The organism is Streptomyces shaanxiensis (assembly GCF_039537145.1).
Classification (GTDB): Bacteria; Actinomycetota; Actinomycetes; order Streptomycetales; family Streptomycetaceae; genus Streptomyces; species Streptomyces shaanxiensis.
Map to the genome: position 1 here is coordinate 474,242 of NZ_BAAAZY010000003.1, position 57,671 is coordinate 531,912.

At 72.2% G+C, this 57,671-nt stretch carries 46 protein-coding genes (2 of these 46 running past the window's edge); 23 read left to right on the forward strand and 23 right to left on the reverse strand.

Translation table 11 applies throughout. The features are described from left to right. On the reverse strand, positions 1-487 hold the 5' portion of the coding sequence (locus ABD932_RS04185) for a glycoside hydrolase 5 family protein (protein ID WP_345008757.1). Its footprint begins 734 nt before the window's first position; only the first 487 of its 1,221 coding nucleotides appear in the window; the start codon lies at positions 485-487; the stop codon falls past the left edge of the window. A 115-nt stretch (positions 488-602) separates the two neighbouring features. Between ABD932_RS04185 and ABD932_RS04190 the strand changes: the two genes are divergently transcribed. Together ABD932_RS04190 and ABD932_RS04195 are read left to right on the forward strand one after the other, a co-directional pair. Beyond that, the gene (locus tag ABD932_RS04190; RefSeq protein WP_345008697.1) at positions 603-1,625 is read left to right on the forward strand and encodes an N-acetylglucosamine kinase; all 1,023 of its coding nucleotides are present in this window, start codon (positions 603-605) and stop codon (positions 1,623-1,625) included. 100 nt (positions 1,626-1,725) lie between these two features. After that, positions 1,726-4,014, forward strand: a complete 2,289-nt coding sequence (locus ABD932_RS04195; RefSeq protein WP_345008698.1) for a glycoside hydrolase family 3 N-terminal domain-containing protein — start codon at positions 1,726-1,728, stop codon at positions 4,012-4,014. Here the strand turns inward: ABD932_RS04195 and ABD932_RS04200 are convergent. The 6 genes from ABD932_RS04200 to ABD932_RS04225 all read right to left on the reverse strand — a co-directional run bounded on the left by ABD932_RS04200 (position 3,978) and on the right by ABD932_RS04225 (position 13,361). After that, positions 3,978-4,856 carry a carbohydrate ABC transporter permease gene (locus tag ABD932_RS04200; RefSeq protein ID WP_345008699.1) on the reverse strand — a complete coding sequence of 293 codons (879 nt, stop codon included), beginning with the start codon at positions 4,854-4,856 and terminating at the stop codon, positions 3,978-3,980. The genes ABD932_RS04195 and ABD932_RS04200 overlap by 37 nt on opposite strands. After that, positions 4,853-5,884: a carbohydrate ABC transporter permease gene (locus ABD932_RS04205; RefSeq protein ID WP_345008700.1), complete on the reverse strand. Its 1,032-nt coding sequence runs from the start codon at positions 5,882-5,884 to the stop codon at positions 4,853-4,855. The genes ABD932_RS04200 and ABD932_RS04205 overlap by 4 nt, the downstream gene beginning before the upstream one ends. Before the next feature lie 2 nt (positions 5,885-5,886). Beyond that, a complete protein-coding gene (locus ABD932_RS04210; RefSeq protein ID WP_345008701.1) occupies positions 5,887-7,257 on the reverse strand; it encodes an extracellular solute-binding protein in 1,371 nt (456 codons plus the stop codon). Positions 7,258-7,416: 159 nt separating this feature from the next. Next, positions 7,417-8,112: a peptidyl-prolyl cis-trans isomerase gene (locus ABD932_RS04215; protein ID WP_345008702.1), complete on the reverse strand. Its 696-nt coding sequence runs from the start codon at positions 8,110-8,112 to the stop codon at positions 7,417-7,419. Beyond that, positions 8,109-12,356, reverse strand: coding sequence for a glycoside hydrolase family 38 N-terminal domain-containing protein (locus tag ABD932_RS04220; protein WP_345008703.1), 4,248 nt, complete (start codon positions 12,354-12,356; stop codon positions 8,109-8,111). Before ABD932_RS04220 ends, ABD932_RS04215 begins: the two co-directional genes overlap by 4 nt. Positions 12,357-12,476: 120 nt before the next feature. Continuing rightward, a complete protein-coding gene (locus tag ABD932_RS04225; RefSeq protein ID WP_345008704.1) occupies positions 12,477-13,361 on the reverse strand; it encodes a MurR/RpiR family transcriptional regulator in 885 nt (294 codons plus the stop codon). Between the two features lie 171 nt (positions 13,362-13,532). On the opposite strand from ABD932_RS04225, the gene ABD932_RS04230 reads away from it, so the two are divergent. Then, positions 13,533-14,297, forward strand: a complete 765-nt coding sequence (locus ABD932_RS04230) for a sugar isomerase domain-containing protein (protein WP_345008705.1) — start codon at positions 13,533-13,535, stop codon at positions 14,295-14,297. 17 nt (positions 14,298-14,314) lie between these two features. Here ABD932_RS04230 and ABD932_RS04235 read toward each other — a convergent pair whose 3' ends face one another. Beyond that, positions 14,315-17,431 (reverse strand): beta-N-acetylglucosaminidase domain-containing protein, encoded by a 3,117-nt coding sequence (locus tag ABD932_RS04235; RefSeq protein WP_486389363.1) that lies wholly within the window; start codon positions 17,429-17,431, stop codon positions 14,315-14,317. 219 nt (positions 17,432-17,650) lie between these two features. Here ABD932_RS04235 and ABD932_RS04240 point away from each other — a divergent pair, with 219 nt between their 5' ends. Further along, a complete protein-coding gene (locus tag ABD932_RS04240) occupies positions 17,651-18,232 on the forward strand; it encodes an Rv1733c family protein (protein ID WP_345008706.1) in 582 nt (193 codons plus the stop codon). 94 nt (positions 18,233-18,326) lie between these two features. On the opposite strand, the gene ABD932_RS04245 is transcribed toward ABD932_RS04240, so the two are convergent. From ABD932_RS04245 to ABD932_RS04255, 3 genes are all read right to left on the reverse strand, one after another. Then, on the reverse strand, positions 18,327-19,070 hold the full coding sequence (locus tag ABD932_RS04245) for a DUF4142 domain-containing protein (RefSeq protein WP_345008707.1): 744 nt from the start codon (positions 19,068-19,070) through the stop codon (positions 18,327-18,329). Between the two features lie 104 nt (positions 19,071-19,174). Continuing rightward, the gene (locus ABD932_RS04250; RefSeq protein ID WP_345008708.1) at positions 19,175-20,068 is read right to left on the reverse strand and encodes an alpha/beta fold hydrolase; all 894 of its coding nucleotides are present in this window, start codon (positions 20,066-20,068) and stop codon (positions 19,175-19,177) included. Between the two features lie 21 nt (positions 20,069-20,089). Further along, positions 20,090-21,130, reverse strand: coding sequence for an alpha/beta hydrolase family protein (locus tag ABD932_RS04255; protein ID WP_345008709.1), 1,041 nt, complete (start codon positions 21,128-21,130; stop codon positions 20,090-20,092). Between the two features lie 169 nt (positions 21,131-21,299). Between ABD932_RS04255 and ABD932_RS04260 the strand changes: the two genes are divergently transcribed. Continuing rightward, on the forward strand, positions 21,300-24,473 hold the full coding sequence (locus tag ABD932_RS04260; protein ID WP_345008710.1) for a SpoIIE family protein phosphatase: 3,174 nt from the start codon (positions 21,300-21,302) through the stop codon (positions 24,471-24,473). 92 nt (positions 24,474-24,565) lie between these two features. On the opposite strand, the gene ABD932_RS04265 is transcribed toward ABD932_RS04260, so the two are convergent. Beyond that, positions 24,566-26,059 carry an alpha/beta fold hydrolase gene (locus ABD932_RS04265; RefSeq protein ID WP_345008711.1) on the reverse strand — a complete coding sequence of 498 codons (1,494 nt, stop codon included), beginning with the start codon at positions 26,057-26,059 and terminating at the stop codon, positions 24,566-24,568. Between the two features lie 158 nt (positions 26,060-26,217). Between ABD932_RS04265 and ABD932_RS04270 the strand changes: the two genes are divergently transcribed. From ABD932_RS04270 to ABD932_RS04315, 10 genes are all read left to right on the forward strand, one after another. After that, entirely contained in the window at positions 26,218-27,474 is a 1,257-nt protein-coding gene (locus tag ABD932_RS04270) for an ATP-grasp domain-containing protein (RefSeq protein WP_345008712.1), read from the forward strand. Continuing rightward, positions 27,471-28,316 carry a Rossmann-like domain-containing protein gene (locus ABD932_RS04275; RefSeq protein WP_345008713.1) on the forward strand — a complete coding sequence of 282 codons (846 nt, stop codon included), beginning with the start codon at positions 27,471-27,473 and terminating at the stop codon, positions 28,314-28,316. The genes ABD932_RS04270 and ABD932_RS04275 overlap by 4 nt, the downstream gene beginning before the upstream one ends. Further along, positions 28,313-29,404 carry a PLP-dependent cysteine synthase family protein gene (locus ABD932_RS04280; protein WP_345008714.1) on the forward strand — a complete coding sequence of 364 codons (1,092 nt, stop codon included), beginning with the start codon at positions 28,313-28,315 and terminating at the stop codon, positions 29,402-29,404. The genes ABD932_RS04275 and ABD932_RS04280 overlap by 4 nt, the downstream gene beginning before the upstream one ends. After that, positions 29,401-30,459, forward strand: a complete 1,059-nt coding sequence (locus ABD932_RS04285; protein ID WP_345008715.1) for a dipeptide epimerase — start codon at positions 29,401-29,403, stop codon at positions 30,457-30,459. The genes ABD932_RS04280 and ABD932_RS04285 overlap by 4 nt, the downstream gene beginning before the upstream one ends. Next, positions 30,443-31,705 carry an MFS transporter gene (locus ABD932_RS04290; protein WP_345008716.1) on the forward strand — a complete coding sequence of 421 codons (1,263 nt, stop codon included), beginning with the start codon at positions 30,443-30,445 and terminating at the stop codon, positions 31,703-31,705. Before ABD932_RS04285 ends, ABD932_RS04290 begins: the two co-directional genes overlap by 17 nt. A gap of 335 nt (positions 31,706-32,040) precedes the next feature. Then, positions 32,041-32,805: a class I SAM-dependent DNA methyltransferase gene (locus ABD932_RS04295; RefSeq protein WP_345008759.1), complete on the forward strand. Its 765-nt coding sequence runs from the start codon at positions 32,041-32,043 to the stop codon at positions 32,803-32,805. Positions 32,806-32,824: 19 nt separating this feature from the next. Next, positions 32,825-34,390, forward strand: coding sequence for an ABC transporter substrate-binding protein (locus tag ABD932_RS04300; RefSeq protein WP_345008717.1), 1,566 nt, complete (start codon positions 32,825-32,827; stop codon positions 34,388-34,390). After that, positions 34,387-35,340, forward strand: a complete 954-nt coding sequence (locus ABD932_RS04305) for an ABC transporter permease (protein ID WP_345008718.1) — start codon at positions 34,387-34,389, stop codon at positions 35,338-35,340. Before ABD932_RS04300 ends, ABD932_RS04305 begins: the two co-directional genes overlap by 4 nt. Next, on the forward strand, positions 35,337-36,146 hold the full coding sequence (locus ABD932_RS04310) for an ABC transporter permease (protein ID WP_345008719.1): 810 nt from the start codon (positions 35,337-35,339) through the stop codon (positions 36,144-36,146). Before ABD932_RS04305 ends, ABD932_RS04310 begins: the two co-directional genes overlap by 4 nt. Before the next feature lie 47 nt (positions 36,147-36,193). Then, positions 36,194-37,708: an ABC transporter ATP-binding protein gene (locus ABD932_RS04315; RefSeq protein ID WP_345008760.1), complete on the forward strand. Its 1,515-nt coding sequence runs from the start codon at positions 36,194-36,196 to the stop codon at positions 37,706-37,708. A 98-nt stretch (positions 37,709-37,806) separates the two neighbouring features. Here the strand turns inward: ABD932_RS04315 and ABD932_RS04320 are convergent, their stop codons facing one another. From ABD932_RS04320 to ABD932_RS04330, 3 genes are all read right to left on the reverse strand, one after another. Continuing rightward, positions 37,807-38,514: a DUF2470 domain-containing protein gene (locus ABD932_RS04320; protein WP_345008720.1), complete on the reverse strand. Its 708-nt coding sequence runs from the start codon at positions 38,512-38,514 to the stop codon at positions 37,807-37,809. A 96-nt stretch (positions 38,515-38,610) separates the two neighbouring features. Continuing rightward, entirely contained in the window at positions 38,611-40,074 is a 1,464-nt protein-coding gene (locus ABD932_RS04325; protein ID WP_345008721.1) for a sensor histidine kinase, read from the reverse strand. Beyond that, on the reverse strand, positions 40,071-40,760 hold the full coding sequence (locus tag ABD932_RS04330; protein WP_345008722.1) for a response regulator transcription factor: 690 nt from the start codon (positions 40,758-40,760) through the stop codon (positions 40,071-40,073). The genes ABD932_RS04325 and ABD932_RS04330 overlap by 4 nt, the downstream gene beginning before the upstream one ends. 151 nt (positions 40,761-40,911) lie before the next feature. Between ABD932_RS04330 and ABD932_RS04335 the strand changes: the two genes are divergently transcribed. From ABD932_RS04335 to ABD932_RS04350, 4 genes are all read left to right on the forward strand, one after another. Then, a complete protein-coding gene (locus tag ABD932_RS04335; protein ID WP_345008723.1) occupies positions 40,912-42,249 on the forward strand; it encodes a ferredoxin reductase family protein in 1,338 nt (445 codons plus the stop codon). 19 nt (positions 42,250-42,268) lie between these two features. After that, entirely contained in the window at positions 42,269-42,985 is a 717-nt protein-coding gene (locus ABD932_RS04340) for an FMN-binding protein (RefSeq protein ID WP_345008724.1), read from the forward strand. Positions 42,986-42,987: 2 nt separating this feature from the next. Continuing rightward, positions 42,988-43,728 carry an FAD:protein FMN transferase gene (locus ABD932_RS04345; RefSeq protein WP_345008725.1) on the forward strand — a complete coding sequence of 247 codons (741 nt, stop codon included), beginning with the start codon at positions 42,988-42,990 and terminating at the stop codon, positions 43,726-43,728. Positions 43,729-43,838: 110 nt separating this feature from the next. After that, a complete protein-coding gene (locus ABD932_RS04350; protein WP_345008726.1) occupies positions 43,839-44,747 on the forward strand; it encodes a hypothetical protein in 909 nt (302 codons plus the stop codon). A 7-nt stretch (positions 44,748-44,754) separates the two neighbouring features. On the opposite strand, the gene ABD932_RS04355 is transcribed toward ABD932_RS04350, so the two are convergent. Further along, positions 44,755-46,788: an ArnT family glycosyltransferase gene (locus tag ABD932_RS04355; protein WP_345008727.1), complete on the reverse strand. Its 2,034-nt coding sequence runs from the start codon at positions 46,786-46,788 to the stop codon at positions 44,755-44,757. Between the two features lie 212 nt (positions 46,789-47,000). Here ABD932_RS04355 and ABD932_RS04360 point away from each other — a divergent pair, with 212 nt between their 5' ends. The 3 genes from ABD932_RS04360 to ABD932_RS04370 are packed head-to-tail and all read left to right on the forward strand — an operon-like array spanning position 47,001 to position 49,485. Further along, the gene (locus tag ABD932_RS04360) at positions 47,001-48,140 is read left to right on the forward strand and encodes an ABC transporter ATP-binding protein (RefSeq protein WP_345008728.1); all 1,140 of its coding nucleotides are present in this window, start codon (positions 47,001-47,003) and stop codon (positions 48,138-48,140) included. Continuing rightward, entirely contained in the window at positions 48,137-48,823 is a 687-nt protein-coding gene (locus ABD932_RS04365) for an ABC transporter permease (protein WP_345008729.1), read from the forward strand. Before ABD932_RS04360 ends, ABD932_RS04365 begins: the two co-directional genes overlap by 4 nt. Then, positions 48,820-49,485, forward strand: a complete 666-nt coding sequence (locus ABD932_RS04370) for an ABC transporter permease (protein WP_345008730.1) — start codon at positions 48,820-48,822, stop codon at positions 49,483-49,485. The genes ABD932_RS04365 and ABD932_RS04370 overlap by 4 nt, the downstream gene beginning before the upstream one ends. Before the next feature lie 69 nt (positions 49,486-49,554). On the opposite strand, the gene ABD932_RS04375 is transcribed toward ABD932_RS04370, so the two are convergent. The 4 genes from ABD932_RS04375 to ABD932_RS04390 are packed head-to-tail and all read right to left on the reverse strand — an operon-like array spanning position 49,555 to position 53,944. Next, positions 49,555-50,154: a GTP-binding protein gene (locus tag ABD932_RS04375; protein WP_345008731.1), complete on the reverse strand. Its 600-nt coding sequence runs from the start codon at positions 50,152-50,154 to the stop codon at positions 49,555-49,557. After that, on the reverse strand, positions 50,141-50,566 hold the full coding sequence (locus ABD932_RS04380; protein ID WP_345008732.1) for a DUF742 domain-containing protein: 426 nt from the start codon (positions 50,564-50,566) through the stop codon (positions 50,141-50,143). The genes ABD932_RS04375 and ABD932_RS04380 overlap by 14 nt, the downstream gene beginning before the upstream one ends. A 22-nt stretch (positions 50,567-50,588) precedes the next feature. Further along, a complete protein-coding gene (locus tag ABD932_RS04385) occupies positions 50,589-51,065 on the reverse strand; it encodes a roadblock/LC7 domain-containing protein (protein WP_126395864.1) in 477 nt (158 codons plus the stop codon). Beyond that, positions 51,062-53,944, reverse strand: a complete 2,883-nt coding sequence (locus ABD932_RS04390; RefSeq protein WP_345008733.1) for an ATP-binding protein — start codon at positions 53,942-53,944, stop codon at positions 51,062-51,064. Before ABD932_RS04390 ends, ABD932_RS04385 begins: the two co-directional genes overlap by 4 nt. Positions 53,945-54,285: 341 nt before the next feature. Between ABD932_RS04390 and ABD932_RS04395 the strand changes: the two genes are divergently transcribed. Next, entirely contained in the window at positions 54,286-55,239 is a 954-nt protein-coding gene (locus ABD932_RS04395) for an ABC transporter substrate-binding protein (protein WP_345008734.1), read from the forward strand. A 71-nt stretch (positions 55,240-55,310) separates the two neighbouring features. Here the strand turns inward: ABD932_RS04395 and ABD932_RS04400 are convergent, their stop codons facing one another. From ABD932_RS04400 to ABD932_RS04410, 3 genes are all read right to left on the reverse strand, one after another. Continuing rightward, on the reverse strand, positions 55,311-56,690 hold the full coding sequence (locus ABD932_RS04400) for a glycoside hydrolase family 43 protein (protein WP_345008735.1): 1,380 nt from the start codon (positions 56,688-56,690) through the stop codon (positions 55,311-55,313). Positions 56,691-56,840: 150 nt separating this feature from the next. Further along, a complete protein-coding gene (locus ABD932_RS04405; protein ID WP_345008736.1) occupies positions 56,841-57,428 on the reverse strand; it encodes a GTP-binding protein in 588 nt (195 codons plus the stop codon). Then, positions 57,415-57,671: the 3' portion of a DUF742 domain-containing protein gene (locus tag ABD932_RS04410; protein ID WP_345008737.1), read on the reverse strand. It continues 124 nt past the right edge of the window; 257 of the gene's 381 nt are visible here — the last part of the coding sequence; its start codon lies off the right edge, out of view — the gene reads right to left on this strand; the stop codon is at positions 57,415-57,417. The genes ABD932_RS04405 and ABD932_RS04410 overlap by 14 nt, the downstream gene beginning before the upstream one ends.

Here is a 57,671-nt window from a genome sequence, read left to right on the forward strand (position 1 = left end):
CGAGGTAGTGGTCGACCTCGTCCGGCGTCACCGGATTGTGCTCGACCAGGTTGTTGAGCTCGTTGCCGAGCTGGAGGCCGAGGAGGTGGGGGCGGCCGGTGAGGGCGCTGCCGAGCGTGCGCAGGAGGGTGGCCTGGGCGTCGATGGCCTCGGGGTCCGTGAACACGTTGCGGTGGTGCCAGCTGCGGGTCCACTCCGGATAGAAGTCGAAGCTCGACAGATGCCCCTGCACGCCGTCCACGAGGACGTCGAGACCGGCCTCGCCGGCCAGGTCGACGAGGTGCGCCAGCTGGTCGACGGCGGCGGTGCGGACGAGGGTGCGGTTCGGTTGGAGCAGCGGCCAGAGGTGGAAGACACGGACGTGGTCGAGGCCGAGCCCGGCTATCGCGTCCAGGTCGGCACGCGCGCGTGCCGGGTCGAAGTCGTGCCAGGAGTGGAACCAGCCGTGGCGGGGCGTGTAGTTGACGCCGAAGCGGAGCGGGTGGATGGGATCCTCCTCGGGCCGGGCCGGGCCGGGCCTGCGCTGGGCTTGGCCGCCGTCTGTCTCTTGGCCGCCGTCTGTCTCTTGTCTGCCGCGAATGTATCAACCACCATGGGCAACGATGAATAGTGATTTGAACCAAACCTCGGCGTACGTCGTCGGACTGGACGCCGGAGGCACCCGTACCCGCGCCGTCCTGGCGCCCGTGCGCGACGGCGGCCCCGAGGACGAGGGCGTCGGCGGTCCGGGCAACGCCCTGACCGTGCCGGGTTCGCAGCTCACCGAGCATCTCGTCGAGGCGCTCGCGGGCGCCGTGCCGGAAGGGCTGCGCGGCCGGGTCGTGGCGGTGGCGGGCGGGTTCGCCGGAGCCTCCCGGACCGCTCCGGACGAGCCAGGCCGGGTCAGGGCGCACGCCGCGCTCACCGTCGCGCTGCGGCGGCTGGGCATCGACACCGACTCGATCGAGATCCACAGCGACATCGAGGCCGCGTTCGCCTCCGCGCCCGGCCACCCCGCCGACGGCCTCGCCCTGGTGGCCGGCACCGGCGCGGTCGCGGCGCGCGTCACCGCGCGCGCGTGCACCACGACCGCCGGCGGCGACGGCTGGCTGCTCGGCGACGACGGCGGCGGCTTCTGGATCGGGCGCGAGGCGGTGCGGCTGGCGCTGCGCATGGCCGACGGGCGGGGCGGGCCGACGGCCCTGGCCGCGTCGGTCGGCAGGGCGCTGGACGTGCCGGAGGACGTCCTGCCCGGCGACGCTCCGGGGCCGTACGACGCGCCGTACGACGCGGGATCCTGGACGCGGGCCCGGCGCGAGGCCTACCGCATGCACCTGCTCCCCGCCGTCATGGAGCGACCGCCGGTCGCGCTCGCCGAGTTCGCGCCGCTGGTCGCCGAGGCCGCCCGGCACGAGGACGCCGTCGCCGCGGGGATCCTCGACACGGCCGCCGACCACCTCACCGGCTATGTCCGCGCCCTCGAGCCCCGGCCCGGCGAGCGAGTCGTCGCCACGGGGGGCCTGCTCGGCCCCGACGGCCCGCTCACGGAGCCGCTCACCGTCCGGCTGCAGCCGCTCGGAGTCACTCTCGACTGGGTGGCGGACGGCTCCTGGGGAGCGGTGGCCCTCGCGCGGCTCGCCGTCTGAACGCACGAACTGGCCGCACGAAGCACACGCACGAGGCACTCGCACGAAGCACTCACACGCACCGCCCGCACGAACCGAACGCACGAAAGGGACCGGCCGCATGCCGACTCCGGACCACGCGGCCACGCCCCTCGCGGCCGACCGCCCCCGCTACCTCGACCCCGCCGCGCCCGTCGACGCCCGCGTCCGCGACCTGCTCTCCCGTATGACCCTGCGGGAGAGGGTCGGCCAGCTCAACCAGCGCATGTACGGCTGGAACGCCTACCGCCGCACCCCCGACGGCGGCTTCGAACTCACCGACGCCCTGTACGCCGAGACCGAGCGCTTCGAAGGACTCGGCGCCCTGTACGGCCTCCAGCGCGCCGACGCCTGGTCCGGCGTCGACCACGGCAACGGGCCCGGAGCCGAGGACGCCGCGGCCCTCGCCGACCTGGTGCAGCGGCATGTCGTCGGGCGCAGCCGGCTGGGCATCCCGGCGCTGTTCGTCGAGGAGGTGCCGCACGGGCTCATGGCCCTCGACGGCGCGGTGCTCCCGGTCAACCTGGCCGTCGGCGCCACCTGGAACCCCGAACTGTACGAGCGTGCCGCCGCGCACGCCGCCGCCGAACTGCGCGCCCGGGGCGGGCATGTCGCCCTGGTCTCGGCGCTCGACATCGCCCGCGACCCGCGCTGGGGACGTACGGAGGAGTGCTTCGGCGAGGACCCGTACCTGGCGGCCCGGCTGACGGAGGCCGTGGTCCGCGGCATGCAGGGCGAGCCCGGCGGCGCCCCCGCCGGCCTCTTCGCCGCCGACAAGGCCCCCGTCGTCCTCAAGCACTTCGCCGGACAGGGCGCCACGGTCGGCGGCCGCAACTCCGCCGAGTCCGAGCTGGGCCTGAGGGAACTGCACGAGATCCACCTTCCCGCCGCCCGCGCAGGAATCCGCGCCGGGGCCGCCGCCGTCATGGCCGCGTACAACGAGGCCGACGGGATGCCCTGCTCCGGCAACCGCGCGCTGCTCACCGAACTCCTCAGGGAAAGCTGGGGGTTCGAGGGGCTGGTCATGGCGGACGGCTTGGCCGTGGATCGGCTGGCGCGCATCACGGGCGACAAGGTCTCCGCAGGGGCGCTCGCGCTCAACTCCGGTGTGGATCTGAGTCTTTGGGACGAGGGCTTCACGCATCTGGAGGAGGCGGTCGAGAGAGGGCTGGTGGCGGAGGAGGTCCTCGACGCGGCCGTCGCCCGCGTCCTGCGGCTGAAGTTCCGGCTGGGACTGTTCGATCGGCGGGGCACACAGGCGCCGCCCCTCCCGCCCCTCCCGGCCCGGGGCAGGGAGCTCAGCACCGCTGTCGCCCGGGCCGCGGTCACCCTCCTGCGCAACGACGGCACCCTGCCCATACCGGCGACCGTCTCCCGGATCGCCGTCCTCGGACCCCAGTCCGCCACCGTCGCCCACCAGTCGGGCGACTACACCGCGCCGCAACACCCCGGCACGGGCACCAGCGTCCTCGACGCCCTGCGCACGCTCGCCCCACCCGGCGTCGACCTCCGCCACGCCCCCGGCTGCGCCCTCACCGGCGGCGACCTCTCCGGCATCCCCGAGGCCGTCGCCGCGGCCGCCGCCTCCGATCTGGCCGTGCTCGTGCTGGGCGGCAGCAGCGCCCGTACGCCCGACACGGAGTTCGACGCCAACGGGGCCGCGCGGACCGCCGTCTCGCACATGACCTGCGGTGAGGGCGCCGACCTGGCCGGGCTGGAGCTGGGCCGCGCCCAGTACGCGCTCCTGGACGCCGTGGCCGCCACGGGTACGCCGACGGCCGTCGTACTGATCCAGGGCCGCCCGCACGTCGTGCCCGACACGGCGGGCGCACTGCTCACCGCCTGGTACCCCGGCCCGTGGGGCGGCGAGGCCATCGCCGAGGTGCTGCTCGGGCTCACCGAACCCGTCGGCCGTCTGCCGGTCTCCGTGCCGCGCTCCGCCGCCCAGCTCCCCGTCTACTACAACCACAAGGACACGGAGTACGGCGGCTACGTCGACGGAAGCGCCGAGCCGCTGTACTCCTTCGGGCACGGGCTGTCGTACGCGAGCTTCGAGTACGGCCCACCGCGGCTGTCCGGGCACACCGTCGAGGCCGACATCACCAACGCCGGCCGACGGCACGGCCGTTGCGTCGCCCAGCTCTATCTGCGCCGGCTGCGGACCCCCGTGTGGCCGCGCACGCTGGAGCTGTGCGGTTTCCGGGCCGTCGACCTGGCGCCGGGCGAGACCCGTACGGTCACGTTCCCGCTCGGCGCCGACCTGCCCGGCAGGGGCACGGTGGTCGAGTTCCGCGTCGCCGAGTCGGCACGGGCGGCGCTGACCGCCGTACCGACTCAGAGCTTCACGGCCCCCGACGAGACGCCCTTGTAGAACCACCGCTGTGTGATCACGAACAGCACCAGCACCGGAATCACCGAGATAACCGATCCGGCCATCACCAGCCGCTGGTCGTACCCGAACGACGACGTCTGCAGCCGGGCCAGGCCCAGCGTCAGCGTGAAGTGCTCCTCGGAGCGCAGCACGATCAGCGGCCACAGGAAGTCGTCCCAGGCGCTGATGAAGGTGTTGATGGTGACGACCAGGATCGCGCCGTAGGCGGAGGGCAGGTACAGGTAGCGGAATCTCTTCCACTCGCCGGCGCCGTCCAGCATCGCCGCGTCCTCGATCTCGCGCGGAACCGAGAGGAACGCGGCCCGCATGATGAGGACGTTGATCGCGGCGACGAAGCCGGGCAGCCAGACGCCGACGAGGTTGTCGACCAGACCCATGTCCCGGACGCTCAGGAACAGCGACACCATGATCGACTCGAACGGGAACATCATGGACGCCATCAGCAGCACCCACACCAGCTTGCGGCCCTTCCAGCCGGGCTTGGAGAGCATGTAGCCGGCCATGGTGGAGAAGACGAGCTGGCTGGTGATCGAGATGACCGCGATGAACAGGCTGTTCCTGATGTACGTCCACACCGGGACCTGGTCGAAGACCTCCTTGTAGGCCCGCAGGGTGGGGTGGTGCGGGATGAGGGAGGCGCCCGCGCCGAAGACGTCCTCGGTGGGGCCCTTGAGCGACGACAGCACCTGCCACGCCAGCGGGCCCACGGTGATGAACAGGACGAACACCAACAGCAGGTAGCGGACGACGAGTTCGCGGGGGCGGCCGTAGTCCCGCCAGCGGGGCATCAGACGCCGGTTCTTCTCGACGGCCGTGGTCATCCCTCGTCCTCCTTCGTCAAGCGCTGGGCGAGCAGCGTGAGGCCCAGGGTCAGGGCGAACAGGGCGACGCTGACCGCCGCGCCGTAGCCGGCGTTGCCGGTGAGCGGGTCGAGGCCGACGTCCCGGATGTAGAAGGGGAGCGTGCGGTCGGCGCCGCCGGGGCCGCCGGTGGCGCCGCCCAGCATGTAGATCTCGGTGAAGACGCGCAGCGAACCGATGCCGGTGAGGGTGCCGACGAGCATCATCGAGGTGCGTACGCCGGGCACAGTGATGTGCCAGAAGCGGCGGACCGCGCCCGCGCCGTCCACGGCGGCGGCCTCGTGCAGCTCCTTGGGCACGTTCCCCAGCGCGGCCAGGTAGAAGATCATGTACCAACCGAGGCCCTTCCACAGCGTCAGGCCCATCGCCGACAGCAGGATCAGCCACGAGTCGGACAGGAACGGGATGGCGTCACGGATGATGTGCGCCTTCTGCAGCCAGGTGTTGACGAGGCCCTGGTCGCTCAGCAGCCACTGCCAGCTCAGACCCACGACCACGCTGGAGGCGAGGACCGGGGTGTAGAAGGCGGAGCGGAAGAAGCCGATGCCCGGGAGGTTCTTCTCCACCAGGACCGCGAGGAGCAGCGGCAGCAGGACCATCAGCGGGACGACGATCAGCGCGTACAGGACGCTGTTGCGGGTCGCCAGCCAGAAGTCCGAATCCCCCAGCATCCGGGTGTAGTTGTCCAGGCCGACCAGGTCGTACGCGCCGCCGAGCGGCTTGGCGTCGGTGAAGGACACCAGGATCGTGTTGAGGAACGGGAACACCCCGAAGACCGTCGTGCCGACGATCGCCGGGAGCATCCACAGCCACGGCAGCCACCAGCGGCGGTAGAGCGCCGCGCCCCCCGCGTCCGCGGTCGGGCCAGGGACGACGGAGCGGAGGGCGCGGCGCAGGCGCCCCGGCGGTTCGGGTACCGAGCCGGGGCGGGGGGCGCCCGACCCGAGGGGAGTCGGAGCGGGCGCCTTGCCCATGGTGTGCTGAGCCATCGTCAGCCTGCCTGCTCGATCAGCTCGTTGGCCTTGGACTGGGCGTCCTTCAGAGCGTCCGCCGCGCTCTTCTTGCCCTGCATGGCCAGCTGGATCTGGGCCGAGATGGCGTTCAACTCGCCCGGCGTGAGAGCGACTTCGTCGGCAGTGGCGGTCTTGCGGTCACTGGCCACGATCTTCCGGGCCTCGGCGAAGGGGTCGGTGCCCTTGACCGACTGGAAGAACGGGTCGTCCAGGGAGGCCGTGGTCGACGGGAAGATGACCACGTTCGGGTCCTTCGCCCACTCCAGCTGGTTCTTCGCGTTGGTCAGGAACTGCGCGAAGGAGAGGGCCGTCGTGGCGTTCTTGCTGGTGGAGGCCACGCCGATGTACTGCGGGGCGCCGACGGTGTGGCCGAGGTCGTCCAGCATGAAGCGGGCGACGCCGGTCTTCTTGTAGACGGTCGGGTTGTTCTGCTGGATGAACCGCAGGAAGTTGGGGTTGGTGGGGCCGTAGACCAGCTTGGCCTGGCCGTAGACGTTGGCCGGGTCCTGGGTGGAGGAGAGCGAATCCCGGGGCATCCCGCCGGCCTTGTAGAGCTTGGTCATCGCCTCGACCCACCGCACGGTCTTCGGGTCGTCGGCGAAGGTGAACGACTTGCCGTCGTCCGAGAAGATCTTGATGCCCATCTGCTGCCAGTCGGCCGGGATGCGCAGCTGCGGGTTGGCGAGGAAGGCGTAGTACTTGCCGTCCGAGGCCTTGGCCACCTTCTCGGCGTCGTCGAACAGGCCGAGGACGGTCGTCGGAGGTTTGGCCGGGTCCAGGCCCGCCTTCTTCATCAGCTCGGTGTTGAAGGTCTGCACGATGCCGCCGGAGTACCAGGGCAGCACGGAGTGCACCTTGGTGCCGGAGGCGTCCGCGTACAGGCTCGACTTCCACAGCGCGGGGACGAACGGCTCGCCCGCGTCCGGGGCCTTCTTGTCCAGGTCGAGCAGATAGCCGTTCTTGGTGAGCGCGATCGCCGTGTTGACGTTGATGTTCACCACGTCCGGCAGGGTGCAGCCCTGCGCGTCGGCGACCAGGCGCTGGGTGAAGGTGGCGTCTCCCGGGTCGTCGATCCACTTCACCTTCGTGTCCGGGTGCTCCTTCTCGAAGGCGGCGATGACGCCGTTGAAGTAGTCGCCGAAGTCTTTCTTCAGGTTGGTCGTCTGGAAGGTGATGGTGCCCTTGACGTCCCCGGAGAGCGCATCGGACCCGACGTTCGCCTTGTCCACCTTGCAGCCGCCGGCGGTGGCGTCGCCGTCGTCGGAGCCGCCGGAGAGGCCGCAGCCGGCGGCTGCGAGGGACAGGGCGGCGATACAGGTCAGGGTGCGGGTCAGTCTTCTTGCGCGCATGACGGGGGCCTCCTGCGACCAAGTGGCAAGGGAAGGGGCTTGTTCAGGGCTGGTTCAATTCACCAACTTCAGCTCCGATTGATGAAAATGTGGACCACAATTCATCGGAGGTCAATGGGGTGCCGTGTTGCTTTTGGGTTCCGGTCGGTTCCGGTCGGCTCAGTGCCGGTGTTCATGATCCTGGTGCGCGGGGTCACCGGGGTGTTCGTGTCCGGGGGCGTACACCACGCCCGTCCGGGCGCGGTCCAGCCAGTCGAAGAACGCCCGCCGGCCCGCCGCGCGGCGCAGATCGTGGGTGATTGCCTCTCGGACCTGCTCGTACGGGAGGACGTCCGCGGTCTCGTGGAAGGGGTCGACGCCGCTTCTGAGCGCCTCGGGGGTGAGGAAGCGGTCGCGGTTGCGGTCGTAGTAGTCCCGTGCCGCGGCTTCGGGGATGCCCTGTTCTGCCTCCAACTCGGCGAGGAGGGCGCGGGCGGCGGGGGAGTGGGCGAGGGCCGCGGCGACGATGCTGCCGAGGTCTGCGACGTCGCGCTCCGCGGGGAGTGCCGCGTTGGGTTGTGGGTCGTGTGCGGCGCCGTCGTGGCTGGTCGCGCAGTTCCCCGCGCCCCTTTGGGGCGTTGCCGAACCGGCGTCGAGCAGTCCGCGTTCCGTGCAGGCCCGCCGGGCGAGTTCGTCGATCACCACCACCTGCGTCGCCCACCGCCGCCGCTGCCGCTCGGCCCGTGCGAGCGCCTCGGGGCGGGCCGCGCGGTCGCGGGGCGGTACGACCGTCAGGAGGGCGTCAACACGGGCCTTGGCGACGGCTTGGCCGTGAACCAGGGCCGCGTGATTCGGTCCTGCGGCGTGCTCCCTCACGGCGTCACCTCCAGCTCCACCGCCGCCGTGTACGCCACGCAGCCGTGCCAGCCCACCTTCGCCATCAGCCAGTACGAACCCGGGGGCACCGCCCCGCCGTCCACCTCGATCACGCATTCCGCCTGCTCGCCGCCGGCCACCGTGAAGCCCTGGCAGCCCGGCGTCACGCCCGCCCAGGTCCCCCATGAGGAGACCGCCCAGAGCGTGCCGCTCACCGGCCCCCGGGTCGGGTTGCGCAGGGTCACGGGGATCCGGGCCCGTTCGCCGCGTCGTACGGTGAGCCGATCAACTCCCAGTCGCGTCAGGAGCGTTGGACCCCTGTGCCCGTCCCCCACATCAAGCGCCACGACGTCCTCGTACGTCTGCCCGCCGTACGACATCCGAGCCGCGAGCCAGTGCCGCCCCGGCTCGGCATCGTCCGGCGGTGTCACCGTGGCCTCCGCGACCGTGAAGCCGCCCGGCCCAAGCGCGTACGGCAGCTCCGCCGGTTCGACGGACCAGCCGGGCGGGACGTGCAGGCTCGCCGTGCCCGACACCGGGGCGTCGGTCAGTTCCGAGCTGATCCGGATCGTCGCCGTGACGGGGGTGTCGGAGACGGTGAGGGTGGTCGGTGAGACGTACACCGCGACCGGCATGTTGCCGCGCGGGGCGGGGCCGGAGTTGTGGAGCCAGTAGCGGGTGGGGACGGGCTGGGCGGGTTCGTGGGCGGCGATGCCGGGGCCGGGCGAGGTCTCCGTCCCGTCGGCCGTGGCGAGCAGGGTCGTCACTTCGAAGCCGGTCAGGTCGAGTTCGAGTGCCCCTTGGTCGCCGGGCGTCAGCGGCTCTCCCCGCCGCTCCAGTACGTCCGCCCGCGCACCGTCCGTCCACTCCCGCGGCCCGCGCACCCGCGCCCGCACCGGCCGCCCGTTGACCTCATGCATCCGTACGACGACCCCGCGCCCGGGATCGGCCGTCGCCACGCTCCCGCGCGCCAGCGGCGACCCGACCGGCTTGAGCGCGTCGAGCAGCACCTCCCCGGCGGGTTCGAGGCCCAACAGCACGGCTTTCCGGGGCAGTACGGCATCCTCGGCGGCCGTCTCCCTCAGCCGTGCCGTCAGCGGATGGTTGAACGCGTGCCCGGCCTGCGGCAGCCGCAGCTCCCGCCAGTCGCCCGTGCCCGCGACGACGGCGTACTCGAAGGTGTGGGACCAGCGCTGGAGCTGGAAGGCGGACCCGTCGGGGGCCGTGCGCCGGGGCGGGTCGACCCAGATGCCGGAGGGCCAGCCGGTGCAGGAGCGCATCAGGGACATGTAGAGGTCGCCCGATGACGTCACCACACAGCCCGGCGTCCCGCGGTTGAGGACCGCGAAGCTGCGGCCGTCCCACGCGTCACCGGGCGGCAGCGCCTCCCCGCCGCCCGCCGCCGTGGCCCGCAGGACCGCGTCGTCCAGGTCGGCGATCAGCGCGTCCACGGCCTTGGCGTCGTCCTCGGGCCGGGCGCCCGCCACCACGAGCAGCGGCAGCCGCTCCAGGTCGCGCAGGTCGGCGCCGGGCACCCACTCCTCGCGCAGCGAGGCCCGCGGCGCGACCCAGACGGCCGCCACGCCACGCTCGGTGAGCTGCCGGCGCAGTTCGCGTCCGGCCGCCGGGTCCCAGCCGAGCGCCTCGGCGACCAGCGTGTTGCGCTCGGGGGCGCCGACCGCGATCCGGATGTCGGGCAGGTTGGAGTCGACCTCCAGGTCGCCGTAGCGCGGGCCCCCGGCGATCGTCGAGGTCGCCGTCACCCCCACGCGCACCAGGGCCGCCGCGAGCCCGGTGCCCAGCTCGCCGGCGTCGTCCCAGGAGGAGTACACCAACTCGGCGACGCCGATGGACCGTTCACCGAGCGGACGGCCGGAGCCGTCGGCGACCGCGACCCGGGCGGTGGAGCCCAGCCCGAACCAGGAGTTGGCCGGGTTGTCCAGCGTCCACGGGAACCGCTCGCTGTCCACCTCCACGAACCCGAACCCGCGCCCGATCACCGCGTCGGCCACCTCGTGCACCGGCAGCCCGCCGCGCACGTCGGAGGGCCAGCGGACCCGGATCAGGCGGTCGGCGCCGTCGTAGCCGTCGATGGTGGTGGTGACGTCGAGACGGTCGACGCCCCGCCAGAGGGTGAGGCGCTGGGTGTAGCGGAAGAGGCCCAGGTCGGCGCGGACGGTGATGCGCGATCCGGCGGGGGAGTGCTCGACATCGATGTCGGCGGCCGTGACGTCGCGGCTGCGGGCGGCCGTCGTGCCGGTCGGCGTGAGATGCCAGGGGCCCTCGCCGAAGCGCGGGTGCCTGGAGTACTCCTCCTGCACGACCAGCTCGTTGCCGATGTCGCCGGGGCGCAGTAGTTCCCGGCCGTCCTCCGCCAGTGCCCGCAGGCTGCTGACCGCTCCTCCGCGCGCGGGGTCGACCGTCACCTCGTAGAACTCGTTGCGGATGGTGGTGCCTTCGGCGTGCGTCCACTCGGGGACGGTCCCCTTGGCGAGCGGGAGCGCCTTGAGGCCCATGCCGGGCACCTCCGGTACGACGACACGGAGTTCGCCGTCCTCCCGTACGGCGGGCAGCGGCAGCCCGGTGTCGTCGAGCGGGACGAGCCCGGGGTCCTCGACCGCCAGCACGTCCCGCCGCTCCCAGGTCGCCGCGTTGAAGACCACCAAGTCCGGTGTTCCGCCGGGCAGTTGGGCGACCTTGCGCGCCAGGGCGTCGGTCGCGTCGGCGTGCACGGTCTGCGCCAGGTCGTACAGCTCCCGCCAGCCGGTGAGCAGGTCGATGTAGACCTGGTCGGACTCCGAGCCGGTGATGGCGTCGTGATGGGCGCCGTAGATCAGCTGCCGCCACGCCTTGTCGAGCGCCGCGTCCGGGTAGGGGTGCCCGGTGATCATCGAGGCGAGCGTCGCCCAGGCCTCCGCGTCGGCGAGCAGTGTCTCGCCGTGGCGCTGGGCCTGCTTGGTGTCGATGTAGGAGACGTCCTTGCCGGTGTAGATCGGGTTCATGTCCCGCGTCTGCGGCGACGCCTTGCGGCCCTGCGCCTCCAGCTCCGACCGCACGGCCGCGAAGAAGTCCCTCGGGATGCCGCTGACGAAGCGCGGCCAGACGTACCGGGCGTTCCAGTCCCGGTGGATGTCCATCACCCAGCGGCACGGCGGCGCGTAGTCACCGCCGACCGGGAGCAGGACGTTGCGGGTGAGCGCGACCTGCTTCAGCCCCTTGAACAGCTTGAGCGCGGCCGCCTCCGCCTCGGGGAGCGTGGGCGCGTTGTCGATCGCCCAGCCGGCGCCGTAGTGGTTGACCATGTAGGCGGTGAGGATCCCGCGCCCCGAGGGGGCGATCCAGTCGAACTCCGCCGGGAACTGCATCCGCTTCGGGTCGCGTGGCTCCTCGCCGAAGACGGAGAGGGTCGGCCCCCACTGGTGGAAGGGCCCGCGCGCCCACGAACTGGAGCTGACCCCCGCGTCCGCCATCAGCCCGGGGAACTGCGGATCGTGCCCGAACGCGTCCAGCTGCCAGGCCGTCTCCGGGGACGCCCCGATGATGCCGCGCTGGAAGCCGTCGCCGTACAGCGCGTTGCGTACGGTCGCCTCGGCGCCGGTGAGGTTGGTGTTCGGCTCGTTGTAGGTGCCGCCCATGATCTCGACGCGGCCGGTGCGGATCAGCTGGCGCAGGAAGGCGCGCTCCTCCGGGAAGGCGTCCCAGTAGGGCTTGAGGTAGTCGACCTCCGCGAGCACGAAGGTGTACGCCGGGTCGCGCCGGGCCAGGTCGCTGTGGGCGCGGACCAGGCTCATCCCGGACTGGCCGCGCGAGTCGAAGGTACGGGCGGGCAGGCCGGTGCCCGCGGGGTCGTCGGCGACGTCCCAGGTCTCGGTGTACGCGCCCTGGGTGTTCCACCAGACCGGGTCGTAGTGGAAGTGGCTGACCATGAACATGGTCCAGCCGGGTTCGGCGGCCGTGAACGTGGCGGAGTGCTCCGCGGTGCGCGCCGGGTCGTCGGTGTCCGTGGCCGTGACCCTGACATGCGTACCGTCGCCGGGGGCGAGGTCGGTCGTGACCGGTATCTCGGCCCGTACGGAGCCGTCGTCTCCCGTGGTCGCCTCGGCGGTGCCACGGACCCCCGGCCCCTCGACGGTGAGGCGGACGGCCCGGCCGGGTTCATGCCCGATCTCGACGGCCACCACCTGCTGCGGATGGTCCTCGGTGCCGACGAAGAGCTCGGTCGACTCGACAGAGATGACGCGCATGGGGCTCCTACGAGTGCTCGTGGGGAGCCCCATCCTGGCACCGAGGAGTTGGTTCAAACAACCATCTCTGTGTTTCCTTGGTGGTTCATCCATGCAGTCCCGGACGGGGGCCGGAGGGGCTCAGCGCGTCCGGCGCGACTTCACCGCGTGCTGCGGGGTGATGTGGTCGGTCAGTGCCAGCGAGGCGCTCGCGCGCTGGTAGGACACCTGGCCGACCCGGACGTAGAGGCAGTCGACGATCATCAGGACGGAGTGCCGGCCACCGATGCTGCCCGTGCGGAAGCTGGTCTCCGAGGTGGACGAGATGAGCCGGATGTCGGCGGCCTTGGCCAGTGGTGAGCGTGGGTCGGTGGTGATGGCGATGGTGGTGGCGCCCCGCTCCTTGGCCATCTCGAACGGTTCGAGGGTCTCGCGCGTGGCACCGGAGTGGGAGATGCCTATGGCCACGTCGGCGGGGGTGAGCAGGGCCGCCGAGGTGGCCGCGCCGTGCACCTCGCTCCAGCCGCGGACCTGGCAGCCGATGCGGAACAGCCGCGTCTCCGTCTCCTGGGCCACCGCGCCGCTGCCGCCGACGCCGTAGACGTCGATGCGGCGGGCACGGGCCAGGGCCTGGGCCGCCCGCTCCAGCGCGTCCAGGTCGATCCGGTCGATGGTCTGCTGGATCGCGCGCAGATCCGCGCTGCCGACCACCTGGACGACCCGCTCGAGGCTGTCGTCGGGGGAGATGTCCGGGCCGATCTCGGCGGTGCCCCAGTCGGAGACCTCGCCACGGCCGCGCTCCTGGGCCAGCTCGATCAGCAGATGCTGGTAGGAGTCGAGCCCGATGGCCCGGCAGAAGCGGGTCACCGTCGCCTGGGAGGTGCCGGTGCGGCGGCCCAGCTCGGCGGCCGAGCAGTGGGTGACGGCGGCGGGATCCTCCAGGATCAGCTCGCCGACCTTCCGCAGGGAGCCGGCCAGCCGGGGCAGCTCGGTGCGGATCAGTGTGGTGACGTCCGTCGGGGGCATGGGAAGAAGGTATCAGCCACCGTTTGTCCCACAGCTTGAATACCAGGACCGAGCTGGGAGCGAGCCGGGCCGGAGTCGGCGGGCTCATTGCCCGTACCGTCCGGTGTGTGATTTATTGATTCATCGATGGAGTAGTGCAAGGTGGTTCAATCCACCGGTGGGGAGTGACCCGTGTCCGACGAGTCCGTGAGCGCCCGGCGTTTCGCACGCGAGAGCATGGCCGTCCTCGACCGCGTGACCGAGTCCGCCCGCGACGACGTGGCCCGCGCCGCCGGGCTGATCGCCGACTGCGTGCGCGCGGACGGCGTGATCCAGGCCTTCGGCACCGGCCACTCCCAGGCCATCGTCCTCGAACTCGCCGGACGGGCCGGCGGGCTGGTCCCGACGAACCGGCTGAGCATCGCCGACCTCGTCCTGTACGGCGGCGAGTCCCCGAGCGTCCTCGACGACCCGCTCCTGGAGCGCCGCGCCGGAGTCGCCGCCCGGATCTACGACCTCGCCGCGCCGCGCCCCCAGGACCTCTTCGTCGTGATCTCCAACTCCGGGGTCAACAACGTGATCGTGGAGATGGCCCTGCGGGCCAAGGAGCACGGCCACCGTGTCCTCGCCATCACCTCCCTCACCCACACCCGCGCCGTCCCCGCCGGCCACCCGAGCGGCAAGAAGCTCGCCGACCTCGCCGACGTCGTCCTCGACAACCGGGCCCCGCGCGGTGACGCGCTGCTGGAGCTCCCGGAGGGCGGCGCGGTCTGCGCCCTGTCCACGCTGACCGGCGTGCTGCTCGTCCAGATGGCCGTGGCCGAGGCCTCCGCCCAGCTCATCGCCGCCGGGGAACGCCCGCCGGTGTACGTCTCGGCCAATGTGCCGGGCGGCTTCGAGGGCAACCTGGAACTGGAGAAGCGGTACGCCGGACGGATCCGGCGCACCGCCAGTTGATCACTCCAGCGCGCTGATCACTCCACGGGTACGGGCGTCAGCGCCACGGCCAGCGGATAGGCCCCTGTCCTCAACGGCTCCTCGGCGGCGCCCGACGCGGTGTCGACCGGGACGAGGGCGTTTCCGTCGGCCGTCGTGACGTACGCCGTGCCGCCGTTCCAGTCCAGGGCCACGTCGAACGCCGACTTTCCGACGGTCACCTGCTTGCCCGGGGCGCCGGACACCGTGTCGACGGGCGTGACGCGGTCCCCGGTGCTGGGGCTGACCCACAGGGTCCGGCCGTCCGGCGACAGCCCGAGGCCGTAGGCCTGACCGGAGACCAGCAGCGTCGGCTCGGTGTCGTTCGTCGCCGTGTCGATCGGGGTGACCGTCGATCCGCCGGAGTTGGACACGTACACCGTCCTCCCGTCCGGCGCGGCGACGACGTTGAAGGGGCGGGGGCCTACGGCGATGGCCTTGCCCGCGCCCTTGGTGGTGAGGTCGACGGGGCTGACCGTGTTGTCGTGAATGTTGGCCACGTACAGCGTCCTGCCGTCCGGTGTGACCGCCATGTTCTCCGGACCCGAGCCGACCGCGACGGGTGCCCCCGCCTTCAGCGTTCGCGTGTCCACCGGCTGGACCGTGCCGTCCGTGTAGTTGGCGACCCAGAGCGTGCCGCCGTCCGGGGTGAGGGCGAGCCCGGCCGGGACCCGGCCCACGGCGACCGTGGCGGTGACCGTGCTCCGGGCCACGTCGATCACGCTGACCGTGTTGGAGCCCTGGTTGGCGGCGTAGGCGGTGCGCCCGTCCGCGCTGACGACGACCTCGCCGGGGTTGCCGCCGACGGCGATGTCCGTGGTCGTACCGGAACCGAGGTCGACGGAACTGACCGACGCGCCGCTGAAGTTGGCCGTCAGGGCGCGGGAGGATCCGGTGCCGTCCGTGACCCGGACCGGTATCGCGCGGGTGAGGACGCCCTCACCCGACACGACGACGGAGTGCACGCCGGGCGCGGTGGCGGTCAGTGTGACGGTGGCCGAGGTGCTGCCCCCGGCCGGGACGGTCACCGTGCCCTCGCTCGGCGAGGCCGTGACCCCGTCGGGCACGTCCAGCTTCCAGGTCACGGTCTTGGCGGACGTGGACCGCTCGTCGGACAGGTCGAGGGTCACCGTCCCGAATGAACTCGGTTTCAAGGAAAGGGAGTTGGGCGTGAAGGAGGCGTCGACCCCGGGGCCGGGGGCGCTCTCCAGCAGCGTGGTGTAGAGGAACTGGTCCATCACTCCCGGGGACACCTGCTGGGGGATGGCATCCAGCCCCTTGCGCTCGCCCCTGAGCCGGTTCCAGTACGTCGACACTGCGTCGGCGTCCCCGCGCTTGCCCGCGAGCAGCAGCTCCACGGCCGTCTCGCCCGCAGTGCCGTAGCGGCCGAGTTTGTCCAGCCAGGCCGACGTCTCCGCCAGGAACCCGGGGTTGTCGAGGCGGGCGCGCAGCTCGGCCGGGGTGGCCGCCATGTCGGTGAAGTACGACTTCAGCCGCGCCGCCGCTCGATCGAGACCGCTGTCGTTCTCGTAGGCCTTGCGGAAGGCGGCGATCAGGGCGGTGAGGGTGGGGGACTCGGTCTCGTCGAGCTGGGAGGAGTAGTTGTTCTCGGCGAAGACGCGAAGCCATTTCGCGGCGCCGGGTCCTGCCAGATCCCGTACGGAGGCGAGAAACGCGGCCCGGGGGTCGTAGGCGTCCGGGTTCCAGAGGTACGCGGCCGAGGTGAACAGCGCGATCCGGCTCGCCTCGCCCTGGACCATCGGGTTGGCGGTCACACCGGTCGCGGCGCTCGCCACGCCCGGCTCGCGGCCCGTGTAGGGGCCGAGCAGGAGGCGGCTGGTGACGTAGTCGTTGACCGGGTAGTTGTCCCAGACCAGGATCGGGTGGCCGTACACCTCACGTGCCTGGGCCACCTGCTCGGCGGTGATGGTCGGCGCGATCACGCCGACGCCGGTCCACTCGACGACCACGGACGGGTCGAGCTTCTCCCGCAGGGCCTTCTTGTAGGGGGAGTCGGCGAGGTCGGAGTACTCGGTGGGGACCATCTCCAGCGGCTGGAGGTCCGGGTGCCCGGCCGTGAACTCCCGCCACACCGTGTTCAGCAGATGGGCCTGCGCGGTGCCCGCCGCGCCGCCGCCCGTGCCGAACTCCGTCTCGTCGGCGGCACAGTTCCACTTGGTGTAGCTGATGTCGTCCAGCGGGATCGCGAAGGAGCGCACGCCGATGTCGTACAGCGAATCGAACTTCGCGGTGAGCGCCTTGATGTCGGCGTCGGAGGAGTAGCAGACGGAGAGGCCGGGGGAGAGGGCGTAGGTGAAACGGACGTGGTTGGCGCGGGCCCGGTCGACGAGTTCCTTCAGCTTCGCCAGTTCGGCGGGCGGGTACTCGTCGCGCCAGCGGGCCCGGAGGTAGTCGTCGTCCTTCGGCGAGTAGACGTAGACGTTCTGCTTCGTACGGCCGTAGAAGTCCAGCTGGGCGAGGCGTTCGGGGTGTGACCAGGGGGTGCCGTAGAAGCCCTCGATGACTCCGCGCAGGGCGGCCGTGGGCCAGTCGCGGACGGTCACCGCGGGCACCTGGTTCGCGGTGACGAGTTGGCGCAGCGTCTGGGCCGCGTAGAAGGTGCCGGTGGCGTCGACGCCGGAGAGGGCGACGAGGGCGCGGCCGTGGGAGCGGCCGGAGGCGAGGGCGTAGCCGCCGGAGGGCAGTCCTGCCGGGGACTTGGCGCCGAGGTGCTTCAACACCGGTCCGGTGGCGGTGTTTTCGGTGGGGCCGCCGACGTAGACCGTGAGGGCGGAGGGCGGCGGTCTCTCGCCCGCGGGCACGGTGACGAGGTGCCGGGCGCCGGCCTCGCGCAGGACCGATGCGACGAGGCGCCGGGCCGAGGGGTCGGTGTCCGGGCCGACGACCTCGACGACCCGGTCGGGGACGGTGAGCCGGGCCGGGCCCGTGTGCATGCTCTTGGGCGTCGGCCAGATCTGCGGGGTCCGGTCCGGGGGTTCGGTCCTGGCGGCGGCGATGGTGGTGGTCGGGGCGATGAGACCGAGGGTCAGAAGCAGAGCGGCGGCGGCCGACAGGAGCGGGCGCCGTGGATGTCTGACACGAAGGGATGGCAGCACGGATCCTCCCGTAGTGAATGTATCCACCGGGAGATGCTAGAGATGCTGAATGCTTCATTCAATGGCGCCGGTGCGACTGCGGTGCGACTGCGGTGCGACTGCGGTGCGGCTGCGGTGTGGGTTCGGTCCCGGGTTCGGTTCGGGTCCGTTCGGGAGGCAGGCTGCCGTAGGTGGCGCACACTGGATATATGTGCCGTCGGTGCTCAAGGGGGTGTCGGCATGGCTGCTTCGGAGTGCCCGAGGGTGCGGCTGTGGCGGTGGCGGCGCAGTCCGCTGAGGCGGCGCAGTGACCTCGTCGAGGCCTGGGTCGTGCTGTGCGCGTGGGTGTTCGCGCTGGTCGGCGCCCTGTTCGCGGGGATGGTGGCGGCGGACGCGGTCACGCACTCCGCCGAGGAGCAGCGGGCCCAGAGCCGCAAGGTGACGGCCGTACTGGTGAAGGACGCGGAGGACCCGGCCGCCTCGCGGGTCGGCACCGACCATCTCGTGTGGGGCATCGTCCGGTGGACCGACCCCGACGGCACGATCCGCACGGACGACGCACGGGTGCCGCCCAAGTCGCACGCGGGCAGCAAGGTCGACGTGTGGACGGACCGGAACGGCGCCGTCGTCAACCAGCCGCTCTCCGAGACCGAGATCCTGCTGCACTCGATCGCCGGTGGCGTCCTGGCCGCGGGGGCGGCCGGCGGCGTCGTGGTCGGGTGCTCCTGGCTGGTGCGGCTGGGGCTGGAGCGGCGGCGGATGGAGCAGTGGGCCGCGGAGTGGGAGCGGATGGACACGCCGTGGGGGTGGAAGACGGGCTGACACGGAAGACGGGGTGACGCGGCGCCGTCGCCGCGGCTGGGCCGAACGAGCCGTGGCGACGGATGCCGTATCGCTGTGTGCTGTTCCCGCTCCGTCAGCCGGCCGACGGGCTCGGGGCCGGGGAGGCGGTGTTGAGGTCCTGCAGGTCCTTCGGGATGTTGAGGACGAGGACCGGGGTGCCCGGCTGCGGCGGCGGCGGGGTGGTCTGGTCCTTGGGGAGCTTCGGCGGGGTGGTCTGCTGGAAGTTGTTCGCGTCGAAGTTCACCAGGCCGGTCTTCTCCAGGACCGTCATGTGGTCGAGCACGGTGTCGTTCGCCTGGTCGGCCAGCTGACGGACCAGCGTGTTCTGGGTGTTCGCCCGGATCTTCGCGACCACGGGGAAGATCTGCCCATGGGTCACCCGCATGATGGCGGTCGCCGTGGCGTCGAACTCCTGGCCGCTCTTGGAGTCCGCGGTCGCCACGAACTGCTGCTGCTGCGGGCTCGCCTGGTTGGGCAGGGTGATGCCCAGTTCGGGCGCGATCTTGCGGCAGGTCTCGTCGAGTCGGCCATGCCCGACGACCAGGTGCTCCCCGGCCTCCTTCATCGCCGCGGTCGTGCCCTTCTGCATCGAGATCAACCCGAGGGGGTGCTCCCACAGACCCGCCGCGCGGACCTTGACGACGAAGTCCCGGTCGGCCTCGGTCAGCGGGCCGTAGCGGGTGTTGGCGATGATGCGGTCCTGGTTGGCGGAGGTGTTCTCCACGCCCAGCATGGCGGGGTAGGCGAGGGCGGAGAGGGTGAGGACGAGGGCGCCTCCCACGAAGACGGTGCCTACCATGCGGCGCGAGACGGGCATCGTTACTCCTGACGTGAACGGCCGGTACCCCCTGAGGTACGGATGGATCGCGCGAAACAATCATCGCCGCGGGAAAAAACTTGCGGTTCGCTGTGCGTCGTCCGTCACAATCCACCGCGAAACGCGTGTACGGCACGCGCCGCGCGTTCGCCACGGCTCCCCCGCCCGGACTCCGACGGCGCTCGGCGCCCCTCCGCGACCAGGGCGGCCACCTGACGCGCGTACTCGGCGGGGTGGGTGACGTGGGGGACGTGTCCGGCGCCTTCGAAGGTGTACGTCGCCGCCCGGGGGAGCGCGCCGCCGAGCCGGCCGACGATCCTGGCGAACCACGGCGGGCTCTCGCTGCCCTGCGTGAGCAGGGCCGGCCCGGGAAAGCCGGAGAGCCGGCCGAGGTCGAGCTCGGCCCACTCCGGGTCGTCCTGCTCGTCCGCGAACGTGGGCGCGTTGGCGCGGAACGTCTCCCGCACCCGCTCCGGCATCCGCTCCCACTCCCCGGGACCGAACGCGACCTCGTCCACGAACTGCCGTGCCCCCGCGACCGTTTCACCCGCCCGCAACCGGTCGACGACGGACGCCATGAGCCGCCCGGTGGCCGCCATCAGCGGCCGCGCCTCGGGGTCGTCGGCCACGATGCCCATGAGCGGCGGCTCGTGCGCGACGATGCCCCGGAAGAGCTCCGGACGGCGGGTGGCCAGGCCCAGCGCCGTCGACGCGCCGAAGGAGTTGCCCGCGACGAACGCCGGGGCGAAGCCGAGGGTCTCCATCAGTGCCGCCAGATCGTCCTCGTCCTCGCGTCGTGTCCCCTGTCCCGGCGGACGCTCGCTCCGGCTGTGTCCGCGGCGGTCGTAGACCAGCACGCGGTGGTCGCGGGTGAGGGCCGCCAGGGCCGGGACCCAGTTGTGGTGGTCGCCCCAGGACCCATGGACCAGGACCAGCGGATCGCCGTCGCCCGCCACCTCGTAGAAGAGCTCGACGCCGTTCACCGCGACCTGTGGCATGCCCTTTGCTCCCCTTGCCGATCAGCGCAGATGGCGTTCGAAGAAGGCCATGGTGACGTCCATGGAGTCCGGCCACCGCGGCCCGAAGGTATGCCCCTCGCCCTGGTACGTCCGCAGCTCCACGTCCTTGCCCGCCGCCTCGAACGCGGCGACCGTCGTCCTCGTCCACGCCGGCGGGCAGGTGTCGTCGGCGGTGCCGTGGTGGATCAGCAGGGGCTCGGTGACCCGGTCGACGTAGGTGACCGGGGAGACCTGCCGCCAGAACTCCGGGTTCTCCTCGGGTGTGCCGTGCGCGGCCTCGATCTCCTCGACGAGGGGATCGCCCTCGGGCCGCTGGAACCGGTCGATGTTCTGCTCCGGGCGCGAGCTGACCGGCGCGAAGACGACGGCCGCGTCGAACAGCCCCGGCGCCACGACCAGCGTGTTGTACACGACCCCACCGCCCATCGACCGCCCCAGCAGCCCGATCCGCTCGTCGTCGACGTTCGGCCGGGCGGCGGAGCGCAGCGCCAGGACGGCGGCGATGACGTCCTCGGTGTAGCCGAGCCGCAGGTTGACGTCGTTGTCGGGGTCGTCGTCGGAGCCCGCGTGGTTGCGGTAGTCGGTGTGCAGGACGACGTAGCCGTTGCGGGCGAGCAGGTCCTGCTCGCGGGGCATGCCCTGGCCGGTGGTGTAGACGTCCGGGTCGATATAGCCGTGCGCCAGGACGAGCGCCGGGAACGGGCCCTCGCCGCGGGGGACGTTCATGATCCCCGAGATGGTCAGGTCGTTCGCGCGGTACGTGACGGCGTACTGCGTGTAGGCGTCGGTGCGGACGCGTACGGCGCCGAGGCGGAGGTCGGAGCCGTGGTGCTCGTGCTGCATCAGGGCAGGGAGGGAGACGGGGTCGGCGGGTGTCGGGGAGGGCGAGGGCGGCGCTGCGGGGGCTTCGCTCGTGGCCCGGGGTGACGTCGGCGGGGCGGCGGTACGAGCCGTGTCCTGGCCGTCGGCCCCGGTGCAGCCCACGGCGGCCACCAGCGCCAGCGCGGCGGCGAGACACGAGGCGCCCCGCGGGAACCGCATGACGTCCAGTATCCGGCCGTCGGTCTGCGGACGCTTCCGCTCCGCGAGGCCGGACCGAGCCGTTGTGAGGCACGTCACAATGAGGCTAGGGTGATACCGCTTGGAGAAGCCCCGCCGGGCCGTGGGCCGAGTGACGGCGAGCGCGACCGGACGGCTTCAGGTGAGGGAAGTGATCCCGTTGTCCGTCGCCTGGGACGACATCGGCGGGCTCGTCGATGCCCACGAACGATTCCTCGCCGGCTCACTGGTCGAGTCGGACGTTCGGGACTCGGTGCTGGACTCCTGGAAGCGATGCCGATCGGCGGGGCTCGAGCCGCATCGGCTGGCGGTCCGCTACACCGAGGACGTGGCGCTCGACGACCGGGTTCTGCGCGCAGTGGACCCGGTCCTGAAGGAGTTGTCCGCCTCCCTCGCCCATGTGGGCATGACGATCGCGCTCTGCGACGCACAAGGGCGTATGGTCCAGCGGCTCGGTGGTGACCGACAGCTGTGCGAGCGCCTCGACGCGGTCCGGTTCGCCCCCGGCTTCGACGCCTCGGAACCGGTCGTGGGCACCAACGGCGTCGGCACCGCCCTCGCCGAGCGCGGACCGGTCTACATCGCCGGCCGGGAGCACTTCGCCGACTGCCTGCAGCCCTTCGCCTGTGCGGGGGCGCCCGTCCGGGATCCGCTCAGCGGGCGCATCGAGGCCGTCCTCGATCTCACCTGCCTGCGCGACCAGGGCGACCCGGCCATGGTGCGGATGGTCCGCGAGGCCGCCCGCGCCATCGAGGTCCGGCTGCTGGAGCAGGCCACCCAGCGCGAGCGGGCGCTCCTCGCCGCGTACCGGCTGGCCGACGGCCATGTGCGGGGCCGGCCGAAGCGGCCCGGGGAAACGCCGCCCGGCCAGGACGGCGGCGCCCTCGGCCGGGTCGACCTGGCGGTCCTGCGCGAGAAGGCCGAGGAACTCCTCGCCTCACCGCACCGCACCCTCGACGAGATCACCCTGCCCAGCGGCCGGACCGCCACGCTGTTGCGCCGGCCGGTGCGGGGAGCGGCGGGGGAGAGCGGGGTCGCGGTGGAGGTACGGGTGCTCGGCGGGCCTCGCTTGCGGCATGTACGGGCGGCGTCGGTGGGCGGGCTGGGGTCGGCTGCGCTGACCGTGCGGGGCGTGGGCGGGGCGGGGGCCGCGGGCGTTTCTGCCGGGCAGGGCGCGGTCGGGCCGGCCGCGCGGGATCCGGGTGGGCCGGTGGCGCCGGGTCCGGGTGGGCCGGTGGCGCGGGCCCCGGCACCGTCGCACGCGTACGCGCCGCCCGCGTCTGCGTCCGCGGCGCGCACGTCGGCGACGGCGCCGCCCGCACCAGGCGTGCCGACCACGCGGCGTGTGCCGCCGACCTCCGCCGAGTCATCGCCACTCACACCGGCCTCCGCCCGCCCCGCGCCCGGTTCCATCGGGGCACCGCCCGCGCCGACCCGGCCCGAAGCGCCGCCCACCGCGACGCACCCAGTCGTACCCCAGCCGCCCACCACCCGGCCCGCCCCGGGCGCCGACCGTGACGGCGACCGTGCCGCCCCCACCCTCGAACCCCCGCCCCGGCCAGCCACCCTCCCCGAACCCGAGCCGGACGGCGTCGGCGCCGACGGCTGGCTGCTTCTCGTCGGCGAGCCCGGTGTCGGGCGGCTGGCCGTGCTCGCGCGGCGGAGGCTGGAGTTGCTGCACGACGCGAGCGTCCGCATCGGCACGACCCTCGACGTGACCCGCACCGCGGAGGAACTCGCCGAGGTGACGGTCCCCCGGTTCGCCGACTTCGTCGCCGTGGATCTGCCCGACCCCGTGCTGAGCGGCGAGGAGCCGGAAGTGCTCGGCGGCCGTGCCGCGTTGCGGCGGGTGGCCATGCGGGCCGTACGCAAGGATCCGCACAACCTGTACGACGTCGGCGATCTCGTCGAGTACGTCCCGTCCACGCCGCAGGCCCGTTCCCTGGAGACGAGACAGTCCGTACTGGAACCCGTCCTGTCCGAGGCGGGCGGCTGGATCGCGCAGGACCCGGAGCGGCTGGAGCGGGTGCTCGCGGCCGGCATCCACTCCCTGATCACCGTGCCGCTGCGGGCTCGCGGCACCACCCTCGGCGTGGTCAGCTTCTACCGTTCCCTGCGGCCCGCCCCCTTCGAGGACGACGACCTCTCCCTCGCCCAGGAACTCGTCGGCCGCGCGGCGATCTGCATCGACAACGCCCGCCGCTACACCCGCGAGCACAACACCGCCCTCACCCTGCAGCGCAGCATGCTGCCGAGGGGGCGCCCCGAGCAGAGCGCCGTCGAGGTCGCCTACCGCTACCTGCCCGCGCAGGCCGGCGTCGGCGGCGACTGGTTCGACGTCATCCCGCTGTCCGGTGCCCGGGTCGCGCTGGTGGTCGGTGACGTCGTCGGCCATGGGCTGCACGCGGCCGCGACCATGGGCCGGCTGCGCACCGCCGTCCACAACTTCTGCTCCCTGGAGCTGCCGCCCGACGACGTCCTCACCCACCTCGACGACCTGGTCGGCCGGCTCGACCGCGGCGAGGGCTGGGCCGCGGAGAGCTCCCCCGACTGCGGCATCGTCGGCGCCACCTGTCTGTACGCCGTCTACGATCCGGTGTCCCGGCGCTGCACCCTCACCCGCGCCGGGCACCCGCTGCCCGCGGTCGTCGCCCCCGACGGCACGGTCGAGTTCGTCGACCTGCCCTCCGGCCCGCCCCTCGGCCTGGGCGGCATGCCGTTCGAGACGGTCGAGCTGGAGCTGGCCGAAGGCAGCCAACTCGTGCTCTACACCGACGGGTTGATCGAGGACCGCCATCACGACATCGACGCGGGCCTGGACAAGCTGCGCGCCGTGCTGGCCCGCGTCGGCCGCCCGCCGGAGGAGACCTGCGAGGCCGTCCTCGACGCCCTGCTCCCGGCCCGGCCCGGCGACGACGTCGCGCTGCTCGTCGCCCGCACCCACGCCCTGGGCCCTGACCGGGTGGCCCAGTGGGACCTGCCCAGCGACCCGGCGGTCGTCTCCCGCGCGCGTGTGGCGGTCACCGAACGGCTCGCCGCCTGGCACCTCGACGAGCTGGCCTTCACCACCGAGCTCATCGCCAGCGAACTGGTCACCAACGCCATCCGCCACGCCGCCGGCCCCCTTCGGCTCCGCCTCCTGCGCGACCGCGCCCTGATCTGCGAGGTCTCCGACGGCAGCAGCACCTCACCGCGCCTGCGTCGCGCGCGCAGCGAGGACGAGGGCGGGCGCGGACTGTTCCTCGTCGCGCAGCTCACCGAGCGGTGGGGGACGCGGTACTCACCCAGCGGGAAGATCATTTGGGCGGAGCAGCCGTTGCCGTGACGCCTTGGGGGCTGCCGCCCCCAGACACCCTCTTCGGCCCTTGAGGGGCCTCGTCCTCAAACGCCGGACGGGCTGAATATCGCTGACCGGGGTCACGACGTCCCCGGCAACCCCGGCCCCGCACACCGCACATCCGCCCCCGGCACCACCCCGTCCACGAGATACGCCGCCATCGCCCCGTCCACGCACGCGTTCCCCCGGCTGGCGAACACCCCGTGGGAGTAGTCGTCGTCGAGGACCACGAGCCGGGAACCGGGCAGTACCTTCCGCAGTTGCCGGGCGCCCTCGATCGGCGTCACCGGGTCGTGCGCGGACGCGACCAGCAGGACCGGCGGGGCGGCCGGGCTGCCCAGGGGTGTGCGGTGGTGGGGGCGGTGGTGCCAGTACGCGCAGGCCGATGCCTCCATGCCGGTCAGGATCGGCTGCGGGTCGAGGTGGCGGGTGCGGTGGATGTCCGCCAGGATCTCGCGCGGGGTCGGCCCCGGGCCGTCCGCGCACTTCACGATCCGGTTGGCCGCCTCGTAGTTGCGGGTCTGAGGGCTGTCGAAGGCGGACGCGGGGCGCAGGCCGTCGGGGCTGCCGTCGGTCAGGTAGGTGTGCAGTCCGTCGGCGAGGCCCGACCAGCGCTCGGTGCGGCCCAGGGCACGGTAGACGGCGCGGTCGAACTCCGCCGGGCCGAAGCCGTTCACCGGGCGGGCGGCGAGGCCGTGGCGTACGCGCAGGTACGAGCGTCGTACGGCGTCCGTGCCGTCGCCGAGTCCGAAGCGCTCCGCGTGCGCGGCCGTCCAGGCGAAGAAGGTGTCGCGGGCGCGCAGCATCGCACGGCTCTGGACGACGTCGAAGTCGTACCAGTCCCAGGGGCCGACCACGCTGTCCAGCACCATGCGGCCGACCCGGTGCGGGAAGCGTGCCGCGTAGGCCGCGCCCAGGTAACTGCCGTACGAGACACCGAGGAAGTTCGTCCGCGGTTCGCCCAGCGCGGCGCGGATCGCGTCCATGTCGTACGCCGTCTGTTCGGTGGACAGATACGGCAGCATGTCCGTTCCCGCGCCCGCCGCGCAGTCGTCGGCCATGCGGCGCAGCGAGGTGAGGTACGTCCGCTCGGCCCGCGGGGTCGTCGGTACCGGGTCCGTGCCCGGAGCGGTGAACAGGCCGCCCATCGGGCCGCAGTCCACCGGGGTGCTGCGGCCCACGCCGCGCGGGTCGAAGCCTATGACGTCGTACGAACGCCGCACGCTCGCGGGGAGTTTGGCGCGCTTGGTCACCGCGTAGGGGAGCCCGGAGCCGCCCGGGCCGCCGGGGTTCACCAGCAGGACGCCGCGGCGCTCGGCCGGGGTGCCGGAGGCGGGGACGCGGGAGACGGCGATCTCGATGCGCCGGTCGGCCGGGTCGTTCCAGTCGAGCGGGACCGTGAGGCGCCCGCACTCCACGCGGTCCGGTGCGGGCGGGGCCGGTACGGAGTCCGGGCAGGGGCCGAAGGTGAGGGAGGTCGACGCGCGGGCGGGCGTGGCCGTGGCCGTGGGGAGCAGGGCGGCCGCGGCCGCGAGGGCGCACAGCAGGGCGGTGGGGCGGGGCGGGAAGGACAAGAGGTCGCTCCGAAGGCGGCAGAGGCAGCTGGGTAAGAACGGGGTAGCAAATGAAAATGATTATCGATAACGTGTGCGTGTCAAGTCCGGCACCCCTCCCGTCGAGGGGTGTCCCGGGCTGCCCTGACGTCTGAACTCGCGGCACGAAAAGGGGAGTTGTGGCTCATCTGCTGGTGGTAGAGAGCTGGGTCGGGTCGATGAGCAGGCTGCTGCCACGTGCGATCCGGGAGGGCGGACACGAGTTCACCTTCCTCACCCGTGACCTGCATCACTACCTGCGCTCGGCGCCCGAGGGGGTGGCGCATCCGCTGCTCGGTGCCCGCAACGTGATCACGGCCGACACCAACGACCTCGACGCCCTGCTGCCCGAAGTGGAGCGGCTGCACTCGGTCCTGGGCTTCGACGGGGTGATCACCTCCTGCGACTACTACCTGCCGACGGTGGCCCGCATCGCCGGACACCTCGGGCTGCCGGGCCCCGGCCCCGAGGCGGTGGAGAACGCCTGCCGCAAGGACGCCACCCGCCGTGTCCTCGCCGACGCGGGCCTGCCCGGACCGCGTTTCGCGGTGCACGAGGAGTGGGCCGACCTCGCGCGGGCCGCGAAGGAGATCGGCTACCCGGTCGTCGCCAAGCCGGTCGACCTGTGCGCGGGCATGTATGTGCGGCGCGTCGACGACGAGGCCCAACTGGCGGAGGTCTTCCGCGCGTTGGCCGACTTCCCGGTCAACGCCCGGGGACAGCGGCGCACCCCCGCCGTCCTCCTCGAAGAGCTCCTCGACGGCCCCGAGGTCAGCGTCGAGACCGTGTCGCACGGGGGAGCCGTGCACCTGGTCGGCGTCACCGACAAGAGCATCGGCGGAGCGCCCGCCTTCATCGAGACCGGCCACATGTTCCCCGCCGCACTGCCGCTCGCCGACATCGACGCCGTCGAGCAGACCGCGCTCGGCGCCCTGAAGGCCCTGGGGCTGACGGACGGGGTCGTGGCGCACACCGAGATCAAGCTGACCTCCGCCGGGCCGCGCCTCGTCGAGGTCAACCCCCGGCCCGCCGGCAACCGCATCACCGAGCTGGTCCGCCATGTCACCGGCATCGACCTCGCCGCCGCCTTCGTGGACGTCGCCCTCGGCCGCGAGCCGGACCTCAGGCGCGCCGACACCGGGCTGCGCAGCGCCGCCATCGGCTTCCTGGTCCCGGACCGCGCGGGCACGCTCGAGGCACTCGACGCCGGACAACTCACCGACGAACCAGGCGTGTTGGAGGTGCAGCTCGCCGAGCCCGGCAAGACCGTGAAGGCGGCGGGCAGCAACAACGAGTACCTCGGTCATGTCATGGCCGGTGACCCCGACGGCCTCGGCGCCCGCGACCGCGTCGAGGGCCTGCTGGCCGGGCTCCGCGCGGGGCTGGTGATCCGATGACCGCCGTCAGCGCCTCGTCGACGGCGCCCTGCCGGACGTACGACGAACTCGTCGCCCGCGTCCGCGAAGGCGCCCTCGGCCCCGACCCGCACACTCAGCGCGTCGCCGTCGCCTTCACCACCCGCCAGGCCGTACGGCACGACGGGCGCGGCACCGGCTACCGCAACGAGGTCCTCAGCCTCCGCCTCGCCGAGGCCGTCGGATCGTGTGCCGTCGAGCCGGGGGAGCTGCCCGACAGCGCGCTCGACGACTGCGTCGGCGCCGATGTCGCACGGCTCCTCGACCATCCGCTGGCCGCGGTGCGGGTGGCCGCCCTCGACGCCTACCTGATGCACGTCACCCCGCACACGCCGGACCACGGGGCGCTGCCGGTCGCGCTGCCCGCCGGGTCGTCGCTGGGGAAGTCCACGGCGCGGGCGAAGGCGGTCGTGGAGCTGCTCGACCTGCCGGCCGGTTCGACCGTTCTGGTGGTGGGGGTCGTCAACTCACTTCTGGAAGCGCTGCGTTCGCGCGGGCTCGGCTATGTGCCCTGCGACCTCAAGGGCGGGGTGACCGAATGGGGCGAACCCGTGGTCGCCGACGCGCTCGCCGCCGCCGGGAGCTGTGACGCGCTGCTCGTGTCCGGGATGACCCTGGGCAACGGCAGCTTCGAGCCGCTGCGCGAGCACGCCCTGCGGCACGGCAAGCAGCTGGTGATGTTCGCGCAGACCGGCAGCGCGGTACTGCCCCGATTCCTCGGGCACGGCGTGAGCGCGGTGTGCGCGGAGCCGTACCCCTTCTTCTGGCTCGACGGCGGGCCCGGCGTCGTCCACCGGTACCGCTGTCCCGGGGGTGTGCAGTGACCGTCACGACCACCACCACCGCCGTACGCCCGCCCGCCGCGCGCCCCGAGTTGCTCGCCCTGCTCGGCCGTACCCCCGTCGTCCGCGTCACCAGCGAACTGCCGCACCCCCACCCCGGTTTCTGGGCCAAGCTCGAAGGGCTCGCCGCGGGCGGAATGAAGGCGCGGGCCGCCGTCTCGATGCTGCTGGGTGCGCGCGAGCGCGGTGAACTGCGGCCCGGCGCCCCGGTGGTGGAGTCCACGTCCGGCACGCTCGGCATCGGGCTCGCCTTCGCCGGACAGGCCCTCGGCCATCCCGTCGTCCTGGTCGGCGACAGCGAACTGGAGCCGTCCATGCGGCAGTTGCTGCGCGCACACGGCGTCCGTCTGGAGCTCGTCGACCGCCCGGCACCACAGGGCGGCTGGCAGGCCGCCCGGCTCGGCCGGCTGCGCGAACTGCTCGCCGAACTGCCCGACGCCTACTGGCCCGACCAGTACAACAACCCCGACAACACGGTCGGATACGCCTCCCTCGCCGCCGAACTCGGCGCCCAGCTCGACCACTTGGACATCCTGGTGTGCAGCGTCGGCACCGGCGGCCACAGCGCGGGCGTCATCGCCCCGCTGCGCCGGCGCTGGCCCGCGCTGCGGCTCATCGGCGTCGACGCCACCGGCTCCACCATCTTCGGCCAGCCCGCCCGGCCCCGCCTGATGCGCGGCCTCGGCAGCAGCATCCACCCGCGCAACGTCGCCTACGACGCCTTCGACGAGGTCCACTGGATCGGTCCCGCCGAGGCCGTGGACAGCTGCCGACGGCTCGCCCGGGGCAGCTTCGTCAGCGGCGGCTGGAGCACCGGCGCCGTCGCGCGGGTCGCCGCCTGGGCGGCCTGTGTGCACCCGGGTGCGGTCGTCGCCACCGTCTTCCCCGACGGGCCGCACCGCTATCTCGGCACCGTCTACGACGACGACTTCCTCGCCGCCCACGGCCTCGACCTGGCCGGTGCCGCCACCCGGCCCGTGGAGATACCGCACCCGTACGCCGCCGAGGCGAGCGGGTGGGCGCGGTGCACCCGGGTCGCCGATCCGCTCTCTCTCGGAAGGACACAGTGAAGGCCCACCTGCGCACCGTACGTCTCGAACTCGCCGAGCCGCTGCGCATCTCCCGATCCACCATGTCCGCACGCGAGGCCGTGTGGCTCCGCCTCGAGCACGAGGGGCTGTCCGGGTACGGCGAAGCCGTCAGCAGCGTGTACTACGGGCTCGACGCCGAGACGCTGGTACGGCTGCTGGCGGACGTGAACCTGAGGCGATTCGCCGATCCGGAGCGTGCCCTGGAGGCCCTGCGAGCAGGGGAGTTGGCATCGGAGGCAGCCGATACGCCTCCCGCCGTCACCGCCGCCGTCGAGTCCGCGCTCCTCGACCTCGTCGGCAAGCGCGCGGGTGTCCCCGTCCACCGTCTCCTTGGCGCGCCGGTGCCCCCCGTGGCCGCCACCGCGCGCACCATCGGCATCACCTCGCCGACCCGCGCGGCCGCCGAGGCCCGGCGCCTGGCCGCGAGCGGCTTCGACGTCGTCAAGGTCAAGGCGGGCACCCCCGACCCCGAGGACGACGTCGAACGCGTACGGGTCATCCGCGACGCCGCTCCCCGGGTCCGGCTGCTGCTCGACCCCAACGGAGCCTGGAGCACGACACAGGCCGCGGCCCTGCTGCCGCGCTTCGCCGACCTCGGCGTCGAAGCCGTCGAGCAGCCCCTCGCGCCCGGCGACCCGGACGCGCTGGGCGCCCTCGCCGAGCGGTCGCCGCTGCCCGTCATCGCCGACGAGGACGCCGTCTCCCTGGACGACGCGCGGCGCCTGGCCGGGCGCGTCCACGGTGTCAACGTCAAGCTCGCCAAGTGCGGCGGCGTCCACGCGGCCCTGCGCATCGCCGAGTCGATCGAGGGCAGCGGGACCGAGCTGATGCTGGGCTGCCTCACCGCCAGCACCCTCGGTCTGGCGCCCGCCGTCCAGCTGGCCGACCGCGCCCGCTGGACCGACCTCGACGGACATCTGCTGCTCGCCCACGACCCGTGGCACGGGATCGGCGGCGCCGACGGCTTCGTACGCGCAAGTGCCCGTCCGGGGCTGGGCGTCGAGGAGGTGACGGCACATGAAGACGTGGCGTGAGATGCGCGGCTTCCCTGTCGCCGTCCAGCTGCTGCTGGTCAACCAGCTCGGCGTCAACACCGGCTTCTACCTGCTCATCCCTTACCTCGCCACCCACCTCGGCGAGAACCTCGGCATGTCGGCGGCGGTCGTCGGGATCGTCCTCGGTGTGCGCAACCTCAGTCAGCAGGGGCTGTTCATCATCGGCGGCTCGGCGTCGGACCGGCTCGGGGCGCGGGGCGTCATCATCGCCGGGTGTGCGCTGCGGACCGTCGGGTTCGGGCTGTTCGCGCTGGGCGACGGGCTGCCGGTGCTGCTCGCCGCGTCCGTGCTGAGCGGGCTCGCGGGGGCGCTGTTCAACCCGGCCGTGCGGGCGTATCTCGCACAGGAGTCGGGGGAGCGCAAGGCGGAGGCGTTCGCGCTCTTCAACGTCTTCGCGACGACCGGCGCGCTCATCGGGCCGCTGCTCGGCAGCGCGCTGCTCCTCGTCGACTTCCGTACGTCCGCGCTGACCGCCGCCGGGATCTTCGCGGTGCTCACCGTGGCGCAGGCACTGGTCCTGCCCGCGCGGAAGGTCGAACCCAGCGGGAGCGGTGTCCTCGGGGACTGGCGCGAGGTGCTCGGCAACCGCGCCTTCGTGGCTTTCGCGCTCGCCATGGTCGGCATGTTCACCCTGGAGAACCAGCTCTATCTGCTGCTGCCCGACGGCGCCCGTGCGGCCACCGGCTGGGACGGGGCGGCGGGTATCGTCTTCCTCGTCGGTACGGTCACCAACCTGGCGCTGCAGCTGAGAATCACGCGGAGCCTCAAGTCCCGGGGCCACAGGGCGGGTTGGATCGCGGCCGGGCTCGCGCTGATGGGGCTGGCCTTCCTGCCGCCGGCCCTGGTGGCGGGCGCGGGAACCGCCGGCTGGCTCGACGCCGTACCCGTGCTGCTCGGCGCGCTGCTGCTCTACCTGGGCGTCATGATCGCCTCGCCGTTCGTGATGGAGCTGATCCCCCGCTTCGGGCGGTCCGAGCTGACCGGCACGTACTTCGGGATCTTCTACGTCGTCTCGGGCGTCGCCGCCGCCGTCGGGAACACCGTCGTGGGCTGGGCCATGGACGCCGGGGAGAGCGACGGCCGCGCGTGGCTGCCGTGGGTGTGCTGCACCGTGTTCGGGCTGGCCTCGGCGGCCGGGGTGGCGTGGCTGCATCGACGCGGGGCGCTGCCGGCCGATCCGGCACCGGCGGCTCCCGTGCAGGCCGGAGAGAGGAGTTCGGCGTGAGCGCGACGCGGGGCGGAGAGGTGTATCCGCACGCGGTCGGCGGCGAAGAGGCCGACGGAGGTTCAGGTGCCGTCACCACCGAGCCCGTCGGCTGCGAGCCGGACATGGCGGTCGTGCCCCCGGGCGAGTGGGCAGACGCAGGCCGATACGGGGCCGCCGCGCGGTGCGAGCGGGAGTCCGGCCGGACCATCGCGGCAGCGGGCGGGGACGGTGGCCTCGATGCCGGCGGTCCGGGTGGGAGCACCGGCATCGGCGACGTCCGCCCTGGCGGGACCGGCAACTCCGTCAGCGGCGCCCCGCACGCCGGCCGCAACCTCCTCACCGACAACCCCGCCCTGTACGAGGCCCGCTTCCCCGACCTCGACCGGCTCGCCGGGCGCTGGGCCGAGGACTGCCTGCGCCGCCACGGCGCCGGGCCGCGCGTCCTGGACATGGGCTGCGGCACCGGCCGCGACGCCGCCCACCTGCACGCCGCCGGCCGTACGGTGACCGGCGCCGACCTGTCCGAGGCGATGCTGGCCCACGCCCGCGCCCACCACCCGGGCCCGGCGTACGTCAGGGCCGACCTGCACGGCTTCGACGTGCGGGACCTGGGCCGGGACGCCTTCGACGCGGTCGTCTGCCTGGACAGCTCCCTGCTGTACTGCCACACCAACGACCAGCTCGACGGCTTCCTCGCCTCCTGCCGCCACGCCCTCGCGCCGGGCGGGCTGCTGGTCGCGGAGATGCGCAACGGGGCGTACTTCCTCGGCCGTACGGACCTCCTGGACGCCCCGTCCGTCAACGCCTTCACCTGGCACGGCACCGCCTACCGGTCGACCACGACGCTGACCGTCGACCGCACGGCGCAGCTTCTGCGCCGTACCCGCGTATGGACGGCCGACGACGGATCGCCGCCCGTCGAACAGCGCTCCGCCTGGCGGCTGCTGTTCCCGCAGGAGCTGCGTCACCTCCTCGCCGCGCACGGCTTCGAGGTGCTCGAACTTCACGACGGCCCCGGCCCGCGCACCGAACCCCCTTGGCGGGAGGGCGAGTTGCCCGGTACCGCCACCGACGCCGACCGGCTGCACCTCGTCGCACGCCGCCGCCACACCCTCTGACCCGAAGGATCACTCACCCATGCATGACGAACGTTTCCCCGGCCTGCGCCGTCGCGGCTTCCTCGCCGCCACCACGGGCGCCGCCGCCCTCGCCCTCGTCGGCTGCGGCGGCGGCACGGACGACAAGGCAGCCGGTGGCTCCGGCACCCCGAAGCGCGGCGGACGGCTGCGTGCCGCGTTCGCCGGCGGTGGTGCGAGCGAGACCCTCGACCCGCACCTGGCCAACCTCTTCGCGGACGTCGCCCGCGCCAAGGCCCTCTTCGACAAGCTCGCCGACTACGGCGCCGACCTCTCCGCCGAGCCCCGCCTCGCCGAGAAGTGGGAGTCCAACAAGGGGTTGGACCGCTGGCAGGTGACGCTGCGTCAGGCGACCTTCCACGACGGAAAGCCGGTCACCGCCAAGGACGTCCTCTACAGCTACCGCCGGATCGCCGACCCCAAGCAGGCCTTCCGCGCCAAGGCGTCCCTGGAGCCCATCGACCTCGACGCCAGCCGTGCCACCGGCGAGCGGTCCATCGAGTTCGTCCTCAAGCGGCCCACCGCCGAATTCCCCAACATCCTGGCCGCGTTCGGCGCGTACATCGTCCCCGAGAACGCCACCGAGTTCGACGCCAAGCCCATCGGCTCCGGCCCCTTCCGGTTCGTGTCCTTCTCGCCCGGCCGTTCCGCCGTCTTCCGCCGCTACGACGACCACTGGGACGGCGCCCCGCTCCTCGACGAGATCGAGTTCGTCGTCGCCAACGAGGAGTCCGCCCGCGTCAACGCGCTCCTCGGCGGCCAGGTCGAGTACGCGCACGAGCTCAACCCGACCACCGCCCGCGCGCACGAGGGCAAGGGCCAGATCGAGATCGTGCGGCTGCGCAACAGCGCCATGCAGGCCTTCTGCATGAAGACCGACCGGGCGCCCTTCGACGACAAGCGGGTCCGCGAGGCCTTCTTCCTGATCGCCGACCGGCAGGAACTCGTCGACGGCGCGCTGTCCGGCGCGGGCGAGGTCGGCAACGACCTGTTCGGCAAGGGATACGAGTACTACGCCGCCGACCTGCCGCAGCGCGAGCAGGACCTCGACAGGGCCCGCGCCCTGCTCAAGCAGGCCGGTGCCGAGAAGCTCAAGGTCACCCTGGACACCTCGGCCGTCGCCGCCGGGTTCACCGAGGCCGCCGGCATCTTCCGCGACCAGGCCGCCAAGGCGGGCGTCACGATCGACGTGAAGATGGGCAGCAAGGACTCCTACTGGAGCGACATCCTCGACGGCGGCACCCTGTCCTGCTACCGCTCCGGCGCCATGCCCATCGAGGCCCACATCTCGCAGCGCCTGCTCACCGGCTCCACCACCAACGCCACCAAGTGGCAGCACAAGGACTTCGACGCCCTGTACGAGCAGGCCCAGTCCACCCGCGACAAGACCGAACGGGCCGCCGTCTACGAGCGGATGCAGCGCCGGCTGTACACCGAGGGCGGCTTCCTCATCTGGGGCTTCGCCGACTGGATCATCGGAACCGCCCGCACGGTGAAGGGAGTGGAGACCAAGGCGCCCGCCAACACCCTCGACTGGGCCCGCTTCGACAAGGTGTGGCTCGCGTGAGCGGACTTCGCTCCTTCGTCGCCCGGCGGCTGCTCCTCGGTGTCGCGCAGACCTTGGCCGTCGTGCTGCTGGTCTCCGCGCTCACCGAGGCGCTGCCGGGCGACGCCGCGGTCGCTCTCGCGGGCGACCAGCCGGACCCGGCGCGCATCGCGGCGATCCGCGAGGCCATGGACCTGGACCGGCCGGCGTACGAGCGGCTGGCCGACTGGGCGACGGGCCTGCTGCACGGCGACTTCGGCACCTCCCTGACCTCCGGCCGCCCGGTCGCCCAGTACCTCGCCGACGGCTTCGGCCCGACGCTGCTGCTCGCCACGCTCACCCTCGCCCTCCTGATCCCGATCGGCTTCGGCCTCGGTGTGCTCGCCGCCCGTCACGAGGGGCGGCTCGTCGACCGGCTGGTCAGCTCGGTGACGCTGGCCGTGTACGCGGTCCCCGAGTTCGCCCTCGGGGTACTGCTGGTGACGGTCCTCGCCATCAAGCTGGCGTGGCTGCCGCCGACGGCTCTCGGCTACGGCACGGACCTGCTCGCCCATCCGGCGGCACTGGTCCTGCCGGTGCTGGTCCTGCTCTCCCGCCCGGTGTGCTCCCTGTCCCGCCTGGTGCGGGCCGGCATGGTCGACGCCCTCGCCTCCCCCTACGCCGCCCACGCCCGCCGCTACGGCGTCCCCGGCGCCCGTGTCCGCTACACGCACGCCCTGCCGAACGCCCTCGCCCCGGCCGTGCAGCAACTCGCCCGCACCGTCGACTGGTTGCTGTGCGGCGTGATCGTCGTGGAGGCCCTCTTCGTGATCCCGGGCCTGGGCACGGTCCTCCTCAACGCGGTCGCCGAACGGGACGTACCGGTGGTGCAGGGGCTGGCCGTGGTGTTCGGCGTGCTGACGGTCGTACTGAACCTCGGCGCCGACCTGGTGGCCCACCGGCTCACTCCTCGCGCGGGGGTGGCCGCATGACCACGCATCGCCGTTTCGCGCTCGGCCTCGGCGTCATCGTCGTCCCCCTCGTCCTCGCCCTGCTCGGACCGCTGCTCACCGCGGAACCCGGCCCCCGGGCCACCTCCTTCACCCTCGGCGGCGACCACTGGCTCGGCACCGACTTCGTGGGACGCGACGTCTGGCAGCAGGTCCTGCTGGGCGGCCGTACGGTCGTCGTCACCGCCCTGGCCGCGACCGCGCTCGCCTATCTCGTCGCCGTCCCGGTCGCGCTCATGAGCGCGCTCACCCGCGTGCGGTGGCTGGAGGAGCTGCTGATGCGGCCCCTGGACGTGCTGCTCGCCGTGCCGTCGCTGCTGCTGATCCTGCTGGTGGCCTCCGTGCTCTCGCCGGGAGCGGTCGGGCTCGCGCTGCTCGTGGCGCTGGTGAACGTGCCCGACGCGGCCCGGATCGTACGGGCGGCCGCGGGCGAGGCCGCCGCACGCCCCGCGGTCGAGGCGCTGCGCATGCAGGGGGAGAGCTGGTGGCGGATCGCCGTCGGCTACGTCGGCCGGTCGACGCTGCGCACCCTCGCCGCCGACGCCGGTATCCGGCTGACCGGCGTGCTCTACCTGGTGTCGACGGCCGCGTTCCTGGGTGTCGGCGTCGCGCCGGACGCCGCCGACTGGGCGGTCATGGTCGACCGCAACCGCACCGGCCTGTTCGTGCAGCCGTGGGCCGTGGTGGTGCCCGCGCTGCTGATCGTGGCGCTGACGATGGGCACCAACCTGCTCTTCGACGCCGCGTTGGAGAAGAAGCCGACCGACAAGAGGGGGCGACGCCCGTGAGCGACGTGACGGACTCCGTGGCCGAGATCCGTGACCTGCGGGTGGAGATGGACGGCCGCGCGATCGTCGACGGGGTGCGCCTGCGGGTACTGCCCGGACAGGTGACCGCCCTCGTCGGCGCCTCGGGCAGCGGCAAGACCACCACGGGGCTCGCCCTGCTGGGTGAGTACCCGCCCGGCGCCCGCGTCACGGGCGAGGTACGGCGCACCGTCGACGGCCCGGTGGGCTCCGACGGCCCGGTGGGCTACATCCCCCAGCACCCCGCCGCCGTCCTCAACCCGGCCCGCCGCGTCAGCGCCCTCCTCGACGACATCGCCCGCCCCCAGGTCCGCCACCTGCCTCGCGCGCAGCGCCGTACGGCGGCCCGCGCACTGGTCCTGCGCGCCCTGTCCGACGCCCAACTCCCGGACGCCGAAGCCCTGTTGTGCCGCTACCCGCACCAGCTCTCCGGCGGCCAGCAGCAACGCGTCGTCCTCGCCCAGGCCCTGCTGCTCGGCGCCCGCGTCATCGTCGCCGACGAACCCACCACCGGCCAGGACGCGTTGACCAAGAGCCGGGTCGTCGAGCAGCTCGCGGCGGTGGCGGCCCGCGGGATCGCGATCGTGCTGCTCAGCCACGATCTGGACGTCGTCCGCGCCCTCGCCGACGAGGTCCTCGTCATGCGCGCCGGCCGGGTCGTGGAGTCGGGCCCGGTGGAGCGGCTGTGGACGGCGCCGCGCCACGATTGGACCCGGCGCCTGCTCGACGAACAGCGTGCGGTGCCGCAGGGCGGGGCGGACGTCGGGTCAGCGCAACCAGTCCTGGAAGTAAGGGACTTGACCGCGGTGCACGACCGCCGCACCACCGTCCTGCACGCCCCGCGGCTGGCACTCCACCCCGGCGAATGCCTGGCCGTGGTCGGCCGCTCGGGCAGCGGCAAGACCACGCTCGCCCGCTGCCTCGCGGGCCTCCACCGCGACCACGACGGAGAGATCCTGCTCGACGGCGCCCCGCTCCCGCGCAGCCTGCGCCGCCGCAGCCGCGCCCAGCTCGCGGCCGTGCAGTACGTCTTCCAGGACGCCCGCGCCGCCTTCGACGAGCACCGTCCCGTCCTGCACCAGGTGGCCCGCACGGCGGTGCGGCTGCGCGGTGCCGAGGAACGGGCGGCGACGGACGAGGCGTTGGCGACCCTGAACCGCCTCGGTCTGCCGGAGGGGCTCGCCCGCCGCCGCCCCGGCGAACTCTCCGGCGGCGAACTCCAGCGCGCCGCCCTCGCCCGCGCCCTGCTGGCCCGTCCCAGGGTGCTGATCTGCGACGAGGTCACCTCAGGCCTGGACACGGTCACCCGGCGCGGCATCCTCGACGTCCTCGCGGGTCTGGTCGGCGAGGCCGAGGAGCTGTCCCTGGTCCTCATCACCCACGACCTGGACACCGCCCGCCTGGCTCACCGCATCGCCGTACTGGACGCCGGCGAGCTGGTCGAACAGGGCCCGGCACGACAGGTCCTGACGGAGCCCCGGCACCCGTTCACGGTCTCCCTCATGGAGACGACGGAGCGCCTGGAGGCGGGGACCCGGGCATGAGCCGAACATGAGCCGACCTCCGGGCGCGTGCGCGGAGGAGACGGGAAGGCCTCGGCGCCAGGGGCCCGGAGGTCGGCGGTATGGGGGTGCGGTGCCGCCTACGACCTGGTCGGCAGGCGTCGGCGGCGCGGACGGGCGGTGGCCCGGGCGAGCAGGAGGTGGAACTGGCGCACCGCCTCTCCCGGGTGGGTGGCCTGGGCGGCGAAGGGCAGGCGGGCGTCGTGGTGCGCGTCCGGTGTCTCCACGCGCAGCACCAGGCCGTGCCGGTCGAGTCGCAGCGGCCGTACGTCGCTCGCGCCGAGCTGCAGCCGGGGCGGGAGCAGCCGGGTGAGCGGGGCCACGGTGTCGGCGTGGGCCGCGTCCAGCCGGGCCAGCATCTCCGCCTCGTGGGTGGCCAGCGGGTCGGGCGAGGCCAGGGTCAGCTCGTCGAGGACGATGGTGGTCGTCCCGTCGTCCTCCGTGAGCACGGCCCGGGCGGTGTTGAACACCAGGGCCTTCGGGCCGAGCGCGGTCAGCCAGCCGCCCAGCGTCAGCCGGGCGCGCACCCGGTCGCGTACGGCGACGGGGGCGATGTCGGTGAACTCCACGAGGGCGGCCAGATCGCCGTGCGGCGCCATCGCGAGCTCGGCGGCCAGGTGTGCGTCCGGCGGGTTCTGCAGGAGCAGCCGGGCGGCGGCGTCGACGGTGTGCAGGCCGATCAGCTCGACGCGGTGGCCGTGCGTGGTGACGGTCAGCGAGCCGGCCGCCGAGAGCACCGAGCGGGCACGCTCGGCGGGCGTCGGCTCAGGGCAGGTGGCAGCGGACATGGCGACCTTTCAGGTTAGGTAAGGCTTACCTTAGCTTGCCGTGTCCGTGTTCACCAACCCGTCAGTGGGACCGAGAGTTTCTCGCCCCCGCCGCCCTTACCCGTTCCCATTCCAGGGGCTCCGCTCCACCGCCAACGGGATCGTCACCGTGAACACCGTCGCCCCCGGCTCGCTCGTCATGTCGATCCTGCCGCCGTGGGCGTGCACCAGTGACTGCGCGACCGCCAGCCCCAGCCCGCTCCCGCCCCGGTCCCGGCTGCGGGCCTTGTCGACGCGGTAGAAGCGGTCGAAGACCCGTTCCCGGTCGGCGGGCGGGATGCCGGGGCCGGCGTCGGCGATCCGGACCTGTGCCGTGCCGTTCGCCACCGACACCGCCACGGACACCGGCGTGCCGGTCGGCGTGTGCATCGCCGCGTTGGTCAGCAGGTTGTCCAGGACCTGGCGGATGCGCTGGGGATCGAGGCGCAGCTTCACGGAGCCGGGGCCGGGGGCCACCGTCAGTGAGTGGTCGGCGTGGGTGACCCGGAACGCGTCCGCCGCCTGCTCGACCAGCTCCACCAGGTCCGCCTCCTGCGGGCGCAGCGGCGTCTCCACCTCCGCGGCGTCGAGGCGGGCGAGCAGCAGCAGGTCGTCCAGCAGGAACCCCATCCGGGCGGCCTCCGCCCGCAGCCGCGCCAGGTGCTTCTCCCGCTCCTCGGGGGCGTTGGCGGCGGCGTACTGGAAGAGGTCGGCATAGCCCCGGACCGACATCAGCGGGGTCCGCAGCTCGTGCGAGGCGTCCGCCACGAAGCGGCGCAGCCGCTGCTCGGCCTCCGCCCGCACCGCGAGCGAGTCGTCGATGTGCTCCAGCATCGTGTTGAACGCGGTGCGCAGCTCCTCGACCTCCGGGCCGCCGCTGCGCCCGTCGTGCCGCATCGGCAGCCGCGCCGAGTCCGTCAGGTCGTGCGAGGTGATGTCGCGGGCCGTGTGCGCCATGTCGCTGAGCGGCTGCAGGCCGCGCCGCAGCATCCCCCGCCCGAACACCACGAGGGCGAGCAGCGCGAGCCCGAAGGTGACCACCTGGATCGTGATCAGCTGGCCCACGGTGTCCTCGATGTCGTCCATGGGCGCGGCACTGACCAGGACCACGCCCGGCTCGACCTCGCAGGCGCGCAGCCGGTACTCGCCCTTGCCCTTCAGGTGCTGGGTCCGCAGGACCTCCGTGTCCGCGGCGGTCTGCGCCTGCGCCACGGAGGTGAAATCGTCGACGTCCGCCGGCAGGTCGCCTGGGTCCTCGGGCCTGCGCAGCACGGGCTTGCCGTCCGACACGTCGTAGACGGCGTAGAACCAGCTGTAGTACTTCTTCCCCGACAGCGTGCCGTAGTCGACGATGCTCTTGGACTGGGCGATCTGGCCCTGTGCCAGCTGGGTGTCGAGCTGGGCCGACAGATAGTCGCGCATGTACGTCGTCAGGGCCGTGCCCACGACGGCGAACACCACCAGCGACAGCCCGCCAAGACCCAGCGCGAGCCTCGTGCCCAGCCGGAGCCTGCCGTACGTCCGCCGCAGCCGCCCGATCACTCGGCCGCCTGCCGGATCACGTACCCGAAGCCGCGCACCGTGTGGATCAGCGGCGTGCCGGTGTCGTCGAGCTTGCGGCGCAGCCGGCTGACGACCAGCTCGACGACGTTCGAGCGGCCGCCGAAGCCGTACTCCCACACATGGTCGAGGATCTGCGCCTTGGTGAGCACGGTCGGTGACTTGCGCATCAGATAGCGCAGCACCTCGTACTCGGTCGGCGTGAGCGTGAGCAGCTTGTCGCCGCGGCGCACCTCGCGGGTGTCCTCGTCCATCATCAGGTCCGCCACCCGGAGGACGGAACGCTGGAAGCCGGGGCCCGAGCTGCGTCGCAGGACGGTCCGCAGCCGGGCCATCAGCTCCTCCACCGCGAACGGTTTGACCAGGTAGTCGTCACCGCCGCGGGTCAGCCCGGCCACCCGGTCGGCGACCCCGTCGCGGGCGGTCAGGAACACCACGGGCACCATCGTCCCGGCCGCGCGCAGCCGGTCCAGGACGCCGAAGCCGTCCAGGTCTGGCAGCATCAGGTCCAGCACCACGATGTCCGGGTGGAACTCGGCGGCCAGCCGCAGCGCCTCCTGACCGGAGTTCGCGGTGACCGCCTCCCAGCCCTCGTAGCGGGCGACCGTCGCGACGAGGTCGGCGATGGGCGGGTCGTCGTCCACGACCAGCAGGCGTACTTTCTCCACCTGTTCATCTTGCGGCACCCGGCGGCGGTCCTCGGGGGCGGGGAGGCGGCCGCGACCACATCGATAAACACTTGAAAGAACAACGACAGCTTTTCGACAGCTGCCTCCGGACAAGCTCGGAAGCCACAGACGAGATCAAGGAGCTGTCGCCGTGACGACCGTCCAATCGCCCCCTGCGCCCCCCACGGCGATACGCCCCAGGGTGGTCGCCCGCACGGGTCTGTACGCCGTGCTCGCCGCGAACGTGGCCGTGGTGCTCTACTTCTTCTTCGCCGCCGGCTTCGCCTCCAACACGCTCATCGTGCTCGGCCGCCTCACCGGCCTGTTCGGCGCGCTGCTCATGGCGTTCCAGCTGCTGCTGGTGGCCCGGCTGCCCTGGCTGGACCGCCGGATCGGCATGGACCGGCTGACCTCCTGGCACCGCTGGACCGGCTTCAGCGTCCTGTGGGCCCTTCTCGCGCACGCCGTGTTCATCACCTTCGGCTACGCCGAGTCGTCCTCCCTGGACCCGGTGAACCAGCTGATCGACCTCGCCGAGACGGTCGAGGGCGTGCTGCGCGCCGTCGTCGCGCTCGGGATCATCATCGTGATCGGCGTGGTGTCGGCCCGGTTCGCGCGGCGCCGGCTGGCGTACGAGACGTGGCACTTCATCCATCTGTACACCTACGTCGCGGTGGTCCTGGCGTTCACGCACCAGGTCGCGGTCGGTACGTCCTTCACCTCGTCGTCCGCCGCCACGGCTTACTGGTACGCGGTCTGGGGCGTCGCCCTCGCGTCGGTGTTCGTCGGCCGTCTCGTCCTGCCGCTGTGGCGGAACTGGCGCCACCAGTTCCGGGTCTCGGCGGTCGTGCCCGAGTCCGACAACGTGGTCTCCGTCTACATCACCGGCCGTGACCTGGACAAGCTGCCCGCCCGGGCCGGCCAGTTCTTCCTGTGGCGGTTCCTGACGAAGGACCGCTGGTGGCAGGCCAACCCCTTCTCCCTGTCGGCCGCGCCCGACGGCAACCAGCTGCGGCTCACCGCCAAGGCGGCCGGTGACGGCTCGGCGGCCCTGCGGCACATGAAGGTCGGCACGCGCGTCTTCGCCGAGGGCCCCTACGGCGCCTTCACCGCGCTGCACCGCACCCGGCCCGAGGCCGTGCTCATCGCCGGCGGCGTCGGCGTCACCCCGATCCGGGCGCTGCTGGAGGAGCTGCACGGCCATGCGGTCGTGATCTACCGCGTCGCCTCGGACCGGGACGCGGTCCTCTACGGCGAGCTGGTGGAACTGGCCCACGCCAAGGGCGCCGAGCTGCACCTGGTGACCGGCCCGGTCACGCCGGACAAGCTGGCCCCCGCCGAACTGCAGCGGCTCGTTCCGGACATCACGGACCGGGACGTGTTCCTCTGCGGACCGCCGCCCATGATGAACGCGGTCATCGGCAGCCTGCGCGAGCTGGGCGTGCCCAAGCAGCAGGTCCACTTCGAGCGTTTCAGCCTGGCCGGCTGAGAAGGACAGGGAAGACACAGTGAAGCGCGCAATACCCGTCCTGGTCCTCAGCATCGCCGGTCTGGTCCCGGTCTGGCTCTACGAGCCGTCCCTCGGCACGGTCGCCGAGAGCGCCACGCCCGCCTCGACGCCCTCGGCGTCCTCCTCCGCCGCGTCGGGTTCCGGCGGCACGGTCGTCAAGGGCTCGACCGTGCAGACCGACAAGGGCCCCGTGCAGGTCCAGGTGACCTTCGCGGGCACCAAGATCACGGCTGTGAAGATGCTCCAGCAGCCGAACCACCCGCAGACGACGGCCGCGGTGCCGAAGCTGGTCGCGGAGACGCTGGAGGCGCAGAGCGCGGACATCGACACCGTGTCCGGCGCCACGATCACCAGCGACGGCTACAGGGAGTCCCTCCAGGCCGCGATCGACGCGAACGCGGAGTCGGCGTCCTCGTCCTCCGCCTCTCCCTCGACCTCGGCGTCCGCCGAGTCGGCGGCACACACGGTCGACGGCTCGACGGTCAACACCGACAAGGGCCCGGTGCAGGTCCAGGTGACCTTCGAGGGCGACAAGATCGCGTCGGTGAAGATGCTCCAGCAGCCGAACCACCCGCAGACGACGGCCGCGGTGCCGAAGCTGGTCGCGGAGACGCTGGAGGCGCAGAGCGCGGACATCGACACGGTGTCCGGTGCGACGATCACCAGCGACGGCTACAAGGAGTCCCTCCAGGCCGCGATCGACGCGAAGGGCTGATCATGCACCGAGTCGAACACGTCATGGGGTTCCCGGTCTCGCTGCGGGTCGACGACGAGCACGTCGGCGAGCAGACCGCGGACGCCGTGTTCGCGTGGCTGCGCGAGGTCGACGCCCGGTTCAGCCCCTTCAAGGCCGACAGCGAGGTCTGCCGGCTGGACCGCGGTGAGATCGCGCGCGGCGACGTCAGCGCGGACCTCGACGAGGTGCTGGGGCTGTGCGAGGAGTACCGCATCGCCACCGACGGCGCGTTCGACGTACGGCTGCCCGGGCGTGGGCTCGACCCGTGCGCGGTGGTGAAGGGCTGGTCCGTGCAGCGGGCCGCCGAGCTGCTGAAGGCGGCGGGAGCCCGGCGCTTCGTCCTCAACGCCGGGGGCGACGTGGTGGCCTCCGGCGGGCCCTGGCGGGTGGGGGTACGGCACCCCGAGCAGGCCGACAAGGTGTGCACGGTGGCCGAGCTCACCGACGGGGCGATCGCGACCTCCGCGCGCTACGAGCGCGGCGACCACATCGTCGACGGCCGCACCGGACGTCCGGCGACGGGGCTGCTGTCCCTCTCCGTCGTGGCGTCCTCCCTGACCGTCGCGGACACCGTGGCGACCGCCGCGTTCGCGATGGGCGCGGAGGGCGTCGAGTGGGCCGCCTCGCGGGAGGGCTGCGAGGTGTTCGCGGTGGACGCGGAGCGGCGGGTCTTCCGCACGGAGGGCTTTCCGGTGGCCCGGGCGCAGGCGCGGGCGGCGTAATCACGGCCGATTCCACGGCTGACGAGACGGACACGGCGACGGCATCATGTCCTGGGGACATGCGAGTGCCGTCGCCGGCCTTTTGGGCCGCGCAGCTGGGGGAGCGGTACATGAAGTGGTTCGCGCGGAGGCGGGGCGGCCCTCAGTGGCACGCCGACCTGAGTTCAGAGGACTGGGCCGACGGCGCGCGGTGTCTGCAACGCGCGCTGTACGAACTGGGTTCCGGCGGCTACACGGACTGGCGGCGCACCGGCCGGATCCGCGTGGCCGGGCACTTCCGGCGCCGGGTCGACATCTACGTCGGCCCGCTGCTGAGCGGCACCTGTGACCCCGACCCCCGAGTGTGGGTCAAGAGCATCCGGCGGGAGCTGGTGTTCCAGGCCGGGCGCGCACCCCGGCTCCTGCGGGCCGGCAACGAGGAGGAGCGCCTGCGCCCGCTCCTGCTGCCGCTCCTCGTGACCCCTCTCGAAGGCAGGGACCTCAGCGGCGTCCTGGTCCGGCAATGGTCGGACGGGGTGATGGCGCTGCTGTGCGCCCGGGCACCGGAGGGAACACGGGCCGTCGCCCGCAGCGAGGCGACGGCGATCGGCGTGGATCCCGAGGTGCTGTGGGACGACGCGCTGGACCACGTGCGCGCGGAACCCGTCGAGCTGCGGACCGCCGAGGTGGGCGCCCCGGGGCCGGCGATCACGTATGCCACCGGTGACGGCGGCTTCGGAATGGGGCATCTGCTGCGGCTCCGTGAACTGGTCGCGGGGCCGGCCCCGCACGGGGTGCTGGTGGGCATCCTCACCTCGCCCGGCCTCTTCGTGTTCCACACGGTCGTCCGGCGCCTGTGGGCCCAGGCCATGGTGGAGACCTTCCGCAAGCTCGGTCCGGACGGCGTCGAGGACAGTTCGTTCACCGGCATCGTGGGCGTGCACTGGTGGAAGGACGGGCCCCAGGAGGCGGTGCGGGTGGCGACGAGCACCGAGACCTCCCCGCGGTTGGCGGAGCTGCTGGCCTCGGTGCCCGAGTGACGCCCTGTCAGCCGACGTCGGAGGCGTCCAGGCGGTACAGCCCGCTGTAGTCGCTCACCGCCGTGCCGTTCTTCTTGACCCAGGTCGCGATCTCGGAGTTCGTGCTGCCCTGACCGCTGTCGCTGATCACGATGTAGTGCAACGTGCCCGCCTTCACCAGGCTCTTGAGCTTGGCCAGGGTCATCGCCTCGTCGGTGCCGGACCAGCCGCCCATCGAGATCACCGGCTCACCGGACTCCAGGATGATCGAGGAGGCCGTCTGGTCGGCGGCCACCGCGACCAGCCAGGTGGCGCCGTCCTGGTTCTTCTTCAGATACGTGATCATCTCGGAGCCGACCTGGGTGCCGCCGCCCGCCTGGCCACCGCCACCGGTCCGCCCGCTGCTGCCCGACTGACCGTCACCGCTCGGTGCGGTCTCGCCGGAGGCGTTCCCGGACGTGTTCCCGTTGGACGTGTTCCCGCTGGGCGCCGCACCGCTCGGCGCACCGCCACTGGGCCGCTCACCGCCTCCCATGCTGCCGCCGCCACCGCCCATACCGCCACCGGTGCTCGGACCGGCCGTCGGATTGGTCCCGTTGGTGCTCGCGGTCGTCGCCGCCGACACCGAGTACGCGGCGGGCCCGGCCAGCAGGGCCACGACCGCCGCCAGCGCGGCGACCCCGATCAGTCGCCGCCGCTTCAGGAACCGCCCCGCGAGCAGCCCGAGCACGGCGACCGCACCCGCGACCCCGACCACGATCTCGGCGACGGTGTACAGCGTCCCCGACCCGGAGACCCGCTCCAGCAGCACCACCGCCCACACCGCGCTCACGGCCACCGAACCCGGCAGCACCCAGCCCCACTTGGCCGCCGACCCCTCCACGAACGCGCGGTACAGCATCACGGCACCGATACCGGCCAGAGCCGCGATGCCCGGCGCCATGGCGGTGACGTAGTACGGGTGGAACGTGCCCTCGGCGAGGGCGAAGGTCAGGTAGTGCAGGACGAACCAGCCGCCCCAGAGCATGAGCGCCGCCCGCTTGGCGTCGGTCCGGGGCACTCGGCCACGCAGCACCAGACCGCCGACGAGAGCGATCAGCGCGAACGGGATCAGCCAGGAGATCTGGCCGCCCATGATCTCGTTGAACATCCGGTACAGACCGGCGTCCCCGCCGAAGCTCGCGCCGTTGCCCTGCGAGCCCACCGACGAACTCGCCCCGAAGATCCGCCCGAAGCCGTTGTAGCCGATCACCAGGTCCCAGACTGTGTTGTCGGTGGACCCGCCGATGTACGGCCGCGACGAGGCCGGGATCAGATCGACGACCACCATCCACCAGGCGCTGCTCGCCACCAACGCGACCGTGCCGACGGCGAGATTGCGGATCCTCCGGCCCAGGGAGGCGTTCGCGGCCCACAGGTACACCAGGAAGAACGCGGGCAGGACGACGTACGCCTGCATCATCTTCGTGTTGAACGCGAACCCGATCGCGACGCCCGACCACACCAGCGGCATCATCCGCCCGGTGCGCACGGCCTTCATCAGCGCGGCCGCGCCGAGCAGCATCAGGAAGACCAGAATCGGGTCGGGGTTGGTGTCCCGGTTGATGGCGACGGTGATCGGGGTGAGGGTCAGCGCCAGCGCGGCGATCGTCGCCGCGACGACCCCGAAGTCCCGCTTGACCATCCTGTACAGCAGCGCCACCGAGCCGACGCCCACCGCGACCATCGGCAGCATCAACTGCCAGGTGCCGTAGCCGAGGACGCGGGCGGACAGACCCATCACCCACAGCGCGAAGGGCGGTTTGTCGACGGTGATGAAGCTCCCGGCGTCCAGCGCGCCGAAGAAGAACGCCTTCCAGCTCTGGGTGCCGCTGTAGACGGCCGCGTTGTAGAAGGTGTTGCCGGTGACGGAGGACAGGTTCCAGGCGTACAGAGCCGTCGCCAGGACCAGGATCGCCCAGAACGCGGGGCGGGCCCAACGGGGGTCCTGCGGGGGGCCGGTGAACAACCGGCGGGCACCGGTGCTCCGGACGGGCGCGGGGGAGGGGGCGAGAGTCGTCATGGCAGTGACCATCGGGCGCGCTTCTGGGGGATCCCTGAGGCATCCCTTGGCGAAGAGTGAGAATCAGCGGACTCACAGGCAGGGCACAGTGACCGCGCCCCGCACCGGGCGAATTCCCGCAACACAGGAGGTCTAGACTCTGCCCTCAACGGCCCGGAGCCCGTGGTCCGAAAGCGGGCGACATCTGCCAGACCCGAAGGGTATTCGGCGTTTTGATACGGATAGATTCAGTCACCAAGCGGTATCCGGACGGCACGGTGGCGGTCGACCAACTCTCGTTGGAGATTCCCGACCGCTCGATCACCGTGCTCGTGGGGCCGTCGGGCTGCGGGAAGACGACCACGCTGCGGATGATCAACAGGATGGTCGAGCCCAGCGAGGGCACCATCCTCATCGACGGCGTGGACAGCCGGCAGCAGCCCGTCAACACCCTGCGCCGGTCCATGGGTTACGTCATCCAGAACGCCGGTCTCTTCCAGCACCGCACGATCCTCGACAACATCGCCACCGTGCCCCGCATGCTGGGCTGGGGCAAGGAGAAGTCCCGGGCACGGGCGCGGGAGCTGATGGAGCGGGTGGGGCTCGACGGGGCGCTCGCCAAGCGGTACCCGTACCAGCTCTCCGGTGGCCAGCAGCAGCGCGTCGGCGTGGCGCGGGCGCTCGCGGCGGACCCGCCGGTGCTGCTGATGGACGAGCCGTTCTCGGCCGTCGACCCCGTGGTGCGCAAGGGGCTCCAGGACGAACTCCTGCGTATCCAGGAGGAGTTGGGCAAGACCATCGTCTTCGTCACCCATGACATCGACGAGGCCGTCAAGCTCGGCACGATGGTCGCCGTGATGCGCACCGGCGGCAAGCTCGCCCAGTACGCCCCGCCCGCCGAGCTGCTCTCCCACCCCGCCGACGCGTTCGTGGAGGACTTCCTCGGCGCCGACCGCGGCATCCGGCGGCTGTCCTTCTTCTCCTCGGCAGGCCTGGAGCTGCTGACCGAGCCGATCGTCGCCGTGGACGCCACCGCGGAGCGGATCGCCGCCGCCGGCTCGGGCGACGTCCCCTACCTCCTCGTCACCGACCCCGACGGCAAGCCGCTCGGCTGGAGCGAGCCGCGGGACCTCACCGCCGGAGAGATCGAGGCCGACCGACTGCTGCCGTACGGGCGCCCGTTCGTGGCCGGTACGGACTCGCTGCGGGCCGCCCTCGACTGCGCCGTGCTCTCGCCGACCGGATGGGCCGTCGCCGTGGACGCCGAGGGACGGGTCGCCGGGGTGGTCTCGCAGCAGGTGATCTGCGAGGCCATTCGAGGGGCGCACGCGGAGCGGCGTGCCGACGACACGGCCCAGAAGGTCGCGCCGTGAACGAACTCTTCGACATGCCCAGCTACCTGGAGCGAAGCTACCTCGACCTCGTCCTACTGCACCTGCGCGAGGCGCTGCTCCCGGTGCTGGCCGGGCTGATCGTGGCACTGCCCCTGGCCCAGCTGTGCGTCCGCTTCCGCTGGCTGTACCCGCCGGTGCTGTGGGTGACGACCGTGCTGTACGCCATCCCGTCGCTCGCCTTCTTCGTCATCCTCATCGACTACACCGGCCTGAGCGAGCTCACGGTGATGATCCCGTTGGCCGTCTACAGCCTCGTGGTGCTCGTCCCGGCCATCGTGGACGGCGTGCGGTCGGTGCCGCAGGAGACGCTGGCCGCCGCCACCGCCATGGGCTTCGGGCCGGTACGACGCTATGTCCAGGTGCAGTTGCCGATCGCGGCGCCCGCGATCCTCGCCGGACTGCGGGTGGCGTCCGTGTCGAGCATCTCCCTGGTCAGCGTCGGCATGCTGATCGGCAACGAGGGAGCACTCGGCAACCTGCTCGACAGCGGTATGAGGTTCAACCAGCCGCGCCTGGTGTGGCTCTCCGTGGTGGGCACGGCCGTCCTCGCCATCCTCGTGGACGCCCTGCTGATCGTCCTCCGAGTGCTGCTGACGCCCTGGATGCCCCGCGGCACCCGTACGGCCTCGCGCACGCCGGCCGCGAAGGAGGCCGCCCGGTGAACGTCCTGAACTTCATCAACGCCTTCTTCAGCGACAGCGCCCACTGGCAGGGCTACGACGGCATCCCGACGCGGCTCGCCGAGCACCTCCAGTACACCCTCATGGCGCTCGTCGTCGCCGGAGCCATCGGACTGCCGATCGGCCTGCTCACGGGCCACACCGGGCGGGGCGGCAATGCGCTCGGCCTCATCGCCACCTCCGCCCGGGCGCTGCCCAGCTTCGGCCTGATGGTGCTGATGTTCATCCTGCTGGGCCTGGGCATCGCCCCCGTGATGATCCCCTTGGTCGTGCTGGCCATCCCGCCCATCCTGGTCACCACCAACGAGGCGATGCGCTCCGTCGACCCCGCACCGGTGGACGCCGCCCGCGGGATGGGCATGGCCGAGGCCGGGATCCTGTTCCGGGTCGAACTGCCCGTGGCCCTCCCGCTGATCCTCAGCGGCCTGCGCTCGGCGGCCATCCAGATCGTCTCGACGGCCACCATCGCCGCGTACGTCAGCTTCGGCGGTCTCGGCCGGTACATCATCGACGGCCTGTACCAGAAGGACTACGAGAAGGTCGTGGGCGGCGCGACCCTGGTCGCCGGCCTTGCGCTGGCCACGCTCGCGGTGTTCTGGGCGGTGTGGCGGATCGCGGTGTCGCCGGGGGTGCGTCGGCGTTAGCCGCTCGGCGGTAGGGCGTGCGGCTGTAGGGCGTGCGGCGGTAGGGCGTGCGGCGGTAGGGCGTTCGCGTCATCCGCCCGTGCGAGCCAGCGCCAGTTCCAGTACGACGAGCAGGGCGTCCCGTACCGAGCCGCGTTCGCGGGCGTCGAAGACCAGGAGCGGGACGCCGTCGGTGACGTCGAGGGCCCAGCGGACCTCCTCCAGGGTGTGCTCGACCCTGCCGTCGAAGGCGTTGACGGCGACCGCGAAGGGGATGCCCTTGTGCTCGAAGTAGTCGACGGCGGCGTAGCAGTCGTCGAGGCGGCGGGTGTCGACGATGACGAGCCCGCCGACCGCGCCCTCGACGATGTCGTCCCACATGAAGCCGAAGCGCTCCTGGCCGGGTGTGCCGAACAGATACAGCTTCAGCGTGGGGTCGATGGTGAGGCAGCCGAAGTCCATGGCCACGGTGGTCGTGGTCTTGCGCGGGGTGTGGGTGAGGTCGTCCACGCCCGCCGCGACCTCCGTGATGGCGGCCTCGGTGGTCAGCGGTTCGATCTCGGATATCGAGCCGACCGTGGTGGTCTTGCCCACGCCGAAGCCGCCCGATATCACCATCTTCACCGGCAGCGGCGGTCGTACGGCGGCCGACCGCGCGGCTGGGACGGCGGCCGGTTCAGTCGGTGTCACTGAGCACCTCTCGTGAGTCGGGGACGGCGCGCAGGCCCTCGATGACCCTGCGCAGGACGGAAGCGTCGTGAACGAGGTCGGAGTCGGGCACGTGCACCGTCAACTGCCCCGCGTCGCGCAGATCCTCGGCGAGGACGCGCACCACGTTCAGGTGCAGCCGCAGCCGGGCCGCGATCTCCGCGAGGGACTGCGGCAGCCGGCACACGGCGACGATGTCGTGCCGTTCGAAGGCGAGCAGGTCGAGCGCGTCGAGCCCCTCGGCGGTGGCCACCACCTGGGTCTCGACGGGCATCGACCGCCCGTCGTCGCCTGCCGCCACCCGGCCGGCGGTGACCAGGAACGGCCGCACGGCGGAGGCGGGGCCGACCGCGTCCGGGCCGCTGGGGTCCGGCGGTGGGGTGCCGTCCGCCATGGGGTTGTCCGTCTCTCCCCGGTCAGCGGGCCGACGCGGCGCCGACGCTGTTCTTCAGCTCCAGCACGAGCTGTGGGCTGAGGGCGGCGCCGGCACGGTTGGCGAACACGGTCATCTCGTAGGCGATGTTGCCCAGCTTGGCCTCCTTGTCGGTGACGACGCCGAGCACGGCGCCGCTGCCGATCGCGGAGACCAGGACGTGGCCGCCCTCCAGGTCGATGATGACCTTGTTGAGGCCGCCGAGGCCGTAGTTGCCGGACGCGCCGGCGGCCAGGCTGGTGATGCCGGAGACGATCGCGGCGAGCCGCTCGGAGTCGGCCTGCTCCCGCAGTTCGGACACGGCGATGAGCAGTCCGTCGGACGAGACGGCGATGGCGTCCACGACGCCGGCCGTCTCGGTCGCGAAGCGATTCAGCAGCCAGGTGAAGTCGGCTGCGGCGGCCTGCAGTTCGGCCGGCGTGGCGCCTCCCGTCGGGGTGCCACCTGTCGACGTGCTCACTGCTCCGCTCCTTCCGGGGGGTCGTTCTGGTCGTGCTTCTGGGGGGTTGGGGGTGTGGCCGGTGCGGAGGGTTCTCCGGTGCCTGCTCGATCGCCGCCGTGCCCGCTGTCGCGGTGCGCGCGTTCCACGGCGGCCTCGAACTCTTCGATCGTCGCCCGCACGGCCTCCGCGTCCAGGGCCCGCACGCCCTGCCGCGCCACAGCCTGCTGGGCGGAGGCGCCGACCTGCGTACGGAGGGTCGCGCCTCGGACGCGGCGACGCAGGGGGCGGCCGGTGGCGGGGGCTTCGCCGGAGGCCACCGGGGCGGCCGTGGGCGCCGCGTCGGGGCGGCTCGCGGCAGCGGCGGGCGTCCGGTCGCTCCGGTCCTCGGCGGGGGAGGGCTGCTGGTGCGCACCGCCCGTGCGGGAGGAGGGTGACTGGTCCGCCTCGCCCGCGTGGGCCGAGGTGTGCTGGTCGGGCCTGGACCGGGCCGACGGGTCGGACTGGTCGGCGCGGGCGTGGTCCGCCGGGGCCGGGTCGGCGTCGCCGGTCCGGGGCCGGACCACCGCGGGGGGCTGCTCGGGAGGCTCCTCGGTCCGGGCCTCGGGGATGCGCGGTGTCGTGCCCGGCCGGGACCCGGACGGCGGTGCCACGTCCCCTGCGCCGCTCGGGGCGGCCGACTTCGCCGCGCCGCCCGGGGTGCCTCCCCGCTGGGAGACCCGGCGGGGGAGAGGACGCGGCCCGTCCCCGTCCGCACCACTGTCCGGCTGTGGGGCATCCCTCTGCGCGTCCGCCGACGGCCGGGGTCCGGAGACGGGGGCCGACGGCGTCGTGGTGGCGGGCACCGGGCCGGTGGCCGAAGCGCTGGGGGCACCGTCGTCCGTCTGCGTCTCCTCGGACGCCACTGCTGCCACCGCCGCCAAGGCCGCCGTGGCCGTGGCCGCCGTCGTGCTCCCCGACACCAGCAGCGACGGCGGTACCGTCACCTCGGCCGTCACACCGCCACCGGGCGTGCGCGACAGCGTGACCGTGATCTCCCAGCGGCGGGCCAGCGTGCCCACCACGAACAGGCCCAGGACCTTCGTCGGGACCAGATCCAGTCGCTCGCGGCGGATCAGGCGGGCGTTCTCCTCGTCGAGGCGCTCGGCGTTCATGCCGAGGCCGTGGTCGGCGACGACGATCACCGCGGTGCCGTGCTCGCCGTTCGCCACCGTCACCTCGACCGGGCGGCCCTGCGGTGAGAACGACACCGCGTTCTCCAGGAGTTCGGCCACCATCAGCGTGAGGTCGCCGATGACCTCCGGCTCCACCTTGGCCTCGGTCCGCGCACGCAGCTCCACCCGCTGGTAGCCCTCGATCTGGCCGAGCGAGGCGCGGACGACGTTGGTGAGCGCGGTGGGCCCGGCGTCGAGGTCCGCCTCGTGGATACCGGCGAGCAGCATCAGGCTGTCGGCGTTGCGGCGCAGACGTACCGCGATGTGGTCGATGGAGTAGAGGCGCTCCAGGAGCGCGGGGTCGGTCTCGCCACGCTCCACCGCGTCGATCAGGGCCAGCTGACGTGTCGTCAGGTTGCTTACCCTGCGGCCCACGTTGCCGAACATCTCGGCGACGTTGCGCCGGCTGAGCACCTGCCGCTCCAGCAGCGCGACCGCTGTCTTCTGCACCTGGTTGAACACATCCGCGAGCTCGCCGATCTCGTCGCGCGCCGCGACCGGGATCTCGGGCAGCCGGGGTGGACCGTCGTCCTCGGCGTCGTCGTCGGCCACCCGGCCCAGCTCGCGCTCGGCGACGTCGGCGACCTGCCGCGCGGCGCCCGTGAGGGCCTGCACCGGCCGGACCACGGAGCGGCGGACCAGCATCGCGAGGACCAGCCAGACGGCGAAGCCGAGCACGGCGAGCCCGAGCAGCAGGACCGCGTTCCACGCGGCCTCCTCGGAGGCGTTGTCCGCCCGGTCCGCGATCTGCCCGATGAGTGACGTGGTGATCGCCAGCCGGGTCTTGGCCTGGTCCCGGTAGGCGGGGTAGGAGTCGAGCGCCTCCGCGAGCGACTTGCGGATCTCCGCGGGTGAGTCGCCCTGCACGCCGCCGGGGTCGATCTGCAACTCGGCGAACTGCCGGCTGATGACGGTCTGCGCGGCGGTGTACTTGATCCCGGAGAGCTGGGCGGTCTGCGCCTCGGTGGCGAACCTGCTGAACCGGTCGGCCTGGTGGGTGTACTCGTCGTAGGAGCCGATCGCGCCGATGAACTCGATGAGCGCGTTGGAGTCACCGGTCGACGCGGAGAAGACGCCGGTCTCGAAGGCGCTGTGCGCGGCGCCCGCGCGCAGCAGCGAGTCGAGCAGGTTGCCGGTGAAGGTGGTCGCGAGATCGGGGTTGCGGTCCAGCGCCAGGCCGTCGATGAGGGCCTGTGTGGCGTGGGTGTACGCCGGGTCGATGTTCTCGGCGGACAGATACGCCCGCTCGACGGTGTCCCGCAGGCTGCTCAGGCCCTCGACGCCCCGCAGTGCCTGTGCCTCGGTCTCCGGCAGCCGGTCCCCGAAGGCGTCGCGTACCCGCTCGATCTGGACGTTCACCATGGACTGCGCGGTGCGGTAGGCGGCGGACGAGGGCGCCCGGCCCTCGGTGGCCTCGTGCCGCACGGAGAGCAGGACGGCCTGCTGGTGCTCGGCGGCCAGCCGGTCGACGAGCGTGGCGACCTCGACGCTCTCCCGGACCAGCCGGGCGGCGTCCGCCGCGTTGCGCGACTGCGCGGTCTGTTCGGCGATGAGGTAGGCGAGGAGGACCGCGACCACGGTCAGCGGCACACCGACCAGAAGGTTGAGCTTGCGCCGGAAGGTCCAGCGGTCGGCGAAACCGCGTGGACGACGCGGGCGGGGCGCGCCCACCTCCTGCGTGGACACCGACTTGCCTCCTTCATGGGCGTCACACGGCGCGCGCGAGGTCTCACGTGACCGTTGTCGATCGTCTCCGGATCGGCTGTATGCGCACGTCAACCCGGTCAACGTCGGGGAGACTACCGCCTCTTGCCGTTCGTGACCGGAACTGTACGTCAAGAATCCGTTACAACACCCTCCGCCCCAACCGTCCCCCCTTAACCTGCCCCGTCACACGGATCACAAGTGACCATTGTTCGAGGCCAATCGGTGACCGGATTGCTCTTGACTGGGAGAGAACCGGCTGGATTGGATCAGTGGAAGAGCTTTCTTCGCTCACCCAATCCCCAGAATCCGGAACGGGAATCGTGACTCTCACCGCCTCACGCAGCAGGTCCCTCAGGAACCATCCCGGCGCGGCCGCCGTCGCGCTCGCCGCCACGGCGGTACTGCTGGCGGGATGCTCCTCCTCCGACACGTCCGACCCGCTCGCCGAGGAGGGGGCGAGCGGCGACACGGTCGTCGTCGGCTCGAACAACTTCGCCGAGAGCATCCTGCTCGCCGACATCTACGGCGAGGCTCTCAAGGCCAAGGGCATCAAGGTCACCTACAAGCCCAACATCGGCAGCCGCGAGACCACCTACGGCCTGCTGCGCAACGGGTCGGTCACGGTGCTGCCGGAGTACAACGGCTCGCTGCTCGCCTACCTCGACTCGAAGGCGGAGCAGACGTCGGCCGACGCCGTGAACGCCGCGGTGAAGTCCAAGCTGGACTCCAAGCTGACGCTGCTGGAGTCGTCGCCGGCCGAGGACAAGGACTCCGTGAGCGTCAACGCGGAGACGGCGAAGAAGTACGAACTGACCGCCGAGTCCAGCCTCGAGGACCTCAAGGACATCGCCCCGGACCTGGTGATCGGCGGCTCGCCCGAGTTTCAGACCCGGCAGCAGGGCCTGAAGGGCCTGGAGTCCGAGTACGGGCTGAAGTTCAAGTCCTTCAAGGCGCTGGACGCGGGCGGCCCGCTGACCCAGGCGGCGCTGACGAAGAACACCGTGCAGGCGGCGGACATCTTCACGACGGACCCGACCATCACCAAGGAGGGCTTCGTCGTCCTGAAGGACCCGAAGAACCTCTTCGGGTACGCCAACGTGACCCCGCTGGTCTACAAGAGCGGCCTCTCGAAGGAGGGCGTCGACGCCCTCAACGCGGTCTCCGCCAAGCTCGACACCAAGACCCTCCTCGACCTGGACTCCCAGGTCCAGTTGGAGAACAAGGACCCGCTCGACGTGGCCAAGGCCTGGCTGAAGTCGGCCGGCCTGGACTGACGTCCCGCACGGCGGGGTGAGGGCCGGCCGGCGTGCCGCCACCACCCCGCCGTACTGCTGCCGGGAGTTGTTCAGTAGCCGACCTGGAACGTGGCGTCCTGGCGCTCGGTGGCCGTGGAGACCGGGTCGATGCGCAGGGCGTAGTTCGCGTGCCTGATGTAACGCGTCGGGTTGTTGTACGAGCGGAACGACGACCAGGCGGAGTCGGCCAGCCCGGCCGTCCGGTGGAAGGTCGCGTCCCCGGCGAACGTCGACGTGCCGTCGTTCTCGTCCAGGCGCAGGGCGTAGTTGTAGTGCCGCAGATACCGGGCCGGGTAGTTGACCGACTGGAACGAGACGGCGGAGGAGTCGGCGAGGCCCGGCACGAGCTTCCACTGCGAGTCGGGGAACGGGTCGAAGGGGTATTCGTCTATCCGGCCTGCGAATCCGCTGTGCCGGACGTAACGCGCCGGGTAGTTGTACGACTTGAGGCGGTTCCAGGCCGGGGCGCCCCACTTGGCGATGAGGTTGGTGTACTCGGTCGAGGTGATCGGGTGGATGCCGCAGTGCTTGGAGTTGAGCGGCTGGGTGTAGAGCTTCTGGTCCACGGCCGTCCAGGTACCGGAGGCCAGATCACTGCTCTGCCAGGCGTAGAAGACACCGTTGGGTGTGTACGTGTCACCCCAGAGGAACCAGGTGTTGCCGGTCAGGGACTTCACCACCGTCGGGGCCTCGGTGCCGCCGTGCGCGACCCCGGTGCTGAACGGGGTGAAGCTGCCCGGGTTCAGGGTGGTCGAGCGGGCGCCGACCAGGGTCTGGTCCTTCTTGTAGTAGAGGTAGTTGACGCCGTTCACGCCGAGGGTGAGGTTGCCGTCGATGACGTCGTAGCCGGGGTCGAAGAAGACCTGGGGGTTGGTCGTCGTACGGAAGTCGGTCGTGTAACTGACCATGATGACGTTGTGGCCGCTGCTGTTCACCGACGAGTAGAGGATGCCGTACTGGCCGCGTGAGGCGTCCCAGTAGGCCTCCGGCGCCCAGCTGTGCGTGGTGGTCATGTCGTGCAGCTTCAGCAGCCGGTAGCCGGTGAAGGTGCGCAGGTCGGTGGAGTCCCAGACGTGGATGTAGACGCTGTTGCGGGTCCAGTCCGTACCGCTCAGGTCGGTCGCGAGGACGACGAACGTGCCGTCCTGCTTGCGCAGCAGGAACGGGTCGCGCAGGCCCTTCGCGCCGAGCGTCGGGGTGGCGACGGGGGCGTTCTGGTTGAGCGGCGTCCAGCGCAGGCCGTCGGTGCTGACGGCCAGGTGGAGGTTGTAGTTCGCCTCCAGCATGGTGTTGGACTCGGTGAAGTAGACCATCGCGTACGCCGAGTCGGCGGCGTGGGCGGTTCCCGCACCGAGGGCCAGGGCGCCGGTCGTGGCGAGCGGGACGGTGGCGGCCATGCCGAGGAAGTGTCTGCGGGAGGGGTTCGTCATGCGGCTCTCCAGGGGTGCGGGGGGCTCCCGAACGGTCGGTATTTCGAACGAAGTTCGGTTGATCGACCAGAAAGTAGGAGAGTGCCGGTGGCGCGTCAATCACATGGTCGCCCTTGGCGGTTTCCCGCCACCCGATACGACGGCCTCGGCTCAGCTCGCCCTGCGCGCGTCGGCGATCAGCTGGTCGATCAGGGCGATCAGCACGTCCCGGCACGACTCGCGATCCCGCGCGTCGCACAGCAGCACCCGCACATCGGCCGCGAGCGCGAGGGCGTCCCTGATGTCCTCGGCGGGGTAGGGGTGTTCGCCGTAGAAGCCGTTGACGCCGACGACGAAGGGGATGCCCCGGCGCTCGAAGAAGTCGATCGCCGCGAAGCTGGAGTCGGGCCGGCGGACGTCCACCAGCACCACCGCCCCCAGCGCGCCGATCGCCAGGTCGTTCCACATGAACCAGAACCGCTGCTGCCCTGGCGTACCGAAGAGATACAGCACCAGTTCCCGGCTGATGGTGATCCGGCCGAAGTCCAGGGCCACGGTCGTGGCCTGCTTCTGCTCGATGCCGTTGAGGTCGTCGATGCCGAGGCCCGCGACGGTCAGGGGCTCCTCGGTGCGCAACGGGGCGATCTCGCTTACCGACCCGACCATGGTGGTCTTGCCGACACCGAAACCGCCGGCGATGAGGATCTTGACCGTGTCGGGCGGTGCGATCGCCTCCACGGTGGTGTCAGAGCCGGCCAAGGCCGTCCCTCACTTTCTGCAGCAGGTCCAGGTCCGGGGTGCGGGGGGTGACGGGATGCGGCGGGTGCACGGTGATCAGGCCGGCCTCCAGCAGATCGCAGAGCATGATGGCGACCACGCTCACCGGGAGGTCGAGATGGGCCGCGAGCTCCGCGACGGCGATCGGCCGCGCGCAGCGCCGCAGGATCCGCGTCTGCTCGGGCTGCGGCCGCGGGGCCCGCTCCGGCGGCGGATCCACCGCCG

Excerpts from the sequence above, each read along its gene's own strand:
- ABD932_RS04275 (WP_345008713.1), top strand. The coding sequence starts at position 27,471 with ATGACCGCCGTCAGCGCCTCGTCGACGGCGCCCTGCCGGACGTACGAC.
- ABD932_RS04400 (WP_345008735.1), bottom strand. The coding sequence starts at position 56,690 with ATGACGAACCCCTCCCGCAGACACTTCCTCGGCATGGCCGCCACCGTC.
- ABD932_RS04355 (WP_345008727.1), bottom strand. The coding sequence starts at position 46,788 with ATGACGACTCTCGCCCCCTCCCCCGCGCCCGTCCGGAGCACCGGTGCC.
- ABD932_RS04240 (WP_345008706.1), top strand. The coding sequence starts at position 17,651 with ATGGCTGCTTCGGAGTGCCCGAGGGTGCGGCTGTGGCGGTGGCGGCGC.
- ABD932_RS04190 (WP_345008697.1), top strand. The coding sequence starts at position 603 with ATGAATAGTGATTTGAACCAAACCTCGGCGTACGTCGTCGGACTGGAC.
- ABD932_RS04225 (WP_345008704.1), bottom strand. The coding sequence starts at position 13,361 with ATGCCCCCGACGGACGTCACCACACTGATCCGCACCGAGCTGCCCCGG.
- ABD932_RS04220 (WP_345008703.1), bottom strand. The coding sequence starts at position 12,356 with ATGCGCGTCATCTCTGTCGAGTCGACCGAGCTCTTCGTCGGCACCGAG.
- ABD932_RS04290 (WP_345008716.1), top strand. The coding sequence starts at position 30,443 with ATGAAGACGTGGCGTGAGATGCGCGGCTTCCCTGTCGCCGTCCAGCTG.
- ABD932_RS04320 (WP_345008720.1), bottom strand. The coding sequence starts at position 38,514 with ATGTCCGCTGCCACCTGCCCTGAGCCGACGCCCGCCGAGCGTGCCCGC.
- ABD932_RS04205 (WP_345008700.1), bottom strand. The coding sequence starts at position 5,884 with ATGGCTCAGCACACCATGGGCAAGGCGCCCGCTCCGACTCCCCTCGGG.
- ABD932_RS04195 (WP_345008698.1), top strand. The coding sequence starts at position 1,726 with ATGCCGACTCCGGACCACGCGGCCACGCCCCTCGCGGCCGACCGCCCC.
- ABD932_RS04350 (WP_345008726.1), top strand. The coding sequence starts at position 43,839 with ATGAAGTGGTTCGCGCGGAGGCGGGGCGGCCCTCAGTGGCACGCCGAC.
- ABD932_RS04245 (WP_345008707.1), bottom strand. The coding sequence starts at position 19,070 with ATGCCCGTCTCGCGCCGCATGGTAGGCACCGTCTTCGTGGGAGGCGCC.
- ABD932_RS04310 (WP_345008719.1), top strand. The coding sequence starts at position 35,337 with ATGACCACGCATCGCCGTTTCGCGCTCGGCCTCGGCGTCATCGTCGTC.
- ABD932_RS04200 (WP_345008699.1), bottom strand. The coding sequence starts at position 4,856 with ATGACCACGGCCGTCGAGAAGAACCGGCGTCTGATGCCCCGCTGGCGG.
- ABD932_RS04345 (WP_345008725.1), top strand. The coding sequence starts at position 42,988 with ATGCACCGAGTCGAACACGTCATGGGGTTCCCGGTCTCGCTGCGGGTC.
- ABD932_RS04250 (WP_345008708.1), bottom strand. The coding sequence starts at position 20,068 with ATGCCACAGGTCGCGGTGAACGGCGTCGAGCTCTTCTACGAGGTGGCG.
- ABD932_RS04255 (WP_345008709.1), bottom strand. The coding sequence starts at position 21,130 with ATGCGGTTCCCGCGGGGCGCCTCGTGTCTCGCCGCCGCGCTGGCGCTG.
- ABD932_RS04315 (WP_345008760.1), top strand. The coding sequence starts at position 36,194 with ATGGACGGCCGCGCGATCGTCGACGGGGTGCGCCTGCGGGTACTGCCC.
- ABD932_RS04210 (WP_345008701.1), bottom strand. The coding sequence starts at position 7,257 with ATGCGCGCAAGAAGACTGACCCGCACCCTGACCTGTATCGCCGCCCTG.
- ABD932_RS04380 (WP_345008732.1), bottom strand. The coding sequence starts at position 50,566 with ATGGCGGACGGCACCCCACCGCCGGACCCCAGCGGCCCGGACGCGGTC.
- ABD932_RS04300 (WP_345008717.1), top strand. The coding sequence starts at position 32,825 with ATGCATGACGAACGTTTCCCCGGCCTGCGCCGTCGCGGCTTCCTCGCC.